This is a genomic window from Actinoplanes oblitus (genome assembly GCF_030252345.1).
In the GTDB taxonomy this organism is placed as follows: domain Bacteria; phylum Actinomycetota; class Actinomycetes; order Mycobacteriales; family Micromonosporaceae; genus Actinoplanes; species Actinoplanes oblitus.
On the sequence record NZ_CP126980.1, the window covers coordinates 343,389 to 399,986 of the forward strand.

Here is a 56,598-nt window from a genome sequence, read left to right on the forward strand (position 1 = left end):
GCGCTCGCGGTGATCTGCGGCCTGCTGCTGATCAACGCACTCTCCGCCGAGCCGCATCTGTGGGTGCTCTACGTCTGCGCGTTCCTCACCGCCGCGGTGGCCGGTCTGCAACAACCGGCAATGGGCGCGATGCTGCCCCGGCTGGTGCGATCCGAGGAACTGCCGGCCGCGATGGCCCTGCAGTCGCTCAGCCGGCAGTTCTCCCAGCTGATCGGCCCCTCGCTGGCCGGCATCCTGATCGCCACCCTGGACCTGGCCTGGGTCTACACCTTCGACCTGCTCACCTTCGCGGTCTCGCTGGTCTGCCTGACCCTGGTCAAGGCGGTGCCGCCGCCCCCGGCCGCCGACCGGCCGTCGCTGCGCAGCGTGGTCACCGGCCTGAAGTACGCCAAGTCCCGCCCCGAGCTGCTCGGCACCTATCTGGTCGACATCAACGCGATGTTCTTCGGCATGCCGTCCGCGCTCTACCCGTTCCTGGCCGACCGGCTCGGCGGCCCGCAGGTGCTCGGCCTGCTCTACGCCGCTCCGGCGGTCGGCTCGCTGGTCGCCACTGTCGGCTCCGGCTGGACCCAGCGGGTGCACCGGCACGGCCTCATGGTGATCATCGCGGCCGCGCTCTGGGGGGTGGGGATCGTCGGGGTCGGGCTCTCCGACATGCTCTGGCTGACGCTGTTCTCCCTGGCCTTCGCCGGTGCCGCGGACATGGTCTCCGGGCTGTTCCGCATGATCATTTGGAACCAGACGATCCCCGATCATCTGCGCGGGCGGCTGGCCGGGATCGAGATGCTGTCGTACACCACCGGGCCGCTGCTCGGGCAGCTCCGGTCCGGGTTGATGGCCCGGACGACGCTCGGGGTCGGCGGGTCGATCTGGGTGGGCGGGGCGCTGTGCGTGGCGGGCAGCCTGGTGCTGGCGGCGGCGCTGCCGAAGTTCGTCGGGTACGACGGGGAGCATGGGGTCGCGCTGAAGGAGGCGGCCGACGCGGAGTGGGCGGCGTCGGCGGAGGCCCGCGCCGCGGCGGCGGGCTGAGCCTGCTGTTGCGGGGCGGCCCAGTCGGCTGGGCGTGTTGTTTCGGGGCAGCTCAGCCGGCTCGAAGCCGGCGACCCGGTGGGGCGTCACTTTCCGGTCCGGTCCGGAGTTCCGGCTGGGCGGATGATCATGGAAGGCGCTACCTTGCGCCGCAAGGTACTCTGTCGTGCATGGCAGAGGCATCACCGTTGGCCTCCGGTCTCCGTCGCGGGACATTGGAGTTCTGCGTGCTCGCGATGGTGGAGTTCGAGGACCGGTATGGGACCGAGATCGTGCGCCGGCTCGGCGAAGAGCGGACTCTCGCCGCGACCGAGGGCACGATCTATCCGCTGCTGTCCCGGCTGCGCCGGGGCGGCATGCTGGACAGCAAATGGGCCGAGTCACCCAGCGGCCCGCCCCGCCGCTACTACAGCCTCACCCCGACCGGGCGGGACGCGTTGTCGGCGTTCCGCACCGAGTGGGTGTCGTTCCGTCAGACCGTCGACCGTCTCGTGGGAACCGGTGAGATCGCATGAACCCCAACCAGACCGACGTGGTCGGTGAATATCTGCACGAGGTGGACCTGCGCCTGAGCGGCCTGCCGCTGCTGCAGCGCCGGGAGCTGCTGGCCGACCTCGCCGCGCACATCGAGACCGAGCGGACCGACCGCAACGTGCGCAGCGAGAGCGAGCTGATCGAGATCCTGGAGCGGCTGGGCAGCCCGGAGGTGGTCGCCGCCGCGGCCTACGAGGAGGCCGGCACCGCCCGCGAGGGTGCCGCCGGCCCGGCTCCGTTCGCCGCGCCGGCACCGCCCCCGTTCACCGCGCCGGCACCGCCGTCCAGCGGGCAGACGCCGCCCCTGCAGCCGTCGCCGCTCGCCCGGGCCGGGCAGTCCGGCAAGTGGATCTTCGCGATCCTGGCGGTGGTGGGCGTGGTGATCGTGCTCTGCCTCGGCTCCGTTCTGGTGATGTCCCGGAGCGCCGGCGACGGGCCGCCCGAGCCCGCGGTGACGGCGCCCCCGGCCCCGATCGCGCCGACGGCAAGCTTCTAGTCGACCTGCGGCAACGGCGGGCCGAGCACGTCGTCCGCGTCCACGATGGTGTACGCGTACCCCTGCTCGGCCAGGAAGCGCTGCCGGTGCGCGGCGTACTCGGTGTCGATGGTGTCCCGGGAGACGACGGTGTAGAAGTGCGCCTGCCGCCCGTCGCCCTTGGGCCGCAGCACCCGCCCGAGCCGCTGCGCCTCCTCCTGCCGGGAGCCGAACGTGCCGGAGACCTGGATCGCCACCGCCGCCTCGGGCAGGTCGATGGAGAAGTTGCCGACCTTGGAGAGCACCAGGGTGCGCAGCTCGCCGGAGCGGAACGCGTCGAACAGCCGCTCCCGCTCCTTGTTCGTGGTCGAGCCCTCGACGATCGGGGCGTCCAGGTACTCGCCGAGCGTGTGCAACTGGTCCAGGAAACCGCCGATCACCAGCACCTGCTCGTCCGGGTGCCGGTCGATCAGCGCCTTGACCACCGGCAGTTTGGTACGCGCGGTGGCGGCCACCTTGTAGCGCTCCTCGGAGTCGGTCACCGCGTACGTCATCCGCTCCGCCTCGGTCAGCGTCACCCGCACCTCGACGCACTCCGCGGGGGCGATCCAGCCCTGTGCCTCGATGTCCTTCCACGGCGCGTCGTAGCGTTTCGGGCCGATCAGCGAGAACACGTCGCCCTCCCGGCCGTCCTCCCGGACCAGCGTCGCGGTCAGCCCGAGCCGGCGGCGGGCCTGCAGGTCGGCGGTGAACCGGAAGATCGGCGCGGGCAGCAGGTGCACCTCGTCGTAGATGACCAGCCCCCAGTCCCGCGCGCCGAACAGGTCCAGGTGGGTGAAGGTGCCGCCGCGCCGCGACGTGAGCACCTGGTACGTCGCGATGGTGACCGGCCGGATCTCCTTGCGCTCGCCGCTGTACTCGCCGATCTCCTCCTCGGTCAGCGAGGTACGCGCGATCAGCTCCCGTTTCCACTGCCGGCCGGCGACCGTGTTGGTCACCAGGATCAGGGTGGTCGCCTTGGCCGTCGCCATCGCTGCCGCACCGACCAGCGTCTTGCCGGCGCCGCACGGCAGCACCACCACGCCGGAGCCGCCGGCCCAGAAGCCGTCCACCGCCTCCTGCTGGTAGGACCGCAGCGTCCAGCCGTCCTCGGCGAGATCGATGGAGTGCGCCTCGCCGTCCACGTAACCGGCCAGGTCCTCGGCCGGCCAGCCCAGCTTGAGCAGCGCCTGCTTGAGCCGGCCGCGCTCGGAGCCGTGCACCGCGATGGTCTCGTCGTCGAGCCGGGCGCCGAGCATCCCGGCCAGCTTCTTCGATTTCGACACCTCGAGCAGCACGATCTTGTCGAGGCCGCGCAGGACCAGGCCGTGCACCGGGTCGTTGAGCAGCTGCAGGCGGCCGTAGCGGTCCATCGTCTCGGCGACGTCGACCAGCAGCGCGTGCGGCACCGGGTACCGCGAGAACTTGATCAGCGCGTCGACGACGCTCTCCGCGTCGTGCCCGGCGGCCCGCGAGTTCCACAGGCCGAGCGGGGTCAGCCGGTAGGTGTGCACGTGCTCGGGCGAGCGCTCCAGCTCGGCGAACGGGGCGATGGCCATCCGGCAGGCCTGGGCATCCGGATGATCCACTTCGAGGAGCAGGGTCTTGTCGGACTGAACGATCAGTGGTCCGCCGTTCACGCACAACCTCCGGTCAAAAGGCGACCCTCCAGTCTGCCACGGAAATCGTGTGCAACGTTCCGGCGGCCTCGCGCGTGTGTACCTGTGCCGGGTCGTGCCGCAACGGGGGCGTGCACGACCCGGCAGAACATTCACTCCTCGGTGACCGCCGCGGTGATCCGGTGCAGGGCGAACGTGTGCAGGCTCTCCCCGCGCTCATCCTCGGCACGCAGGTAGCCGGCGCTCAGCGAGACCGGCCGGACCAGCCGCGACAGCGTGGCGCCATGCGAGTCGACGTAACCGACCCAGACCTTGGCCCGGTCCCGGACCGCCTGCTGCAGCACCGCCATCGCCTGGGTGTGCTGCTGCACCGCGGTCAGACCGGGCACCGCCTGCCCCTGCGCCGCGCGCACGGTGACCGGTGCCCGCCGGGCCGCCCGGGTCGCGATGTCGCCGCGCCGCAGCTGCTCCACCACCCCGGCCAGCCGTGGCCCGGCCAGCGACGGCGGGCCGGCCGGTTCCATGACCCGCGGGGTGCGGCTCGGCGCGCGCCGGGCTTTCGGCCTGGTCAGCACGGTCGCGCCACCGGAGTCCTCGGCGACCGGGGCATACCCGGCCTCGCGCAGCGCGCCCAGCAGCCGGGCCACCGGGCGCGGGCTGACCAGCACTGTCGGCGCGATCCGGCGCAGATCGAGACCGGTCACCCGCTTGTCGGCGAGCACCTCGACGATCAGCGCCTCGTCGTCGCTGCGCAGGTAGGAGCCGGCCGAACCGCTGCGCAGCCCGCCATGCTTGCGGGCCGCGTCGTCGATCAGGTAGGTGAGCGTCTGCGGCACCGGCGTCCGGGACCGCCGGCGGAACAGGGTGTGCAGGTCGGCCGCGGTGTACCCGACGTCGAGGGCACGCCGCACGCTGGCCGGGGTGACCCGGAAGACGCTGGCCCCGCCGGCCGACTCCGGCTCGGCGACCACGTCCAGCTCGCCGGCCAGCTCCGGCTCCGGCGGTCCCGGCACCACCACGGTCAGGTCCGCCTGGACCAGGACGTGGTCGACCGGTGCGGGCAGCAGGTGGTCCAGGGCGCGGACCGCGTCCGCGGGAGCCTCCTCCGGGTGCAGGCCGAGCGGATCGCTGTCGGTCGCCTCGGCGTCGGTGAGCAGAAGCCTCGCGTACGACGTGAGCGCCCCGAGCCCGGTGATCCCGAGCAACGCGGCCCCGGAGTACCCGTCCCGGTGCCCGAGCTCGCGCCCGCGTGCCCGGCGGGGCGCCTGCCAGGCCAGCAGCGCCAGCAGATCGTCGACAGCGGGGGCCGATCCCGGCTCCAGCTCGGCGAGGGCGTCCAGCGCCTCTCGCCGGGCCTGCGGCGCACCGGCCCGCTCCGCGTCCGGGGCCAGCGCGTTGATCGGCCGGTCCCGCTCGTCGCGCCGGCCGACCAGGCCGGGCTGGCGGGTCATGCTCAGCCAGGCGTGGGCCAGGGTGATCCAGCGGTGCGCCATCCCGGCCGCCCGCCACAGGTCGTACGTCCCGGTGGGCAGGAAGATGTCCTGGACCGCGCCGGGCGCCCGGTGCACCGGGGTCTCCGTCTCGCCGAGCAGGCCGGCCGCGTGCGCCACCTCGATCAGCAGGGCCGCGCCCGCCTCGTCCACGCCGGCCGCCCGGGCCAGCCGTTTCAGGTCGCGTACGCCCAGCCCGCCGGTCTTGAGCACCGGGGCCGGCTCGGCCGCGAGCGCCTCCAGCACCGCCTCGGTGGCGCGCACCGCCTCCATGGTCTGCCCGGCGCCGGCCGAGTCCACGGCTTTCGGGTCGCGCGCGGGCGCCTCGGGCAGCGGCGGGAACGGGCGCAGCGCGCCCAGCGGTCCGGTGTCCCGGCGCAGCAGCAGGCCCACCTCGCGGGGCAGCTCGACCAGGTCGCCGTCGGCGCGCGGGGCGCGGCCGGCCTCCGAGATCGGTACCAGGATGTGCTGGTCGACCAGCCAGCGGATCGACTCGGCGACCTCGCTGCCGCGCCCGGCGTCACCGCCGCGGGTGTCGCCGTTGCGCAGCTCGCCTCCACGGCTGAGCGTGCCGACCGGCGGGCCGGCGGCGAGCCGGTCCAGCACCGCGCGGGCGCCCGGCGGCGCGGCCAGCACGGTGCGGCGCAGCTTGGCCCGGTCGGCGACCAGCGCCGCCGCGTGCGGGTCCAGGTAATCCGCCGGGCGACCCAGCCCGGCCGGGTACGGCGAGGTCACCTCGTCCACCGCGGCGACCACCTGGAGCGCCTCCAGCGGGCCGTGCAGCAGGAACCGGACCCGGAGACGGTCGACAGCCACCCGGACGTCGTCCTCGGCCACCCCGGTGGCCAGGTCGAGGATGGCCGGCACCGAGGTGAGGGCGGTGTCAGCCGCCCGGGTGACCCGGGCGGCGTCGAGAATCGTCAGGGTGAACTCGTCCAGCCCGTCCAGGCAGCGGGCGACCGAGCCGCGCGACTGCGCGCGCACGGCCAGCGCCGAGATGTCGGCGGGCACCGGAACGACCAGGTCGGGGCGCAGCTGGAGGAGCGCGCCCAGCGCCTCGTCGGGCAGCGACCGGAGTTGATCCGCAAATGTGGTGGCCATCGTCTTCAACGCTAACGTTCATGGGACGATGGTGACGGGTCCGGGCGTGGCCGGACCTCGATCAGAGGAGGACCGAACGTGGCGTCAAAGGCCAAGAAGCAGGAGAGCCCGGCTCTGAAGGGCCACCTCCAGGTTTCCGAGCTGGTCTCTGACCGGGCCGCCGCCCCGTCGCCGTTCGGCGACGACCAGACCTTCCCGCTGCCGCTGGACAAGCTCCGCAGCCTGCCGGAGTCGATGACCCACTGAGGGTCTCGTCCGCGACCAGCCGTGCGTGGCGGCACCGTTTCCGGGGGGAAGTTTGATCTCGACCGTCGCGAACCACCCTTCATGATCCCGGCGGTCGGTTTCGACCTGGACATGACCTTGATCGACTCCCGGCCGGGTATCCGGGAGGCGTACCGGGCGCTCACCGCCAGGACCGGCGTCTTCGTCGACGCCGACCTGGCGGTCTCCCGGCTCGGCCCGCCGTTGCGGGACGAGTTGCGCCACTGGTTCCCGGCGGAGGACGTCGAGGAGATGGTGACCACCTACCGGGCGCTCTACCCGGACTACGCGATCGCCCCGTCGGTGCCGACCGCCGGGGCCGTCGAGGCGCTCGCCGCGGTCCGCGCGGCCGGGCTCCGGGTCGTCGTGGTCACCTCGAAACTGGGCCGGCTGGCGCGCCTGCACCTGGACCACCTGGGGATGCGGGCCGACGAGCTGGCCGGTGACCTGTTCGCCGAGGGCAAGGCGTCCGCGCTGGTGGAGCACGGCGTGCGGTGGTACGTGGGCGACCACCGGGCGGACATGGTGGCCGCCCGGACGGCCGGGGTGCCGGGGATCGGCGTGGTCACCGGGCCCTGCTCCGCCGACGAGCTGTGGGACGCCGGAGCTTCGTACGTGTTGTCCGATCTGACCGGCTTTCCGGCTCTGCTGAGTGAGATTGCAGTTGGGTCCGGGCCGTCGGCTGGATAGGCTCCCCGTGAGCAGTTGTGTCCATTGAGTGAAGTTGAGGTCAGCGGTGCCCACGGGTCGAGTGAAGTGGTACGACGCGACGAAGGGATTCGGATTCGTCACCAGTGATGAGGGCGGCGACGTGTTCCTGCCCAAGGGTGCGCTGCCGGCGGGGGTCACCGACCTGAAAACGGGACAGCGGATCGAGTTCGGCGTGGTGGACAGCCGCAAGGGCGCCCAGGCGCTCGGTGTGAAGCTGCTGGACGCTCCGCCGTCGCTGGCGCTCCGCGACGCCGAGGCGCGCCGCCGCCCGGCCGAGGAGACGGCCAGCATGATCGAGGACATGATCAAGGTCCTGGAGAACACCGTGCAGCCGACGTTGCAGCGTGGCCGTTACCCGGACAAGAAGAGTTCGCAGAAGATCGCGCAGCTGCTGCACGCGATCGCCGGCGAGTTCGAGCTGTGAGCCGGTCGGCCGTCAGCTTCTCGCCGCGCTGAAAGCCGGCACAGCAGGTGTCAGGCCCGCCGCCGCCGCACGCCCGAGCAGGGCGTCGGCGGCGGCGAGTCCGTCTTCGCCCAGGTCCAGGGTGAACTCGTTGACGTAGAGCTCGATGTGCTGGCGCACCACCGCCGGCTCCATCTCCTGCGCGTTGGCCAGGATGAACTCCTGGCTGGCGGCCGGGTCGAGCCAGCCCTTGCGCAGCGACTCGCGGATCCAACCGGTGGCCTCGGCCGGGTCGACGGTGCCCTTGCGCGCCAGGATCGCGCCGAGCGGGATCGGCAGGCCGGTGTCGGCCTCCCACCACTCGCCCAGGTCGGCCAGGGCGGTCAGGCCGTACCGCTGGTAGGTGAAGCGGGCCTCGTGGATGACCAGGCCGGCGTCGAACGTCCCGGCCGCCACCCCGGGCATGATCTGGTGGAACGGCACCACCTCGATTTTCGCCGGCGGGTGCTCGGCCGACCAGAGGCGCATCAACAGGTACGCGGTGGTGCGGTCACCGGGCACCGCCACTGTCGCGCCGGTCAGGTCGGTGCGCTGGTCCCGGGTCAGCACCAGCGGCCCGCAGCCCCGGCCCAGGGCGCCCCCGCAGGGCAGCAGCTCATAGCTGTCGAGCAGCCAGGGCAGCGCCGCGTAACTCACCTTGACCAGGTCGAAGTCGCCCCGCTCGGCGGCCGTGTTGGTCACGTCGACGTCCGCGAAGGTCAGGTCGACGGCGGGCGCGCCGGGGACCTGCCCGTGGATCAGGGCGTGGAAGACGAACGTGTCGTTGGGGCATGGGGAGACCGCGAGGGAGAGCGCCACGGGATCCACGCTAGCGCTGGTCAGGACGACGTGAGTGACGGGTGCCCGGTCAGGTGCGCCACAGTGCTCGATGCCGTACCGAAAATGTCTGCCGGGCCTCTGGTCCGGCGGGCCTGGCCTTCCTAGACTTCCGCCTTGTCGGATCATTTGATCCACCAAGGGAGGCCGGTATGACGGTGACCACCGCACCGGTCCGTCGCACCTGGATGGTCGCCTACGCGCTGGCCATGATCGGGGTGGCGGCCGGCTGGTTCGGGCCGATCCAGATCCTGCTTCCGGAACAGGCCGCCCGGCTGGCCGGCGAGGGTGGCAAGGAGTCGCTGCTGGCGCTGGTGACAGCTGTCGGCGCGGCCGCCTCCCTGGTGGCGAACCCGCTCTGGGGCGCGCTCTCCGACCGGATGCGGTCCCGGCGGCCGATCTTCCTGATCGGCACCGGGCTCGGCGTCGCCGGGCTGCTGGTGCTGGCCCTCGCCGACGCCCGCGGTCCGATGATCGCCGGGTGGGTGCTGGTCCAGGTCGGGTTGAACGGGCCGCTCGCCGCGCTGGCCGCGATGATCGGCGACCGGGTGCCGGAACGGCAGCGGGGGACGGTGGGCGCGCTGTTCGGCGTCGCACAGATCATCGGCGTGGTGCTCGGGACCGCGCTCGCCGTCGCGGCCGGGCAGGGCGCGCCGGGCTACCTCGCGGTGGCCGTGGCGGTGCCCGCCCTCGCGGCGGCCCTGCTGCTGATCAGCCGGGAACCCGTGCGGCTGCCCGAGCGGGACCGGATCAGGTGGGCCGTGGTCCTGCGGCCGGGCGGCCAGTTCGCCTGGGCCTGGCTGATCCGCTTCCTGCTCAACCTGGTCAACGCGCTGGTCCTGGTCTACCTCTTCTACTACCTGTCGGACCGGGTCGGCGTCACCGGCGCGGCGACCTGGGTGCTGGTGCTCACCGTGGTGAACGTGCTGTTCGCGGGCATCGCCGGGTTCGCCGGCGGGGTGCTGTCCGACCGCTGGGAGCGCCGCAAGATCTTCGTCGGGGTGGCCGCGGTGATCCTCGCCGCGGGTACCGCACTGCTCGCCCTGTTCCCCGTGGTGGCCGTGGCGATCGTGGCGTCGGTGCTGGTCGGAGTCGGCTGGGGAGCGTATGTCGCTGTCGACATGGCGGTGATCACGCACGTGCTGCCGGACGCCGAGACCCGGGCGACGATGCTCGGCGTCGCCAACATCGCCGGGACCCTGCCGCAGCTGCTCGCCCCGGTGATCGCCGCCCCGATCGTCACCCGGCTCGGCGGCTATCCCGTCCTCTACCTGGTCGCCGCCGCCATCGCGCTGCTCGCCCTCGCCTGCCTGCCCCGGCTCAAGGCGCTGTCCTGAAAGGAACTCCCATGCGATTCCCACCCGGCTTCCGGTTCGGCATGGCGACGTCGGCCTACCAGATCGAGGGCGCCTGGGACGCCGGCGGCAAGGGCCCGAGCATCTGGGACTCCTTCACGGCGCGGCCCGGGACGGTCCGGCACGGCGAGCACGGCCAGGTCGCCATCGATCACTACCACCGGTACGCCGAGGACGTCGGGCACATCGCGGCCGCCGGCGTCTCCGACTACCGGTTCTCCATCTCCTGGCCGCGGGCGCTGGCCGGCCTGGACTTCTACGACCGGCTGGTGGACGAGCTGCTTGCCGCCGGCGTCCGGCCGGTGCCCACGCTCTACCACTGGGACCTCCCGCAGGAGCTGGAGGAGCGCGGCGGCTGGCTGGACCGGGACACCGCGTACCGGCTGGCCGACTACGCCGGCGCGGTGGCGCTGCGGCTCGGCGACCGGGTCCGGGACTGGATCACCATGAACGAGATGAACGTGCAGACCCTGTACGGGTACGCGCTCACCGATCACGCGCCGGGCCGCGGACTCGGACTGGAGGCGCTGCCGGTGGCCCACCACCAGCTGCTCGCGCACGGGTTGGCGGTGCAGGCGCTGCGTGCCCACGGAGCCGCCGCTGTCGGCATCGCCAACCAGCACTTCCCGGTCTACCCGGCCGGCGACGACCCGGCCGACGGGTTCGCCGCCGAGATGTTCCGCACCCTGACCAACTGGACGTTCTCCGACCCGATCCTGCTCGGCGACTACCCGGACGAGATGATCCGGGCCGGCGTGGGCACGGCGGGCGCGCAGCTGGATCGGGACCTCGCGCTGATCGCGGCGCCGCTCGACTTCTACGGGGTCAACTTCTACGAGCCGACGGCGATCGAGGCGCCCCGGGCCGGGAAGGACTACTCCGGGGTGCTGGAGGTCGACATCCCCGACGGGATGCCGTTCTCGCCGGTGCCGGTGAAGAGCGAGGAACGGACCGACTTCGGGTGGGCGATCGTGCCCGGGGCGCTCACCGAGATCCTGGTGGCACTGCGGGACCGGTATCCGGCGTTGCCCCCGATCATCGTCACCGAGAACGGCGCCTCGTTCCACGACGCGCCACCCGGCCCGGACGGCCGGGTGCACGACCCGCGGCGGATCGCCTACCTGGACGCGCACCTGCGGGCGGTCACGGCGGCGATCGAGGCGGGTGTACGGGTGGAGGGGTACTACGTCTGGTCGGCGTTCGACAACTTCGAGTGGGCGGCCGGGTATGACGAGCGGTTCGGGCTGGTCTACGTGGATCGGGAGACGTTGGCGCGTACCCGCAAGGACTCGTGGTACTGGTACCGCGACCTGATCGCCTCGTCCCGGTAGCTGTTCCTGTTCCTGTTCGCTATTCGCGCAGCTGGGCGACTCGCTATTCGCGGAGCTGGGCGACGAAGTTGTCGGCGAGGCGGGTCAGGCGCTCCGCCCGGCCCTCCTCCGCCCAGCCGTCCACCAGGCTCAGCAGGCTGCTGCCCTCGACCAGGATGATGAAGTCGTCGATCACCGCCTCGTCGGCCACCCCGGCGCGGAGCTCGTCCCGCTCCCGCGCCTCGCGCAGGCAGGTGCGCAGATGCTCGCGGATCAGCCGGTGCGACTCGCGGCGCGACTCGGCCAGCAGCGGATGCGACAGCGCCGCCCCGGCGAACGCCACGTTCACATGCGCGTCCGCCGCCCGCTCCGCGTCGATCGGCAGCACCGCGTCCAGCGCCGCCCGCAGCGCTGCCAGCCCGAACAGCTCCCCGCCGATCCGGAACGCCCGATCCACGATCCGCTCGTAGACCGCAGCCTGCGCGGCGACCAGGATGTCGTCCTTACCCCCGAGAAAATGCGCCAGCACGCTGAGCGAACAACCCGCCTCATCGGCGATCGCCCGGGTGGTGGTGCCCTCGACACCGCGCGCCCGGACCACCCGCCAGGTGGCCGCGAGAAGCTCCGCCCTGCGCACCTCGTGGTCGACCAGCCTCGGCACACATCCACCCTATGCCGCGCCGCATTCCCCGGCGTTCGGCCCCGCCGCGTCCCCCAACACCCTCCTCGCTGCCGCGATGCCGCTCGTATGGTCCGGCTCCTTTTCCGGTACGACTTGTGGCCGGCGTGGCAGTCGGCTCGCGAGGTCCGCCGCTGGTCCGGACCGCAGTGCGTGTCGTGCGGGTCCGCCCGCGAAGCTCCGGCCCACTCACGACCGCCGCGCGCCCCACGGCCCGGCTGGTCCTCACGGTGGTGTCCGGGCCGTTTTGACCACCGTGGTTGCCAGCCGCTCGGCGTGCCGCGAGGCTGCGGCCGGCTCAGGACCGCAGCGCGCCCCGCGGTCCGGCTGGTCCTCAGGGTGGTGTCCGGGCGGTTTTGACCACCGTGGTTGCCAGCCGCTCGGCGTGCCGCGAGGCTGCGGCCGGCTCGCGGCGCGGTGTGGCTGGTCCTCAGGGTGGTGTCGGGGCGGTTTTTACCACCGTGGGTGCCAGCCGGTGTGGACGTGCTGTCAGGCGGTGGGGCGGGGGGCCGGTTGGGCGGTGGTGAGGTGGCTCAGGCGGCGGGCGATGGGCAGGGTGAGGATGACGCCGGCCACCGGGATGAGGAAGGCGATCCGCAAGCCGATCGGCTCGGACAGCGCGCCGAGCAGCACCGCGCCGAGCAGGGCGCCGCCGTAGTTGAACAGGTTGACCCGGGCGATCACCTCGTCGCTGCTCTCGGCGGCGGCCTCACCGGCGGCCGAGAAGGCCAGCGGGACCAGGATGCCGACGCCGATGCCGGCGACCGCGAAGCCGGCGATCACGGCGCCCACCGAGGGGAGCAGCACCACCAGGGCGCAGCCGATGCCGGACACCGCCAGGGAGCCGAGCGCCATCGGCACCCGGCCGGCGCGCGGCACCACGTGGTCCGCAACCAGGCGGCTGACCAGCACCGTCGCCTGATAGGCGGCGTAGCCGAGCGGCACGATCTCCAGGTGGCCGAACAGCAGACTGGCCTGGCCGGTGGCCGCCTCCGCGGCGTCCAGCAGCTCCTTCAGGTAGACCGAACTCCACGTGCTCACGGCCGAGTCCACCAGGAACGCCGTGAAGATCAGCATGCCGCACACCCAGATCACTCGCCGGACAGCGCGGCCACCGGTCTCGTGCACCACGTGCGAGCGTTCGGTGCGGCCCGGTTCGAACGCGCGCCAGCCGACCGCACCGACGAGCACGGCGAACGCGGCTGCCGTCCCGACCGCGACCGCGGCCCCACCGCCGTTCCCGAGGGAGCCCGACATGAGCAGCGCGGCGGTGATCGCGGCAGCGGTGTAGGCGGCGAACAGGCGGCTCATCACACTGCGCCCGAGTCGGGCCTGGATCAGGACGCCCTGCATGCTGAGGGAGGCGTCGACGGTGCCGAGGCCGATACCGTAGAGCAGCAGGATGGTCACGAAGATCGCGTTCGGGGTGCCGAACGTGGTCCCGGCCAGGCCGGCACCGACCAGGAACAGGCCGCCGGCCAGGGCGTAGCGGCTGCCCCACCGGTTGGCGACCTGGTCGGCGAGCACCGAGCCGCCGGCCGCTGCCACGCAGACCAGCAGCAGGATCGCGGAGACGAAGGCGTCGCTCAGGTCCTGGCGTTCCTTGAACGCGGGCAGGGCGGTGACGACCGCGGCGTACCCGAGGCCCTGAGCGGCATAGCCGGCGCCGATCAGGCGGGCGCGGGCCGCGGCGCTCATGTCGTTCATCGTGCCTCGCTCAGCTTCCGGCGGATCGGTGGCTTCTGGGTGCGGGGTTCGCGGCGCCCTTCAGCGACGAAAGTCACATGCTCGTTCAGCGCAGCATGCCGGGCGCGATCATCAACGGCAACAGATTCCTGTAAAAGAATTCACCTTCTGGTGCTGCGGTCGCGCGGGGAAATCCGTGGTCCAGGGACGCAGCCGGCGAGTCTGGCCAGGCCCGGCATGGTTCTGGCGCCGCGGAGGTGCGGGCGACGAGAGTCGGGTCGGGCACAGTCGGGTTCAGGCTCGGGTGCACAGCTGGCTTAGGCGGCGAGCGTCTGGCTCGGGCACAGCTAGCCCAGAGGGCCAGGGGCGGAGGTGGCGACCGTCTGGCTCGGGTCAGCCCAGGGGCGGAGGTGGCGAGCGGTCAGCCCAGGGGCTCAGGGACGCAAGTGGCGGGAGACCGGCTGGAGCGGATGCGACGGCTCTGGGCTCAGGGGAGGGCGCAGAGGGCGGGCGCGGCAGCTCGGAGGGCGGCGAAGGCGTCGGCCAGGCGCCAGGCGTCGCGATCTCGGGGGCCGATCGGGTTCGAGATGGTGCGGAGTTCGGCGAAGGGCAGGCCGGCGTTGGCGGCGGCGATCGCTACGCCGTAGCCCTCCATGGCCTCGGCTACGGCCTCGGGGAAACGGGCGGCCAGCCGGGCGGTCGTCTCGGCGGTTCCGGTGACCGTGCTCAGCGTGAGGATGTCGCCGACGACGGCGTGAGGTAGGGCCGCACCGAGCGCCTTGAGCAGGGTGGAGTCGGTCGCGAGGACGCTGCTGCCGAAGCCGAGCTCGTCGACCGGGAGGAAGCCGTCCGGGGACTCGGCGCCCAGGTCGGCGGCGATCGTGCGGGTGCCCAGGACGGTCCCACCCACGTCCGCCCGGCCGGGGAAACCGCCCGCGATGCCGACGCTGATCACCGCCCGGTAGTCGCGCTGGGCGAGGAGCCGCGCGGTGCCCGCGGCGGCTGCGGCCGGGCCCACGCCGACAGGCTCGACGAGGAGAGTGGGTTCGAACCCGGCCGACAGGGCGGCGCGCGGGCCGCCGGCCTCAGGGGGCAGGGCGGCGCGCAGGGCGTCGGCTTCGGCGGTCACGGCGGTGACCACCAGGATCGGGTGCTGGGTCACTTGCCCTCGCCGGGGTTGGCCTCGGCCGGGTCGGCGGAGGACGGGCGGTAGACGTGGTAGCCGGGTGGCGCCACGGGGCGGTCGGTGCGTGGGGCCGGGGGATCGGAGCGGACGGTGTCGGGGTGGTCGTCCCGGTCACTGCCGGCTGTCCCGGCGCCGGAAAGCGTGGGCCGGTCCTCGGCGGGGAAGCGCCGGTCCTCGGCCGGGAAGCGCCGGGTGTCGTCCGGGGCCGGATCCTTCGCGGCGGGCTTCTTCTTGCGGCGGCCGGGCCACCAGCCGCGGCCGCGGCGATCGTCGATCAGGGTCGGATCGAGCCCCCGGCCGCCACGGGTGGCGGGGCCATCGGTGCCCTGGGCGTCGCCCGCGGCGGTCCGCCGGGTGTCCGGAGTGCCGGTCCGCCGGGTGGCCGGGCTGGTGGCAGCGGCACTGCCGGAGCCGGTCGCAGCCGAACTGGCGGGGCCGGTGGCTGGTGGAGTGGCGGGGCCGGCCGCAGCCGCGCGTCCGGAGCCGGCGGCGGGGCCCCGGGTGCCGGTGTGTGGCGGGACGCCGGAGTCGCGGGTGCCGGGGTGTGGCGGGACGTCGAAGTCGCGGGTGCCAGGGTGTGGCGGGACGTCGAAGTCGCGGGTGCCGGGGCGCGGGGCGTCCGCCGGGCGGCGTGGTGGCGGCGGATGGTGGCCGGTGCGCTCGGGGACCGTGGGAGCGTCCGGCCACGGGTCGGCGGCCTCGTAGAAGAGGGCGTCGTCGTTGTCGCCGGGGCCTGAGGGCGTACCGGAATCGGGGTCTCCGGCGGAGCCGGCGGGGTTTTCCGGGCGGCCGGAAAGGCGCTCGGTGCGCAGGCGGGCGGCGGACCAAGCGGCGCGGGCGGCGGCCAGGATCGACAGCACGGCGGCCAGCGCGATGCCGAGACGGCCGGTGAGCGGGATCAGGCCGAGGCCGCCACCGGTGACCCAGGCGAGCATCAGCACGGTCTCGGAGTGGGCGAACGCGGTGGCGCGCAGGCGCTCCGGGACCCGCTCCTGGATGCTGGCGTCGACGGCCAGCTTGGCGATCCCGCTGAAGATGGCGGTGAGCAGCGCCAGCAGGGTGATCGTGAGCAGGTTGTAGAAGACGGTGGCGAGGATCGCCACGCCGGCGGTGACCACCAGGCCACTGGACTGCAACGCGAGCGGGCGGCGGATGCGCAGGCCGGTGCCGGCCGCGGTGGACAGGAACGTGCCGAGCGCCAGCGCGCCACCGACCAGGCCGACCGCCGAGCCCTTGCTCAGCGTGAAGCCGAGGACCGAGGTGTCCAGGTCACCGGCCATGATGGCGAAGGTCAGGTAGAGCAGCAGAAAACCGTAGAGCAGGCGCAGGCCGGAGCTGCCGATCAGGGTGGCCAGCACCAGGCGGCCGGAGAGCGGGCGGTCGGAGCCGCGGGTGAGGCCGAGGACGGTGCGCCAGGCGCGCGGCATCGCCTCGGGCGGGTCGGAGTCGGCGCGTGGCGGCAGGCGCAGCGCCACCACCATGCCGATCACGAAGATGACGGTGGCCACCCGCAGCGGCCACTGTGGGCCGAATCTGAAGGCGAGCAGGCCGATCGGGGCGACCACCGCGCCGGCGAACGTGCCGTAGACACTGGCCCGGGCGCCCACCTGGGACAGTCCGACCCCGGCGGGCAGCAGGCGGGGCACCGCGGCCGAGCGGGCCACGCCATAGGCCCGGGACAGCGCCAGCACGCCGAAGGCCGCCGGATAGAGGGCCCAGCCGACCAGGTGGTCGGACATCACGAAGGCCAGGAACGCCCGGCCCAGCATGGTCACCGCCAGCGCCCAGCGCCGGCCGTGCCGGAAGTGGTCGAGCAGCGGGCCGACCACCGGCGCCAGCAGGGCGAACGGCACCATCGTGATCAGCAGGTAGAGCGCCACCTTGCTGCGGGCCTCGCCGAGCGGCACGCTGAAGATGGTCCCGGCCAGGCCGATCGCGATGAGCGCGTCGCCGGCGCAGGAGACCGCGTGCAGGTCGAAGAGCCGGATCATGCCGATCTCGTTGGCCGCGCCGCGGGCCCGCGCGGAGCCGACCCGCCGGGTCGCCCAGGCGCCGGCACCCAGCGAGCCACGCACCACCAGGCGCACGGCTTTGATGCCGGTCCCGACGGTGCGTCCGAGAGTGGGAAGCAGCGCCATGGGAACCATCCTGACCTATCCGGGCGACCAACGGCTCGCCTTGTCCACAGGTATCTGGGGAGTCGTTGCGGCGCGTGGGGTCACGTAGGCAACAATGGGCGGGTGACCTCCAGGACCACCACTCGCGCCGCCCGACTCGACCAGGTCTGTGCCGATGCCGTCGGGGTGGCCCGTGGCGCGATCACCGATGTGGACCCCGCAGACGTCGGCGATCACCTCGAGGTGATCGCCGAGGGCGACCGGGTGGTGACGCATTTCTTCGAGTCGCACCTTGACGGTTACCGGGGCTGGCGCTGGGCCGTCACGGTGACCCGGGTGCCACGCAGCCGGCACGTCACGATCTGCGAGACCGTGCTGCTACCCGGGCCGGATGCGCTGCTCGCCCCCGGCTGGGTGCCGTGGAACGAGCGGGTGCAGCCCGGTGACCTGGGCGTCGGCGACCTGATGCCGACCGCGCCGGACGACGACCGGCTGACCCCGGGTTACGTGCTGAGCGACGACGCCGCTGTCGAGGAGGTCTCCTGGGAGCTCGGCCTGGGCCGGTCCCGGGTGATGTCCCAGGACGGCCGGATGGAGACCGCCCAGCGGTGGTATGACAGCGACGCCGGCCCGGAGGCCCCGATCTCCGCCGCCGCCCCGCGCAACGCCCGCTGCGGCACCTGCGGGTTCTACCTGCCGCTGGCCGGGTCACTGCGGCAGATGTTCGGCGTCTGCGGCAACCTCTACGCGCCCGACGACGGCCGCGCGGTGAGCGCCGACCACGGCTGCGGTGCCCACTCGGAGGCGTTGCTGGCCGGCGCCGAGCAGCCGGTCGACGAGCTGCCCACGGTGTATGACGACAGCGAGGTCGAGACCATGGCGGTCAGCCGTGGCCACGGCTCGGTGGAGTCAGGCGAGCCGGGCGAGGATTACGGCCACAGCTAGGAGGCCTCCTCCACGCGGAACTCCGGGTGCGTCAGCGCCCGGCGGCGTTTCCTGTTCCGATCGTGGACGATCATCGTGATCAGGCCGGGGATGCCGACCAGGAAGCCCCCCACGGCGATGTCGAACCACTCGTCCGGGGCATCGGCGAGGCGGAAGACGATCGCGGCGATCACGAACGCGGCGAGCCCGGCGAGCGCGAACGGCACCATCGGCGGGTCCAGCGGCTCCGGGCGTGGCTTGGTGCCGGTCACCACGCTGAGACCGGTCGGCGATGCGTCAGCCCGGGTTGCGGGAGACAGGTCACTCACTCCGCCAGGGTAAGGCCATTACGGAACGTCTCGGCGCAGGACGTGAGAGTTGTAACATCACTCCGCTTTTGCCGAGGTCAACGCGTCTGGCACCATGCGCGAATCGTCAATGTGCCAACCCGTTCACTGTGCCACCCGGAAGGGCCAGCATGTCTGCACCTGCGGAGACTGTTGCGACGCGCAACGCTTTCGACCGTTTCTTCCAGATATCTGCTCGTGGTTCAACGCTGAGCCGTGAGATCCGTGGCGGTTTCGTCACCTTCTTCACGATGGCCTACATCGTCGTCCTCAACCCCCTGATCCTGGCCGGTGGCGCCGACCAGAAGGGGGCGCACCTCCCGCTGGCCGCGCTCGCGGCGGGCACCGCGCTGGTCGCCGGCGTGATGACCATCCTGATGGGCGTGGTGGCCCGGTTCCCGCTGGCGCTGGCCGCCGGGCTCGGCGTGAACGCGCTGGTGGCGTACGAAATCGCGCCGCAGATGACCTGGGCCGATGCGATGGGCCTGGTGGTGATCGAGGGTCTGCTGATCGGTGTCCTGGTGCTCACCGGCCTGCGGACCGCGGTGTTCCGGGCGGTTCCGACCCAGCTCAAGACCGCTATCGGGGTCGGCATCGGCCTGTTCCTGATGATCATCGGGCTGGTCGACTCGGGCTTCGTGCACCGCGTGCCGGACGCCTCCAACACCACCGTCCCGGTCGAGCTCGGCCTGGGCGGCAAGCTGCTCACCTGGCCCACCCTGGTCTTCGCGATCGGTCTGCTGTTCACCCTGGTGCTCTTCGTGCGCAAGGTGAAGGGCGCGATCCTGATCGGCATCCTGGGTACCACGGTGCTGGCCATCGTGGTCGAGGCGATCGCCGGGGTCGGCTCGGTGGTGCAGAACCCGCACGGCTGGTCGCTGAACGTGCCGAAGATGCCGGAGAAGGTCGTCGGCACCCCGGACCTGTCGCTGCTCGGGCACTTCAACGTGCTCGGCTCGTGGCAGCACGCCGGCTGGCTGGTCGCGCTGATGTTCGTCTTCACGCTGCTGGTGGCGGACTTCTTCGACACCATGGGCACGATGGTCGCGGTCGGCCAGGAGGGCGAGATGCTCGACGCCGAGGGCATGCCGCCGAAGACCAAGGAGATCCTGCTGGTCGACTCGCTCGCGGCGGCGGCCGGTGGCGCGGCGAGCGTCTCCTCCAACACCTCGTTCGTGGAAAGTGCCTCCGGGGTCGGCGAGGGTGCGCGTACCGGGGTGGCGAACCTGGTCACCGGCGGCCTGTTCCTGGTGGCGATGTTCTTCTCGCCGCTGGTGCAGGTGGTGCCGTTCGAGGCGGCGTCGACCGCGCTGGTGGTGGTCGGCTTCCTGATGATGACCGCGGTGCGGCAGATCGACTGGACCGACTGGTCGATAGCGGTACCGGCGTTCCTGACCATCACGATCATGCCGTTCACGTACTCGATCTCGAACGGGATCGGGGCCGGGATCGTCTCCTACGTCGTCCTGAAGGCGACCACCGGCAGGGCCCGGGACATCCACCCCATCCTGTACGGGGTGGCAGCGCTCTTCGTCCTGTACTTCTGCCGGGGCCCGCTGGAGTCCTGGGTCCTCTGAGTCGCGTGACCACGTCACCGGGTGCGTTAGCGTGCCCGGTGACGGCTGTCATACGGTCGATGACATGTCGTTAGCCATGCTCATTAGCTAGGCTAAGTATCGTGACGGAGCGGGTGATGACAACGGAGCGCACAGCGGAGTCGCTGGCCAAGACGCTGCGAGAAGCGATCATCCGATTCAGCCGGCGGGTCCGGCAGGCCCGGCCGGTCGGTGACCTGACGTTCAGTCAGCTCTCCGCGCTGACCAGCCTGCAACTGGCCGGCGCGCTGACGCCGCGTGAGCTCGCCGACGTGGAGCGGGTACAGCCCCCGACGATGACCAAGATCATCGGGAAGCTGGAGGATCGCGGACTGGTGGCACGGACACCGCACCCGACCGACGGGCGCCAGGTGATCCTGGCCGCCACCGACGAGGGCCGGGCGGTCTACGCGCTGCACGAGCGGACTCGCAACGAGTGGCTGGCCGTGGAGTTGGCACGGCTCAGCCCGGAGGAACGGGAAACCCTGGCACGCGCCGCGGAGATCATGCAGCGCGTCGCCCGCGGCTGAGGCCGGCCCACCCAGCGGGGAAGCCGGGTCGTTCCGCTTCGTCACGTGACGATGACGCGTACGACCAGCGAGGGGGCACGACCGGATGCGGGCAGTGCTGAACACGACCTTCCGATCCCTGCGAGTCCGGAACTATCGCCTCTTCGCCGGTGGCCAGCTGATCAAGCTGATCGGCGTCTGGATGATGTTCACCGCCCAGGACTGGCTGGTCCTGGAGCTCTCCGACAACTCGCCAGGTGCGCTCGGCGTGGTCACCGCGCTGCAGTTCGTCCCGGTGATGCTGCTGACCCTGTACAGCGGGCGGCTCGCCGACCGGTACGACAAGCGAAAACTCCTGATCGTGGCGAACACCGTGTTCGCCGTCACCGCTGTCACCTTCGCGATCATCGTGGCCTCCGGCATCGTCCAGCTCTGGCACGTCTTCCTGTTCGCGCTGTTGTTCGGCATCGCCAACTCGGTGGAGACCCCGGTCCGGCAGGCCTTCGTCTCCGAACTGGTCGAGCTGCCGCTGCTGCCGAACGCCCTCGCCCTCTCCGCGGCCACCTTCAACTCCGCCCGGATCGGCGGCCCGGCGCTGGCCGGCGTGCTGCTCTCGCTGGTGTCCACCCGCGGGGTGTTCCTGATCGCCACCGCGCTGGCGATCGCCCCGGTCTTCACCTACCTGCGGATGGACACCACCGAGCTGCACGGGATCGAGCGCGCGGCGCGCGGCGGCGCCCGGGTGCTGGACGGCCTCAAGTACGTCGGCAAGCGCTCCGACCTGCTGCTGCCGATCTGCCTGATGGCGGTGATCGGCATGATCGGCTTCAACTTCCCGGTCACCCTGGCCGCCCTCGCGAAAATCAACTTCCACGCCGGCGCCTCCTCGTTCGGCCTGCTCACCACGGCGCTGGCGGTGGGCGCGCTCGGTGGCGCACTGGCCGGCAGCGGGCGGCGATCCCGGCCGGGGGCGTACCGGGTGATCGGCGCCGCGCTGGCCTTCGGCGTGCTGGAGTTCGCTGTCGGCTTCGCGCCCGGCTTCGTGAGCGCCATGCTGCTGCTGGTGCCGACCGGGTTCTTCTCCATCTATCTGGCCCAGGCCGCCAACCACCGGGTGCAGATGGGGGTGGACGCCGCGTACCGGGGGCGGGTGATGGCGCTCTACGTGCTGGTCTTCCTCGGGACCACGCCGATCGGGGCGTCGCTGGCGGGCTGGTGGGGCGAGCGGTTCGGGGTGCCGTCGAGCATCTGGATGGGCGGGCTGGTGTCGTTCCTCGCCTCGGTGGTGGCACTGGCCTGGCAGTTGCGCAGCAGCGGCGACCGGCTGAGCGTGCGGCTCCGGCCACGTGCCGGGGTTCGGCTGATCGCGGCGGCCGAGGCGGGACAGGGTGAGCGGACGTCCGAAGAGGATCCCCTTGCCCCACCCCGAGGGCGTGCTCGGGAGGCGGCCGGCGGCGACCGGGTGGCGCACGTCTGACGGACCGGGTGTCCGTTGACCGGGACGGAAACGGTGCCCGATGTCGGTAAGGAACCTGGCATTTAGGTAGTTGGCAGAATAGGTCCGCCGAACGGGTGTTCCGGACCGGTGTTTCGGAGGCTTAACTTCGAAGCGTGGCTATGGTGCAACTGGTCGTGATCTCAGCGGCGTGGATGACGCTGCTGGTCCTGTCCTGTGCCCGAGTCATCCTTCGGCGGCCCGCCCCGCGGCGGCCCGCCGACTCGGGTCACCTGCCCCGGCGGCGTTCCGCGCCTCGCCGGGTGCCCGCCCCGGGCCGTCTGCCGCGCAAGGGTTCTGCGCAAGCGTCCTGGGCCCGTCGCCCCGGCGCGCAGAACAGGGAGCTGCGCCGGCTGGACCGGGACATGCAGACCGTCGACGTGGCCGCCCGGATGGCGGCGCTGCCCGCTGTCCCGATCGAGCAGCTCGCCTTCGACCTGCGCCGGCTCGCCCGGCAGCGGCGCACCAGTCCGCTGCGCTGGTCCGAAGTGGGCATGGCGGCGCTGCTGCAGGCCTACGACGCGCGGCTCCAGCTGGCCTGCGCCTGCCTCGGCGTGCCGGAGCAGCTCCAGCCGCTGAAGGGTGTGGACCGGGAGGCCGAGCGCGTGCGGGTCGAGGGCCGGCTGGAGGCGGCGGGTCTGGCCCTGCGCGGCTGACCGACGCCGCGCGGCGGCCGGTTCGTGCCGCGCTGCGGGTTACTGTCCGCGCACACCGCGCGGTCGGCTGTGGCCTGCGCATACGCGGCTTACTCCACCTGCGGCCGGCTCATGCTCAGCCCTGCGCGTACCGAGCGGCCCGGGCTCCGGGCCGCTCAGGCTGCGCGGTCGGCTTCAGGGAGGTCTCAGGTGTGGTGCTGGTCAGGGCTGGGGTTCGGCGGGAGGGCCCACTCCTGGCGGACGTGATAGTTGCCGAGTGCGCTCTCTACCAGGGCGAAATCGGTCACTGGCCAGGTCGGACCGGCGTACCCGGCAAGCGCCGTGAGCAGGCCGCGGTCCTGGTGGTAGGAGACGGTCAGATGCGGCCGGAACGGCCGTGGGTCGATGGTGAACCCGGCGTCGTCCAGCGCGACCCGGACCGACTCGCGCAGCGCGCCCAGCTTCCGCAGGTCACCGGCGAGCCCCGCCCAGGCCACCGGGCCGAAGCGGCCGCCGCCGGTCAGGCGCAGCGAGAAGGCGGCCGGCGCCGGCACCGTGGCCAGGGCATCGGTCACCGAGGGCAGGCGGGCATCGTCGACCTCGCCCAGGAAGGCCAGGGTCACGTGCCACTTCGACGGCCGGGTGAATCGGCCGTCGGCCGGCAATACACGGCGCAGGTCCTCGCGGACCGCGGGCGGCGGAAAGACAGCCACGAAAAGCTTGCTCACCAGGACTCCGGAGCGGTCGCCAGCGGGAAGCCGGCCAGGCAGGACTCGCTCACCAGGACGCCGGAGCGGCCCTCAGCGGGACGGCAGGCCGTGAAGAGATCGCTCACGAGAGGTCCGGGTGGCCGCCGGTCTGGCGGCGGCCACGACGGCTCAGGAGGACTCGCGGGCGGCCGGGCCGCCGCCGAACAGCACGTCATCCCAGCTCGGCAGGCGCTTGCGAGGCTTGCTCTCCTCGCCCTCCGTGCTGGCCTGCGCGGTCTGGCCGACCGTGCGGCGCGGGCGCAGGACCGCCAGCGACGGCACCGCCGGGACCTCTTTGGGCAGGTCGGAGTCGTCGTCGAAGGCGGAGCCGGAACCGCCGCCGAGCAGCGCCGCGGCGCCACCGGCGACCGGGCGGCGAGCGGCCGGGGAAACCGGCTCCAGACCGCGACCGGAGGAACCCTCCAGCGGCCGGTCCAGTGAGGCCAGCAACGCGTCGCGGCCGGCCCGGATCGGGTCGCGGGTCGGGCGGGCCGGTGCGTCGGCAGCGGGCAGGCCGTGCCCGCCGCGGGTCGGCTCGCTGCTGCGGGCCGGGCCGGGCAGACCATGGCCGCCGCGCTCGGGGGCCGGCTCCTGGCCGAGGATCTGGGTGGGCCGCTCGGCGCACAGGTACTGCGCCATGTCGTCGTGCGGGGAGACCACCTGACGACCTTTGTCCAGGTCCCAGATGGCCTGGGCCGTCGCTTTGCCGGACGGCCAGGTGGCGACGATCCGCCAGGTGCCGTCGTCCTTGCGGAACGCGTCCCAGGAGATCTTCTCGGTGTCGATGCCGTGCTGCGCCAGGCGACTGTCGACCACCTCGGCCAGCGGCTGACCGGAATCGGACGTCTTCAGCCTGGTACGGCGCGCGTGCTGGGCCAGCATGGCCCGCTCCTGCAGCACCGGACCGGCGTAGCGCAGCACCCGGTCGACCGGGACTCCGGCGATCCGGGCCACGTCCTCGGCGGACTCGCCGGAGCGGATCCGGGCCTGGATGTCGCGCGGGGAGAGCGACGGCTGACTGTCCGATGCGATCACCGCGACCGCCGTGCCCGGCACCGGGGGACCGTCCGTGATCACCCCGGTCACCCGGTCGTCGAGAGGGAGCGCCAGTAGGCGGCCCACCTCGTCGGCGAGCACGAGGGCCTGTCCGTCCTCGGAGAGGGCGACGAAGCGTACCGGCCGCATGCGTTGCCTCCGTCTCGTCGCGTTGGCCTGTGCTCCCGAGAGTCAGTCACCCGGGCGCGTTTCGGAACACGGTACGCGCCTTGGTCACCCGATGGGGGTAAGCCACGCCGTCAAAGTAGCTGACCAGCGTAGATGATCTTCGTCGTCGGTGGGCAAATCCAGACCATTCAAACCCGGCTTTTGTACGACCTACAACTCCCCAGGCGCATGAGTCAGGTCACCGGGCGACCCCGCGACGGATTCCCGACACCGGGCCGCCTCGGCGACTCACGGGTGTGGCGGGTGGTCACGGCGTACCGGAGAACAAGCGCGACACGGGCGCGGTGCCCGCGCCGCGCGTGGTTTCCGGTCGGTACCTCAGAGCCGCTCGACGACGTAGTCGATGCAGCTGGTCAGGGCGATGACGTCACTGGGGTCGACGGTCGGGTAGAGCGCGATCCGCAGCTGGTTGCGCCCCAGCTTGCGGTACGGCTCGGTGTCCACGATGTCGTTGGCCCGCAGCACCTTGGCGATCGTCGCGGCGTCGACGCCCTCGGCGAAGTCGATGGTCGCGACCGCCGCCGAGCGCAGCGCCGGGTCGGCGATGAACGGCTCGGCGAACGACGAGCGGTCGGCCCAGCCGTAGAGCGCCGCGGCGCTCTCCGCACTGCGCTTGACCGCCCAGGACAGGCCGCCCTGCGCGTTCATCCAGTCCAGCTGCTCGGCCGCCAGGAAGACGGTGGCCAGCGCCGGCGTGTTGTAGGTCTGCTCCAGCCGGGACTGCTCGATCGCCGTCACCAGGTCGAGGAACTGCGGGATGTACCGTTTCGTCGCCTTGATCTCGAACGCCCGCTCGATCGCGGCCGGGGACATCAGGGCCAGCCAGATCCCGCCGTCCGAGCCGAGCGCCTTCTGCGGGGCCAGGTAGTAGACGTCGGTCTCGCGCAGGTCCACGTCGAGGCTGCCACCGCCCGAGGTGGCGTCGGTGAGCAGCAGGGCGCCCGGGTCGGCGCCCTCGACCCGGCGGACCGGCACCGCGACACCGGTCGAGGTCTCGTTGTGCACGCTGGCGTAGACGTCCACGCCGGCCTCGGCGGTGAGATAGGCCGCCTGGCCGCCGGGAGCCCGGTGCACTGTCGGCTCGGCCAGGAACGGCGCGTCCGTGACCGCCTTGACGAACTTGGCACCGAACTCGCCGAACTCGGCGAACTGCGCCTTCTCGCGGACCAGGCCGAACGTGGCGGTCTCCCAGAACGCGCTGGTCCCGCCGTTGGAGAGGACCACCTCGTAGCCGTCCGGCATCGAGAAGAACTCGGCGAGGCCGCGGCGCAGCCGGGCGACCTGGTCCTTCACCGTTTTCTGCCGGTGGGAGGTGCCCATGAGGGTGCGGGACACCGCGGAGAGCGCCTCGACACCCTCCGGCCGGACCTTGCTCGGCCCGGAGCCGAACCGCCCGTCGACGGGCTTGATCGCGTCGGGGATCTGGATGTCAGCCACTGTTTGCCTCGGTTCTCCGCTGCGGGTCGGCTCAGCCACGGTCACACATTATGGGTCAGCTGGGACCAGCCCTCGACCTCGGAGGGTTTACGGGGCTCCGGGCCGATGTAGCGCAGGGCCGGGCGCAGGATCCGGCCGAGCTTCTTCTGCTCCAGGATGTGCGCGCTCCACCCGGCCACCCGGGCACAGGTGAACATCGAGGTGAACATGTGCACCGGCACCTCGGCGAAGTCGAGCACCACGGCGGACCAGAAGTCCACGTTCGTCCACAGGTCGTGGCCGGGCTTGCGCTCCCGCAGCTCGGCCAGCGCCGCGGTCTCCAGGGCCACGGCGACCTCGTAGCGCGGGGCGCCGAGATCCTTGGCGATGCGGCGCAGCACGCGGGCCCGCGGATCCTCGGCGCGGTACACCCGGTGACCGAAACCCATCAGCCGCTCGCCACGGTCGAGCACGTCTTTCACATAGCCCTCGGCGTCGCCGCTGCGCTCCACCGCCTCCAGCATGTGCAGCACCCGGGTGGGCGCGCCGCCGTGCAGCGGGCCGGAGAGCGCGCCGATCCCCGAGGAGATGCAGGCGGCCACGTCGGCGCCGGTGGAGGCGACGATCCGGGTGGTGAAGGTGGAGGCGTTCAGCCCGTGCTCGGCGGCGGAGATGAAGTACGCGTCCACGGCCTTGACGTGCCGCGGGTCCGGATCACCGCGCCAGCGACGCATGAACCGCTCCACGATGGTCTCCGCCTTGTCGATGTCCTTCTGCGGGACGGCCGGCAGGCCGAGACCGCGAGCCGCCTGGGCGACGAAGGAGAGCGCCGTCACCGAGACCCGGGCGAGATCCTTGCGGGCCTGCTCGTCGCTGATGTCGAGGAGCTGGTCGAGACCCCAGTAGGGCGCCAGCATGGCGACCGCGGACTGCACGTCGACCCGGATGTCCCCGGAGTGCACCGGCACCGGGAACGGCTCGGCCGGTGGCAGCCCCGGCCCGAACCGGCCGTCCACCAGCAGCCCCCAGACGTTGCCGAAGGAGACCTGGCCGATCAGATCCTCGATGTCGACGCCGCGGTACCGCAGCGCGCCACCGTCCCGGTCGGGCTCGGCGATCTCGGTCTCGAACGCGATGACGCCCTCGAGCCCCGGCTTGAAGTCGGACACGGCACTCCCTGGGAGACGTGAGCTGCGGTGAGTGATTCATCTTGCCCGCCGGGTAACCGCACGGTCGACCCGTGAGGATTGTGCTCTCGATGACACCCATCCTGGTTCAACTGACACCCGGCGGGCGGGGACTTAGGTTCGTTCCGTCAAAGGGGTGGCTTCGGTTTTCCGCCGCGGGTCAGCCCTGTCGAAAGGAAGTACCCCGGATGCCAACCGCTCAGCCGTCCCCCGCCGGGATGCGCCGTGACTACACCGAGCACGGACCTTTGCTGGAGAGCTCGCTGGCCGGTGACTGGGCCACCCAGTTCGCCGCCTGGTTCGCCGAGGCGACAGCGTTCGGGCTGCCGGAGCCGAACGCCATGATCGTCGCGACGGCGGGTCCGGACGGCCGCCCGTCGGCTCGTACCGTACTGCTCAAGGGGTACGACTCGACCGGTTTCGTATTTTTCACCAACTATGAGTCGCGGAAGGGGACCGAGGCGGCGCTCAACCCGTACGCGAGCCTGGTCTTTCCGTGGTTCTCGATGCAGCGGCAGGTGATCGTGGCGGGCCCGGTCGAGCGGGTGTCCCGGGCCGAGACCGAGGAGTATTTCGCCTCCCGGCCGCGCGGCTCGCAGCTCGGCGCCTGGGCGAGCCCGCAGTCGACGGTGGTGAGCGGGCGGGACGCGGTGGACGCCGGGCTGGCCGCGGCGATCGAGCGGTTCGGTGACGGGCCGGTGCCGGCGCCGCCGCACTGGGGCGGGCTGCGGGTGCGGCCCGAGACCGTGGAGTTCTGGCAGGGCCGGAGCAACCGGCTGCACGACCGGCTGCGGTACCGCGCCGACGGTTCCTCCTGGATCGTGGAGAGGCTCGCCCCGTGAGCGTGGTGGCGAGACCGCGCCGTTCCTGGATGATCGACACCAGCCCGCTACGGGTGACGACGTTCCGCCGGATGTGGATCGGCAACGGGGCGTCGTTCTTCGGCTTCCAGTTCACCGCGGTGGCCGTACCGGTGCAGATGTTCGCGATCACGCACTCGCCGTTCTGGGTCGGCCTGCTCGGCGTGGCCGGGCTGATCCCGCTGCTGATCTTCGGGCTCTGGGGCGGCGCGGTGGCCGACGTGGTCGACCGGCGGCGGCTGCTGCTGGCCAGCTCGGCGCTGACCTGGGTGGTCACGCTGGGCCTGCTGGCACAGGCGGCGGTCGGGGCACGCAGCCCCTATCTGCTGCTCGCGCTGACCGCGGTCCAGTCGATCGGCTTCGCGATCAGCTCGCCGGCCCGGCAGTCGATCATCCCGCGAATCGTGCCGACAGCGATGGTCCCGGCGGCGAACACACTGAACTACACGACCACCACGGCCGGCGGCGTGCTCGGCCCACTGGCGGCCGGCGTGATCATGGGGGTCTGGTCGACGGGTACCGGCGTCGAGGTGGCCTACGCGGTCGACGCCCTGCTGTTCACCGTGACGTTCTGGGCCACCTGGCGGCTGCCGCCGATCCCGCCGATCGAGCACGACGACTCCGGTGAGAAGCCGACGGCCGGCCTGCGCGGCATCGTGACCGGCCTGAAGTTCCTGGTCACCCAGCCGGTACTACTGCTCTCCTTCGGCATCGACCTGATCGCCATGGTGTTCGCCATGCCGCGGGCGCTGTTCCCGGCGGTGGCCGAGGAGCGGTTCGGCGGCGGCTCCGCGGTCGGCTGGCTGTTCAGCGCGATCGCCATCGGCTCGGTGCTGGGCGGCCTCACCTCCGGCTGGATCAGCCGGATCCGCCGGCAGGGCATCGCGCTGGTGGTCGCGGTGGTCGGCTGGGGTGTCGCGATCGCCCTCTCCGGCCTGGCCGACCAGCTCTGGCTGATGATCGTGCTGCTCGCCGTGGCCGGCGCGGCCGACCTGGTCAGCGCGGTCTACCGGCAGACGATCATGCAGACGTTCGCGCCGGACCGGCTGCGCGGCCGGCTGCAGGGCGTGTTCACCGTGGTGGTGGCCGGCGGTCCCCGGCTGGGTGACCTGCGGGCCGGTGCCACCGCCGATCTGACCAGCGTGGGCGCCTCCTGGGTGGGTGGCGGCTTCCTGGCCGCCGCGCTGGCCGTCGTCCTGGCGTTCGCCTTCCCGGCACTGATTCGTTACCGGCCCGTCCCGGAACCCGCCGACAATGCCGGACGATAGTGTCGCGGGTATGACAGAGACAGCCGCGAAATCCGGGGTCCAGTGGTCGATCGAGGCGGACGGTCGCCGCGCCGTTCTCGCCGAGGTCGGTGGCACGCTGCGTAGCTTCTCGTCCGGCGGGGTGGAGCTGCTCGACGGCTTCGGTCCGGACGAGATCTCCCCGGGTTCCGCCGGCCAGACTCTCGCGCCGTGGCCGAACCGGATCCGGGACGGGCAGTACACGTTCGAGGGGACGACGTACCAGCTGCCGCTCACCGAGCCGGCCCGGCACAACGCCATCCACGGCCTGGTGAACTGGTCCCGCTGGCGGGCCACCGAGCACACCGCCTCCGCTGTCACCCTGGAGTACGACCTGCCGCCCCAGGTCGGTTACCCGTGGGCGCTCACCCTGCGGACCCGCTGGTCGGTCTCCGCCGAGGGACTGCGCTGCGTGCAGGAGGTGGTGAACACCAGCGACGCGAACGCGCCGTGGGGGTACTCGGTGCACCCGTACCTGCGGCTGCCCGGCGTCACCGTGGACAACACCGTTCTTCAGGTGCCGGCGAAAACCCGGATCCTGGCCGACGCCCGGCTGCTCCCGATCGGCGCGGTGAAGGTGGCCGGCAGCGAGTTCGACTACGCCGAGCCCCGCCGGATCGGGACGGCGATCCTGGACACCACGTTCGGCGACATCGATTTCGGCGCCGACGGGCTCACCGAGGTGGTGCTCGCCGACGCGAACTCGGACGCGAAAATCGTCTTCTGGGCCGACGACAAGTTCAAGTACTGGCAGGTCTTCACCGGCGACACCCTGCACGGCGAGCGGCACCGCCGGTCGGTCGCGATCGAGCCGATGACCTGCCCGCCGGACGCGTTCCGCTCGGGCCGGGACCTGGTCACGCTGGCCCCGGGCGAGACCTGGACCACCGCGTGGGGGATCCGCGCCTGATGGAGTTCGACGAGGTGATCCGCCGGCGGCGGATGGTCCGCGGGTACGACCCCGCGCGGCCGGTGCCGCCGGAGCTGGTCGACAAGATTGTCCGGCATGGGCTACGGGCCCCGTCCGCCGGCTTTTCCCAGGGGTGGAGCTTCCTGGTCCTCACCGACCCCGACGACCGGAAGCTGTTCTGGTCGGTCACCTCCACCGGGTCGACTCCGGAGGCCGGCGCCTGGCTGGCGCGGATGAGCACCGCGCCGCTGGTCATCGTCGCCCTGTCCAACAAATCGGTTTATCTCGACCGGTACGCGGAATCAGACAAGGGCTGGGCGGACCGGGACGAGTCCCGCTGGCCGGTGCCGTACTGGGACGTGGACACCGGATTCGCCGCGCTGCTGATGCACCTGACCGCGGTGAACGAGGGGCTCGGCTCGTGCTTCATCGGGCTGCCCGCCGACCGGATCGACGCGTTCCGCTCGGCGTTCGGGGTGCCCGGCGAGTTCCACCCGGTCGGTGCGCTGACGGTCGGCTATCGGGGAACGGACAAGAGGTCACCGTCACTCAAGCGCGGTCACCGTCCGGTGGACGACGTGGTGCATCATGGCCGGTGGGCTTCGGCCGTGACGGTCCCTCAGGCGTCGGGTGGTGCCTGACCGGACCGCGGCTAGGCTGGCATACCGATGGACATCTCGCAGGGAGAGGGGCAGCCGCCGTGATCTTCAGAGCGGTCCGGGACGGAGCCCCGTACCCCGATCACCACACCACGCTGAAGGCGTGGGCGGAGATCCCGCCGCGGCCGATCCGGCTCGCCGACCTGATCACCACGAAACGGGAGCTGGCGCTGGACAAGCTGCTGGCCGAGGACTCGACGTTCTACGGGGACCTGTTCCCGCACGTGGTGGAGTACCAGGGCGCGCTGTACCTGGAGGATGGGCTGCACCGGGCGTTGCGGGCGGCGCTTCAGCAGCGGAACCAGATTCACGCGCGGGTTCTGGTCGTCGAGGGTTAGGCCTTTTGTCGGGTTTTCGCGCGGGATGCTGGCGTTCCGGCTCCTCCGGTCGCGAATTGTCGGACCCCCTCCGTACCGTTGGGGCATGGCCAACTCACCGGATGTCGAAGAGCCGACGACGGAGTATCCGGCCGTGCCCGATGGGGCCGAGCCGGTCGCCCCGGCCGTCCTCCCGGAGCACAGGCCGAGCTTCTTCGCCCGGCTGCTGATCTTCATCGGCGTCGTCTTCGCCCTGATCGTCGCGTCCTGCTTCGGGCTGCGCGCGATGCACGTGCTGCCCTCCTTCGACAACCCGTTCTCCGATCAGACCGTCGACCGCAGTCAGCCGGTGCTGCTGCAGTCCATGCGCGACCTGCATCGTTACGTGGCGGCCGACGGCACCTTCCAGGTGATCGTCGACCTCCAGCAGAACAAGGAGAACATTCCCGACTTCCTGGTCAACCGGCGGATCCTTTTCGTCGGCTCGGGCACTGTGGAGGCCTATGTCGACTTCAGCGCCCTCGCCGGGGACGCGCTCAAGGTCGACAACGAGAAGAAGACGATCGAGCTCACCCTTCCGCCGCCGCAGCAGTCGACGGCCGCCCTCGACATGGCGAAAAGCTACGTGGTCGAGGAGAACCGCGGCCTGCTGACCAGCATCGGTGACGCGTTCCACGCCGACACCGACAAGCAGCAGCGGGTCTACCAGATGGCCCAGGAGAAGATCACCGAGGCGGCCAGGTCGAGCGGGCTCGATCAGCGGGCGCAGCAGAACACCCAGCTGATGCTGGAGAGCCTGTTCGTCCGTCTGGGTTACACCTCGGTCAAGGTCAACTTCACCCATCCCTGACGGTGGAACCGGGTAAATGGGTGACGCCGCCGCCCCCGGGGGTGGTGGGGCGGCGGCGTCGGGAATCGCGGCCCGGTGGTTGGCGGGGCTGCGATCCGGCTTGCGGGCCGGCGGCATCGTTGCCGGTCGGCTGGTGGTCTGGCTTGCGGGTCGGGGGCATCGTTGTCGGTCGGCTGGTGGTTCGGCTTGCGGGTCGGCGACCGGCATTGTTGTTGGTCGGCTGGTGGTTCGGCGGTGCCGTCCGTTGGCGTTGCCCATTCGGTGCGACGGTTGGGGCGGCTCGGTGTTCACGGCGAGTCGCGAAAATCTGGCTCGATCACCGGCGCGAGCTGAACGTGACGGCGATGACCAGTTGGTTCGACCCCGCCTTGGACAAAGCGGGAGACGGCGGGTCAGCGTCGGTTCGCTTCGCGGCCGAGTCGGCGAGCACTCGTCTGCGAGTTGTGCGGGGTGGCGGTCGCCTGCCCGTGGGTTGCTGGGCGGGGCAGGCGGGGATGGGTCCCGGCCGGGTGTGCCAGCCCGGCTTCCGCCCGGCCGGGAGCCTTCATCGACCGGCGAGGTGGACGCCGGTCCGGTTCGCTTCTGGATATGTGCCCCGAAAGCCGGCGGGTTACTCGCCGGCCATCGGTGTCCTTGCGTCCGGTGATCGCTTGGTGGGGCGGCGGCTGCTCGGCGGTGATCCTTGCGGGGCGGCCGGCTGCTCGGCAGTGGTCGCTGAGTGGGATGGCCGGCTGCCTGCCGACGGTCGCTCGGTGGGGTGGCCGGCTGCCGGGCGGCGGTCGCCTGGTGGGGCTGGCTGTCAGGCAGGAGTCGCTTGGTGGGGTGGCCGGCTGCTGGGCGGTGGTCGCTTGGTGGGGCGGGCGGCCACCGGACGCTGGTTGCTCGACGAGGGTGGGCGCCGGCGGTGGTCAGGGGTTACTCGTTGGGCATCAGGACCCAGAGGATCAGGTAGGCGATGAACTGGGGGCCCGGGAGCAGGCAGGACAGGACGAACAGCAGCCGGACCGTTCCGGAGGACAGCCCGGTGCGGCGGGCCAGACCGGCGCAGACGCCGGCGATCCAGCGGTCGTGGCGGGGGCGGGTCAGGCTGCGCGACTTCAGAGGGCTGGTCACGATCATCCACTCCTTCAGTGGTGGCCGGGGCGCTGCGCCCCGGACCACTTCGACGTTAGGTACGGCGGGCCGGTCGTCCCTCATCCCGCAGGGGGAGAGTGGCCACCAAGCTCCCGTAAGGGGGACCCGTACCCGAATGCCTCTCGCTGTTAACCTTTAGCCTTCTTGCGAGGCCCCGAGCTGCGGGCTCTTGTTCATCTTGTGGAGGCAGACGGTGCCGCTGGCCCTCCTGTACCCGGGCCTCGGGGCCACCCCCACCGGCGACGAGCCGAGCGCCGGGCTGAGTGGTGAGCCGGGTGGCGAGCTGCGCCGGGATCTCATCGCCGCGCTGCGGACCGCCGGGGCGACCGAGATCGATCGGGTGGAGCCGGGCGATGATCTGCGCGGGCGGATCCGGGAGGCGGCCGGCCGGGCGCATGACGCGGGCGAGCCGCTGCTGATCTGCGCCGACAATCTCGTGACCCATCACAGCCTGTTGTGGATGCTGGCCACCGATCCGGCCGGGCGCAGCACCGTGCTGGTGGCTCCGGACCCGGCGGGCGAGCTGCGGGAGGATCGGGGACGGGCGGTTCCGGCCGGGTCGGGCGCGGGCACGGTGCGCTATCTGGGTGCGATGTGCCTGGCTCCGACGGACCTGATGCTCCTGGAGAAGGTCGTCGACCGGCTCCCGGCGTACCGGAAAGGGGTCCCGGCCGAAAGCGACAGCGACTCCGCAGCGGACCGCGTGGGTGCGACGGACCGTGACGGCGCGGTGGATCGTCACAGCGCGGCGGACCGCGACAGTGCGACGGACTGTGACGGTGCGACGGACTGTGACGGTGCGGCGGACCGTGACGGCCTGGCGGACCGCGAGGCTGCGGCGGGCCAGGACGGTGACGCTGCGGTCGGTGCCGGCGGGGCTGGGGATGATGGCGCTGGGCTGGTGACGGGGCTGCTCGAGGCGGGGCTCGTGCCGGTGGCCGTGCGGGTGCGTGAGCTGCACGCGGAGCAGGTGCGGAGCGACGGGGAGCTCGCCGCCGCCCGGGGACGGATCCGCGGGATCGACGAGGACCGTGCGCGGTTGCGGCTCGCGGTCAAGGAACAGGACGACTTCTTCACGACGTACGCGGTGAGCACCTGGTCTCCGCTCGTCACCCGTGCCGCCGCCCGCCTGCGCCTGAGCCCCACCGCGGTGACCGGGCTCTCCGTGCTCTTCGCGGGCGCCGCCGCGCTGGCCTTCTGGCAGGCCTCCAGGGCCGCCATGATCCTCGGCGGGGTGCTGCTCTACCTCGGCTTCGTGCTGGACTGTGTGGACGGGCAGCTGGCCCGGTACACCCGGCGGTTCGACGCGTTCGGCGGCTGGCTGGACACGATGGCGGACCGGGCCAAGGAGTACGCGGTCTACGCCGGGCTGGCGGCCGGCGCCGATCGCCTCGGACTGCCCTACGCGTGGCCGCTCGCGATCACCGCGATCGCGCTGCAGACCGTGCGGCACATGACCGACACCTGGTACGGCGCGTTGCACGACGAGGCGGCGGCCCGGCCCCGTCCGCAGACCGCCGGTGGCGTCGGCGCCCGGCTCTCGGCGGCTTCGCAGGCGGCGCAGAGCAGCCGCGGGTCGCTGATCTACTGGGCGAAGCGGATCGTGGTCTTCCCGATCGGCGAGCGCTGGGCGCTGATCGCGGTGGCCGCCGCGCTCACCGACGGGCGGGTGACGCTGACCGCGATCGTCGGGTTCGGGGTGCTGGCATTCCTTTACACGCTGTCGCTGCGGTCGCTGCGCGCGCTGTCGATGCGGGTGGCCGTGCTGAACACCGTCGACACCGGGCGGCACCGGGACGACGGCTGGCTGGCGCGGCGGGTGCTGGGCCGGGCCCGGATGGATTTCCCGCTGGTGGTGACGGCGGTGCTGGCGGCGTACGCGATGGCCGGCCTGGTCGCCGGCGAACCGCTGCGGACCGGACTCCTGGCGGGCGGGATCCCGGCGGCGCTGGCGGCCGGGATGACCGCCCGGGCTCGCCATGACCGGCCACTGGACTGGCTGGTGCCGGCCGCGCTGCGGGCCGCCGAGTACCTGCTCGTGGTGCTCGCCGGGGTGGTCGGCGGGGTGCCCTGGCCGGTGGTGTTCCTGCTGGTGTTCGTGCTGGCGCTGCGGCACTACGACCTGACCGCCCGGATGGAGAAGGGCGCGCCGGGGACCCGGGCCGGTGCGGCGGTGCTGGGCTGGGAGGGCCGGACGGTGCTGCTGGCCGGGGTGACGCTGGCGGGCTTCGCGACCGGCGGGTTCGCGGTGCTGGCGGTGCTGGTCGGGGGAGCGTTCGCGGTTACGGCGATCCGGGACTGGCGGGCTTCGCGCACTCGGTGAGCGGGCGGTGCCCCGCTGTCGCGGGGCGGCGGCGGTGGTGCGCGGTTCGAGGCGGCGGTGGTGGTGCGCTGTCGCGGGGCGGCGGCGGTGCGCGGTTGCGAGGTGCTCCGGGTCATCGCGAGGTGTGCCGCGACGGTGGGGAGTTGCGCCGGACGCCTGGCGACGGCGGGGGCGGGGCTCGGCTGCTTGCCTGAGGCGGGACCTCCGGGCGTACCGGAAAGCGGCGGATCCTGGGGCGCCGGAGCAGGGAGCGAACAGCGGACCGCGATTTGTCGGTTCTTGCTGGGAACGTGCACACAATGTCTCCCAGAGTTCGGATCTCCGTAATCGATTAATCACTATCCGCGAATGGCACGTTCGCCCGATGGCAAAGCATCGAAGGCACTCGCAAAGTCAGTACCCGATCGCCGACCGTCGTGGGATCGGGATCACAAAAACGATCGGGGAGGTTGGCGGTGTCCACCGTCGCGCTCAAGGACGTCACCAAGATTTGGCCAGATGGCACGGTTGCCGTGGATCGGGTGTCGCTCGACGTCCGGGACGGCGAGTTCATGGTTCTGCTCGGCCCCTCGGGTTGCGGGAAGTCGACGGTGCTCCGGATGATCGCCGGGCTGGAGGACCCCTCCGACGGGGAGATCCTGCTGAACGGTGAGCCGGTGCTCGACGTGCCGCCGCGCGACCGCAGCATCGCCATGGTGTTTCAGGACTTCGCGCTCTATCCGCACATGACGGTCGCCGACAACATCGGCTTCCCGCTCAAGCTCTCCGGTGTCGAGCCCGGCTCCCGGCAGGACCGGGTCGGCACGGTGGCCGGCGCGCTCGGCATCGGCGAGGTGCTCGGCCGCCGCCCCAGCCAGCTGTCCGGCGGGCAGCGGCAGCGGGTCGCGATGGGCCGGGCGATGGTCCGCCGCCCCGGCATCTTCCTGATGGACGAGCCGCTCTCCAACCTGGACAGCGGCCTGCGTGCCGAACTGCGCGCGGAGATCACCAGCATGACGCGGGAACTCGGCGTCACCACCATGTACGTGACGCACGACCAGGCCGAGGCGCTGACCATGGCGGACCGTGTGGCGATCATGCGGCGCGGCGTCCTCCAGGACCTGGGCACCCCCACCGAGGTCTACCGCCGCCCGGCCACCCTCTACGTCGCCGCCTTCCTCGGCTCGCCGCGGATGAACCTGCTGGAGGCGTCGGTCTACGTGCACCTGGACCGCTACGTCGCGCTGAACTTCGGTGAGCAGACGCTCTACCTGGCCTGGACCGACCCGCGCTCGCGGGCGGTGGCGCGGTACCACGGCGAGCGGATCGTGGTCGGGCTGCGGGCCGAGGCGCTCACCCCGGTCACCCCCGACACGCCCGGGACGGTCCTGCACGGCCGGATCCGCTACCTGGAGCACCACGGCCACGAGTCGCTGGCCTACCTGGACATCGGCGCCACCGCGATCGTCGTCGACGAGATCGGCGGCCCGGCCCGCGAGCAGCCCTCCGGCGGCACCCTGAAGCGGCTCGGCGGCGCGCTCCAGCGCCTCACCAAGTCGACCTCCGCCACCGCCCAGGAGGAGCAGCAGCGCGGTCCGATCAGCGTGCTCGACCCGGGACGGCACCACCGCAAGGCGGCCGAGCTGTCGGTGCGGCTGGCGCCCTACCCGGCGGTCACCCCCGGGCATCCGCTCACCGTGGCCGTACAGATGGACGCCGTGCACTTCTTCGACGAGCGGGGAGACCGGATCGACGTGGGGTGGCGCTGATGGGCCGGCGCGCGGTGTTGCGGTCGGGCGCCACGTCGGCCCGCCGTGGCGCCGGGCCGCGCCATGGTGCGGCGGCTTCGGGCGGCGTGGTGGCTCGGGGTGGCGCTGGGTCGCGCCATGGTGCGGCGGCTTCGGGCGGCGTGGTGGCTCGGGGTGGTGCTGGGTCGCGCCATGGTGCGGCGGCTTCGGGCGGCGTGGTGGCTGCCACTTCCGGGCGGGATCGCGGATGCCTGCTGCCACCGGATGGACACAGCGCGTAGGCTGCACGACGGTGGAGGACAGGATCGGCCAGAGCGTGCGCTCGGCTCCAGGCGGGGAGCCGAGGGGCGACGCCGTCCCTCCATCGGCCGGCTCGCCGGTGCTGCTGGACCGCACGTTCGGGCACGCCGACATCACCCTGCTGCGGCACGAGGTGTCCCGGCTGCTGCCCGCGGTCGGCGTGACCGGTGACCGCCTCTCGGGTTACGTGCTCGCCATCAACGAGGTGATCACGAACGTGGTGCTGCACGCCGGCGGCAGCGGCCGGATCGTGCTGCGGGTGGACGCCGGCTCGGTCTGGTGCGTGGTCACCGACTCCGGACCGGGCATCCCGGACGACTACTTGGACGGCGATCTCCTCCCCGGTACGGACGAGATCGGTGGCCGCGGGCTGTGGCTGGCGCACCAGCTGTGCGACGAGGTGACCACCGCGACCGGGCCGATAGGTACCTCGATCGGACTGCGTATGGATCTTGAACCGTTGAGCTGAAAGCTGAAACAGCAGCTTGAACGGCTTACGAAACACACAGGAAATGTGAAGGCGCCCTTCGCCTCTCGTGCCGCGGCGGGTGCGACTACATTGGGCGCGTGCTCGGACTTCCTTCCCAGGTAACCGCTTGTCTTTTCGATCTTGACGGGGTGCTCACGCAGACCGCCCTTGTGCACAGTGCCGCGTGGAAACAAACGTTCGACACGTTTCTGGAATCGTGGGCCCGGCATCATGATCAACAGTTTGTTCCGTTCGATTCCGGCGTCGACTATCACCGATATGTCGACGGCCGGCAGCGTGCCGACGGTGTGCGCACGTTCCTCGCCTCGCGGGGTGTCACCCTTCCCGAGGGCACGCCTGACGACGGGCCCGACGAGGAGACCGTCAACGGCGTCGGTAACCGCAAGAACCTGCTCGTGTTGCAGAAGATCAAGGAGGGTGCGGTCCAGGTCTACCCCGGCTCGGTGGAGTACCTGAAGGCCGCCAAGGCCGCCGGCCTGCGCCGCGCGGTGGTCTCGGCGAGCGCCAACTGCAAGGACGTGCTCGAGGCGGCCGGCATCGCCGACCTCCTGGAGGTCCGCGTGGACGGGGTCGTCGCCCGCGAGCTGAGCCTGCCCGGCAAGCCCGCGCCGGACACCTTCCGGTACGCCGCGAAACTGCTCGGTCTCTCCCCGGAGAGCTGCGCGGTCTTCGAGGACGCCCAGGCCGGAGTGGCCGCGGGCCGGGCCGGTGGATTCGGCCTGGTGATCGGCGTGGATCGGGTCGGCCAGGCCGACGCGCTCCGGGAGAACGGCGCCGATGTTGTGGTCACTGACCTTTCCGAACTGCTCAACCACTAAGAAGAGGCACGACCGTGATCCGTGAACGGGCCTACCCCGTCGACCCCTGGCACATCCGGGAGACCCGGCTGGACCTGGACCTGCTGGCCCAGTCAGAGTCGGTGTTCGCGCTCTCGAACGGCCACATCGGGATACGGGGCAACCTGGACGAGGGCGAGCCGCACGGCCTGCCCGGCACCTATCTGAACTCGTTCTACGAGCTGCGGCCGCTGCCGCACGCCGAGGGCGGATACGGCTTCCCGGAGTCCGGCCAGACCATGGTCAACGTCACCAACGCCAAGCTGATGCGGCTGCTGGTCGACGACGAGCCGTTCGATGTGCGATACGGCGAGCTGCGTTCCCACGAGCGCTGCCTGGACCTGCGCGCCGGGACCCTGGAGCGGGTGGTGGAGTGGGTCTCCCCGTCCGGCCAGGGCGTCCGGGTGCGCACCGTGCGCCTGGTCTCCTTCACTCAGCGGGCGGTCGTCGCCTTCCTCTACGAGGTGGAGCCGCTGGACGGCGCGGCCCGGCTGATCCTGCAGTCCGAGCTGGTGGCCAACGAGCAGCTCCCGCCGATGAGCAAGGACCCGCGGGTGGCGGCGGTGCTGGAGCACCCGCTGCAGGCCGAGGAGATGCTCGAGCAGCGGTCCGGCGGCCTGCTGGTGCACCGCACCAAGGTCAGTGACCTGCGGATGGCCGCGGCCATGGAGCACCTGGTGGAGACGCCGGGCCGGCACGCGATCACCACCGAGGGGCACGGCGACTGGCTGCGCACCACGGTGGCCTGCCGGCTGGAGCCGGGGCAGAAGCTGCGGGTGGTCAAGCTGGCGGCGTACGGCTGGTCCAGCGTGCGCTCGCTGCCCGCCCTGCGCGATCAGGTCGGCGCCGCGCTGGCCAGCGCCCGGCTGGACGGCTGGGAGGGCCTGGTCCAGCAGCAGCGGGAGTACCTCGACGCCTTCTGGGACCACTCCGACGTGCGCGTCGAGGGTGACCCGGAGGTGCAGCAGGCGGTCCGCTTCGGTCTCTTCCACACGCTGCAGGCCGGTGCCCGGGCGGAGAAACGCCCGATCGGGTCCAAGGGCCTCACCGGTCCCGGGTACGACGGCCACACGTTCTGGGACGCCGAGACGTTCGTGCTGCCCGCGCTCACCTACACCCAGCCCTCGGCGGCGGCGGACGTGCTGCGCTGGCGGCACTCGACGCTGGACCTGGCCCGGGAGCGGGCGCAGACGCTGGGCCTGCAGGGTGCCGCGTTCCCGTGGCGGACCATCCGCGGCCAGGAGTGCTCCGGGTACTGGCCGGCCGGCACCGCGGGCTTCCACATCGCCGCGGACATCGCCGACGCGGTCCGGCGCTACGTCCAGGCCACCGGCGACTACGACTTCGAGCGTGAGGTCGGCCTGGAGCTGCTGGTGGAGACCGCCCGGCTGTGGCGCTCGCTGGGCCACCACGACCGGCACGGGCGGTTCCACATCGACGGCGTCACCGGGCCCGACGAGTACACGGCCGTGGTGAACGACAACATCTACACCAACCTGATGGCGCAGCAGAACCTGATGACCGCGGTGGAGGCCTGCAAGCGGCATCCGGACCTGGCGCGGCGCTTCGGGGTCGACGACGAGGAGGCGGCCTCCTGGCGGGACGCGGCGGCGGCCGTGCACATCCCGTACGACAAGGAGCTCGGCGTCCACCAGCAGTGCGAGGGCTTCACCCGGTTGCAGGAGTGGGACTTCGAGAACACCCCGCCGGAGGGCTACCCGCTGCTGCTCAACTACCCGTACTTCGACCTGTACCGCAAGCAGGTGGTCAAGCAGGCCGACCTGGTGATGGCGATGTACATCCGGGGGGACGCGTTCACCCCGGAGGAGAAGACCCGGAACTTCGCGTACTACGACGCGCGGACGGTCCGGGACTCGTCGTTGTCCGCCTGCATCCAGGCGGTGATGGCGGCCGAGACCGGGCACCTCGAGCTGGCCCACGACTATCTGGGCGAGGCCGCCCTGATGGACCTGCACGACCTGCACCAGAACGCGCGGGACGGCGTGCACGTGGCGTCGCTGGCCGGCTCCTGGATCGCACTGGTGGCCGGCCTGGGCGGGATGCGTGACTTCAACGGCCAGTTGTCGTTCGCGCCGCGGCTGCCCAGCCGGATCAACAACCTGGACTTCTCGCTGCTCTGGCGGGGGCTGCGGCTGCGGGTCAACGTCACCGCCGAGGAGGTCACCTACTCGCTGCGCAACGGCGGCGGCTCGGCCCGGCTCACCCTGCTGCACCACGGCAAGGAGATCGAGGTCACCCAGGTCCGCCCGGTGACCATGGCGATCCCGTCGGCCGGGCCGGCCGGCCCGGCACCGGCGCAGCCGGCCGGGCGTGCCCCGGTGCGGCGCGCGACGCCGCACCACTGAGACACCACGAGAGAACGGCCCCCGCCCGGACGGGTGGGGGCCGTTCTCATCAGGACTGACGTGACTACAGCAGCGACACGTGCACGTGGTCGGTGTGATCACTCGGACCGTGGTAGGCGTGCCAGTTGTTGGTCGCCGGGAACCAGATCTGCTTGTACCAGATGACGTAGTAGATGCCGAGCCGATCGGCGTTGCGCACCAGGAACGCGGTGAGGTCGTTGCCGTACCGCATCATCTTGGCGTTGCCGGTCGCCGACGAGAAGCCACTCTTCTGCAACGACCAGTCGCAGGCGCGGCCCTTCGGGTGCTCGAACGGGCCACCGTCGCGGTGGCAGCCGACGAACATGTTGAAGCCGGCCTTCTTCACCTCCTTGTAGAGGTGCAGGGTGCGCTTGGTGATGCAGCCGTCGGTGGTCGGGTCGTCCTGGTTGCAGGACTCCGGCGAGAAACCGCCGTCGGAGTTGCGCGGTGCCGGGGCGGCGGTCGGCGACTTGGCGTCGACGAACCCGGCGGTGATGGTCTTGTTGATGCCGGTGCCACCGCCGAGCAGTTCGAGCTGGTCCTCGGCCGAGTCGTGCAGCTTCTTCTGCACCGAGAGCTGCTGCTCCTGGTTCTTGACCTCGGCGTCGAGCCGGGTCTTGTCCGCGGTGATGTCCTGCAGCAGGGTGTTCAGCTCGTGCAGTTTCTCGTCGTGCAGCTTGTTGATCTCCTCCAGGCTGACCGCCTTGTCCAGGAAGTCGGCGGAGTCGCTGGCCCGCAGCAGGAAGCTCAGCGAGCTCAGGTTGCCGACCTGGTACTGCTGCTTGGCGATCGCGTTGACCTCGGGGACCAACTGGTCGCGCCGAGCCTCGGCGGTCTTGATCTGGGCGGCCAGCTGGATCTGGGTCTTCTTCGATTTCGCGACCGCTGCCTTGGCGTTCACGAACCGGCGGTTCGTGGCCTCGATCTGGTCGGAGAGGTCGTCGCTCGCCTCCCCTTCCTCAGCGGTCGTGCCGCTGCCTCCAGGGGCAGCGTGTGCCGGGGTGATCGGGGCCACGAATATGGCGGCGGTCACCAGCGGCGCCAGGGCAAGCGTCAGCCACCGGCGGGGACGTGCGGTCATCAACAATCCTTCCTTGTCACCGCCGACCGGGTTAGCTGACGGGTTCGGGACGGAAGCTATCCCTACCGCATGACGCGGATTCACCCCACCTACCTGGTTCCCCGGCTCACCTTTCGGTGATTAGGCGGCGGCCTGCCGGCAACTCGGGGGCGGTGCCGTCCTGGCAGGACCGGCGGCAAGCTTACCTGAGATAGCACGGGACATCAGGGTCCGGAAAAGGGCCAAAATAGTTACCGCACAACGACTTTCCGTAAGCGCATCACGACTGGTGACTGCGCCGTCGCGATGGGTGTGAGAACTGTCGATTCGTCGATCCGCTGAGGTATGGTCGTCCCGGTTCCCAGCCGGGAACCGCCGCCTAATCGCATAACGAGCGAGCCGGGGATCCATTTTTCTTCCGGGGCGAATCCGCATCCCGCGGTAGGGACCTTTCCTTCATCCCGAGCCCGTCAGCTAACCCGGCCGGCGGCCGACGGGAGGAAACAGCCAGTGCAGCATGTGACTGCGCGGCGACGATGGGCTGCCTTTCTAGCGCTCGTGGTCGCCGCATGTGGGATCGCCGGGGTCGCCGGACCGGCAGCCGCGGCGCCCCGGCCCCTGGCCGCGCCGGGGGAGTCCGGTGACGACGGCGAGGGTGGCAAGAAGGCCATGCTCGACAAGCTCGAAGAGGCCTCCAAGGGCTACCTGGCGGCCAAGGCGAAGCTCGCGAAATCCAAGCAGCAGCAGACCCAGCTGGCCGCCGAGCTGAAGAAGCTGGACGCGGCCCTCGGCCCGCAGCAGGTGACGCTCAACAAGTACGCCGAGCAGGCGTACACGATGGGCCGGCTCGGCCCGATCAGCGCGCTGCTCGGCGCCGACTCGTCGGCCGGCTTCCTGGACCGGGCCCAGCTGCTGACCACCGTGGCGGCCCGGCAGAACCAGGCGATCGCCGACCTGAAGAACACCCGGACCGACCGGCAGACGGCCAAGACCGGGATCGACGCGGCCATCATCGACCAGCAGAAGCAGGTCAACGTGATGGCCAAGCGCAAGGCGCAGGCCGAGAAGGCGCTCAAGGACGCCGATCAGGGCGACGCCGCCGATGACGACTCCGGCGGGGGCAGCAGTGCGGACGCCGACAAGCCGAGCGGCAACCTGGACGGCAGCTGCGTGCCCGACCCGACGACGGACGGCTGCATCAGCCCGCGCCTGCTGTACGCGATGAAGCAGGCGCAGAAGGCCGGCTTCACCCGCTACGTCGCCTGCTACCGCCCGCAGAACAGCGGGGAGCACCCGAAGGGCCGGGCCTGCGACTTCGCCGCCGACAAGAACGGTTTCGGCGGGGTGGCGACCGGGGCCAGCAAGACGTACGGCACCAACCTGGCGAACTACTTCATCCACAACTCGGACACGCTCGGCGTGCTCTACGTGATCTGGTTCAAACGGATCTGGTTGCCGAGCAGCGGGTGGAAGTCGTACAGCGGGGCCGGTGGCACGCCGTCGACCGACCACACCAACCACGTGCACCTTTCGGTGACGTAAGTCTCAGATCGGGAGCAGGCGGTGTCCGGCCATCTCCAGTTCGCCCTCGTGCCGGACGTTGACCGGGGTGCTCAGGCCGGACGCCGCGTCGTGCAGGACGACCGAGGCGCCGTCGATGCGATAGGTGCCGATCGCCCGCTTCCGGCGGCCGGCCACCTCGCCCGCGTACGTCCCGTCGGTGCGCAGCCGCAGCTCGACCGTGCCGTCCGGGCTGCGCCAGGCGCCCACGACGGCCGCGCCGGTCACCACCGTGGGCCGCGCCGGAACCGGCCCGAGGCCGGTGTCCGGCGTGCGGGCCATGGCGATGGCGAGCATGGCGGCGGCGTCCAGGACGGTGGTGTCGACGCGGGGGGCGTGCGAGAAGTGCTGCATCGGGCCGGCTCCGAGGGGTGGGTGGCGGGAACGCCCTTTCCCTTCGGTCCGGCGCCGGGCCGGTGCAGCACTCCGCCGGTTGCGACCCGGTTATTTCCCGGCGCCGGCCTTCAGCGCGCCGAGCACCGAGGCGGCCAGCTTCTCCAGGTAGTCGTCGCTCATCGGTTGCCGGGAGACGGCCAGCCGCCAGTAGAGCGGGCCGAGGATGAGGTCGACCGCCACCTCCGGATCGGTGTCCTCGGGCAGCTCGCCGCGGGCGATGGCCTGGCCGACCAGTTTCTCGCCCACCGACTGCTGGTGGGTGCGCAGCACCCGTTGCAGGGTCTCGGCGATCTGCGGGTTCCGCGCCGCCTCGGCCATCAGGTCGGGAATGATCTGCGAGGCCACCCGGTGTTGCAGCGCCTTGCTGACGATCATCATGAGCAGGTCCAGGTCGCCGGCGAACGAGCCGGTGTCCGGAAGTGGCACCTTGCGACCGGCGACTTCCGTGATGATCTCCAGTACCATCTCCAGCTTGTTGCTCCAGCGCCGGTAGATGGCGGTCTTGCCGACGCCGGCACGCCGGGCCACGGCCTCGATCGACAGACGGCCGTAACCGACCTCTGCCAGCTCACTCATGACCGCGTTACGGATAGCCACGGTGATGTCGTTGCGGAGCACCGCCGCTCCGGCAGGTGCGCGTTTGACTGTCGCCACCCGGTAACTATAGCGCTACGACGTAACGGTTGCGTTCCGCCGTTTGGTCGGCTACCGTTCCTCCCACGTCGATACGAACCCGTTCCATCGGCGTCGGCGGACGCCTGTCATGCTGCTAGCTGTGTTCGAAGGCAAGTCACCCGAGTCCGCCGCCTACCATGGGCCGACGAGATCGGAGCACCACTCGATGCCAGAGACGGCGGTTGCCGATGCCGCTACCGGCGTTCCCCTCCGGGAGCTCGCCCGACGGCACGGCCTCACCTCTTCCGGGCGGCGGCTCGGCCTGCTGGAGTACTCCCGCAAGCTGTGGGCGTACCGGCACTTCATCGCCGCCCACGCCAAGGCGAAGACCTCGTCCACGCTGGGTAACACCAACCTCGGCGCGCTCTGGACGGTGCTGACGCCGGCGCTCAACGCCTTCGTCTACTACATCATCTTCGGTGTGGTGATCGGCACACGTGGCGGTGTAGCCAACTTCATCGCGTACCTGTGCATCGGCGTCTTCGTCTTCCAGTTCACCCAGTCGTCGGTGCAGAACGGCATCAACGCGATCACCGGCAACCTGGGCCTGATCCGGGCACTGCACTTCCCGCGGGCCAGCCTGCCGCTGTCGGTGGCCCTGGTGGAGATCCGCAACTTCCTCACCGCGATGGTCGTGCTGCTGGCGATCGTGATCGTCAAGGAGCCGGTCAACCTGGAGTGGCTGCTGATCATCCCGGCGATCATCCTGCAGTCGATCTTCAACATCGGCCTGGCGCTGGCCTGCGCCCGGCTCGGATCCAAGCTGCGTGACGTCAAGCAGCTCATCCCGTTCGTCATGCGGTTCTGGCTGTACGGCTCGGCGGTGCTCTACCCGGTCACCCGGTTCACCGAGCACCTGCACGGCTGGAAGCTGTTCGCCGTCGAGCTGAACCCGCTGCTGGTCTTCATCGAGCTCTACCGGCACTCGCTGATGGAGAACGTGACACTGGCCGGCAGCCCGACCCAGCTCTGGATCGAGGCGATCATCTGGTCGCTGGTCGTGGGCTTCGCCGGCTTCGTCTACTTCTGGCGCGGAGAGAAGGGTTACGGCCGTGGCTGACAACGAGCTGGGGCAGGGCGCGAACATGACGGCGGCCGACGAGCGGGTCCCCACCGTCATCGCCGACAACGCCCACGTGATCTACAAGATCCACGGCTCGGCCGGCGGGCAGCAGCAGAGCCCGCTCGTGAGCTTCAAGCGGATCGTCACGCGGACCAAGGCGGCGAACGTCCGCGAGGTGCACGCGGTCAAGGGCGTGAGCTTCGTGGCGTACAAGGGCGAGGCGATCGGCCTGATCGGCAGCAACGGCTCGGGCAAGTCGACCCTGCTGCGCGCGGTCGCCGGCCTGCTCCCGGTGGCCCGGGGCGCGATCTACGCGGCCGGCCAGCCGTCGCTGCTCGGGGTGAACGCGGCCCTGATGAACGACCTGCCCGGCGACCGCAACGTCGAGCTGGGCTGCCTGGCGATGGGGATGACGCCGGCCGAGGTCAAGGCGAAGAAGCAGAGCATCATCGACTTCTCCGGGATCAACGACCGGGGCGACTTCGCGTCGCTGCCGATGCGGACCTACTCCTCCGGCATGGGCGCCCGGCTGCGCTTCTCGATCGCCGCGGCGAAGCAGCACGACGTGCTGCTCATCGACGAGGCGCTGGCCACCGGTGACGCCAAGTTCCGCAAGCGCAGCGAGGCCCGGGTGCGCGAGCTGCGCGCCGAGGCCGGCACGGTGTTCCTGGTCAGCCACAGCGAGCAGTCGATCCGGGACACCTGTGAGCGGGTGATCTGGCTGGAGTCCGGGCTGATCCGGGCGGACGGCGCCACCGAGGACGTGCTCAAGGAGTACGAGTCGTTCGTCCGTAAGTAAGCGCTAAGCCCGCTGGTTCCCCTGCCGATCGGGTAGGTGGGATCCGAGCGGGAGGGGCCGGGATGCGGCGCGTCAGAACCGGGCTGGTGCTGGCGTTCGCCCTGGCCGTCGACGGGTGTGGCAGCGGCGGCGGCACCCCGGCCGGCACACCCGAGCCCAGCCCCGGCGGCACCTGGTCGGTGGTGGTCTCCGGCAGTGCCACGCCGAGCCCGACACCGTCGCGGGGCAGCGCTCGTCCGACCACCGGGGTCACCGCCTCGCTGCCGTCGGCGAATCCGAGCTGCACCAAGACCTGGCCGCCCACCGAGGCGGTGCTGATCCCGGTCGAGGTCACCCCGATCGCGGGCGGCTTCAAGGTCGAGTGGCCCCGGCAGTACGAGTCGAACTACCGGGTCGCCGCCGTACCGCAGAAACTGGTCTCCGGCGCCCAGCCGGAGCCGGCCTGGAAGGACGTCCCGGCCGGCACCGGCTGTTCGATCAGCACCACGATCACCGGGCTGGTGCCGGGCGCGGCCTACATCGTCTGGCTGGACGCGCCCAACACGGGCTACGAGGTCGACGGCACCCGGCACCTGTACAGCGGCCGCAGCGGGGTGGTGTACCCCAAGTGATCAGTGATCGGACTCCGGTTTGCCCTGGCGGGGCATCAGGAAGGTCAGCCCGAACGCGGACAGCAGCAGCAATACCGACACTCCCGAGGTCCGGACGGTGGTGTCCTCGAATCCGGCACGTACCTGCTCCCCGACGTACCCCGACAGGTCGGGACCGGAGGAGGACTGGGCACGGCAGGACGGCGGCGTCACATCCGGGTTCACCTCGGCGACCCGGTCGGTCAGGCAGGCCCGCAGTCCGCTGACGACCGCGGGCTGCGCCTCGGCCGGCACTCCGGCCGAGGTGAGCGTGGCCCGTAGCGCATCCGCCGAGGTGTCCACGTGGTGTCCGACCGCCCCGGGCAGCAGCGCGAAGAAGATCGTGCCGAGCACCGCGATGCCGAACGCCCCGCCGAGCTGTTGCACCGAGGTGATCGCCCCGGACGCCGAGCCGCTCTCCTCGTCGTCCACGCCGGCCAGCACGATGCCGAAGAACGGCGCCATCGCGAGGCCCATCCCGATGCCGAGCAGCAGCAGGGCCGGGATCAGGTGCCACGGGGTGATGCCGGCACCGGCCCAGTGCACGGTGGCGACGAAGACCACGGTGCCGAGGATCATCACGAGCGTGCCGAGCTGCAGCAGCTTGCGGCCCAGTTTCTCGGCCAGGCCGGCGCCGGCCACGATGAAGCCGGCCACCATGCCGAGCGCCTGCGGCAGCGTGGTGAGGCCGGCCTTGAGTGGCGTGTAACCCAGGCCGATCTGCAGGTAGAAGGTGAAGACCAGGCCGGTGCCGATCAGCGAGGCGAAGAACATCAGGCCCAGCGCCAGGCCGCCGGTGAACGCCCGCTTGCGGAACAGGCTGGGGGTGACCAGCGGGTCGAGCCCGCGCTTGTCCCGGCGCCCCTCGTAGATCGCGAACAGCCCGAACGCCAGCACGCCGAGCGCCAGCATCCCGAACGTCCACACCGGCCAGTCCAGCTCCCGGCCCTGCACCAGCGGGTAGAGCAGCAGGAACGCGCCGCCCGCGGCGAACAGCACGCCGAGCCCGTCGAGTTTCGGCGCGCGCTCCAGGCGGGACTCGGGCAGGAACCGGAGTGCGCCGATCACCGCGAAGACACCGAGCGGCAGGTTGATGAAGAAGATCATCCGCCAGCCGGAGCCGAAGTAGTCGGCGTCGACCAGCCAGCCGGCCAGGATCGGGCCGCCGACCGAGGCGAGGCCCATCACCGGGCCGAACGCGCCGAACGCCTTGGCCCGCTCGGCCGGGCCGAACATCTCCCGCAGCATGCCGAGGCCCTGCGGCAGCATCAGCGCGCCGAACAGGCCCTGCACCGCCCGGGCGCCGACCAGCGCGCCGGGCGACGGGGCCAGCGCGCAGGCCAGCGAGGCGAGGGTGAAGCCGGCCGCGCCGATCAGGAACATCCGGCGGCGGCCGTAGATGTCGCCGAGCCGGCCACCGGTCAGCAGGCCGATGGCCATGGCCAGGGTGTACGCCGCCCCGAGCCACTGGATCAGGCTGTACGACCCGCCCAGCTCGGTCCGGATCACCGGACCGGCGATCGTGGTGACCAGCGCGTCGAGCAGGTCCATCACCTCGACCGCGAGAATCACGAAGAGCGCGATCCACCGATAGCGGTATGCCTCGGGTGCGCTCGTCTCCGTTTGAACACTGTTCGTTGTCACGAACACCGTTCTAGTAGCGAACGGCGTTCGGTGTCAACTAAATTAGGCGGCGATGAAAAGCGCCCCCTGGAGTCCGCTCCCCGAGAAGCGCCCGGTCCGCGTGCAGCTCGACCGGGAACAGATCGTCGACGCCGCCCTGCGCCTCGTGGACGCCGAGGGCGTCGACGCGGTGAGCATGCGCCGGGTCGCCGGCGAGTTCGGCACCGGCCCGTCCAGCCTCTACGCCCACGTGGCGAACAAGGACGAGCTGCTGCGGCTGATGTTCGACCGGATCTGCGGCGAGATCGATCTGCCCGCGCACGAGCCGGACCGCTGGCGGGAGCAGATCAAGCAGCTGATGTACCAGGTCCACGGGGTCCTGCTGACGCACAACGACCTGGCCCGGGTCGCGCTGGCCACCATCCCCAACGGGCCCAACGCGTTGCGCGCCTCGGAGTGGATGATCGGGCTGCTGATCCAGGGCGGGGTGCCGCCCCGGATCGCCGCCTGGGCGCTCGACCGGGTCTTCCTCTACGTCACCACCGACGCCTACGAGAACTCCATCTGGCGGGCCCAGCTGCGTCACCTCGGCCTACCGGCGGCCGAGGTGGAGAGGCAGGTCAAGGACGAGATGGCGGCGCACTTCAGGGATCTCCCGGGTGACCGGTTCCCCTATCTGATCGAGCACGCCGCCGCGATGACCTCGGGGACCGCGCAAGAGCGCTTCTCGTTCGGCCTCGACCTGCTGATCGACGGCCTGGACCGGTATGTCAGAAAGCCCACCGCGTGAGACGTGCCCGGCTGCCTGGCTGGTCGTGGTGGTGGTGTGCGGGGCCGGGACGGGACCGTGAGTGCCAGCCAGAGATTCCCGGCTGGTCGTGATGGCCTTGTCCCGGGCCCGGACACCACCACCGCGACCAGCCCGGGTTCGCGCTGCGTGCCGGGTCCTCGGGACGGCTGGTGTGGCGATCAGGCGGTCGTGGTGGGCAGGCCGGCTTCCCGCCAGGCCCGGAAGCCGCCGGCCAGGTCGGTGGCGCGGTGCAGGCCCAGGTCCTGGAGCGAGGCGGCGGCCAGGCTGCTGGTGTAGCCCTCCTGGCAGGTGATGATCACCTGGAGGTCGTAGTCGTCGGCGAACGGCAGGCGGGCGTCGCTGCGTGGATCCAGGCGCCACTCCAGCACGTTGCGCTCGATGATCACCGCGCCGGGGATCTCGCCGTGCTCGGCGCGCTGGGCGGCCGGGCGGATGTCGATCAGGATCGCGCCGTCGCGGATCGCCGCGTCGGTCTCGGCGGGGCCGAGCCGGACCAGCCGGGCGCGGGCCTCTTCGAGGATCTCGGCGATGCTCTTCGAGCCGGTCGGTGCCATGGTCACCATTCTGCGCCGGCGCGCTCGACGGCGCGGATCTCCAGGCCGGCCGGGCTCAGCCGGTACTTGGTCATCCGGGTCAGCGCCGGGCCGTACACGTGGATGCTGATCGCCGGGTCGGCGCCGCGGTTGACGATCCGGTGCACGTGGTGGCTGCCGAACCGGCGACCGGCACCCTCGCCGAGGTCGCGGGTGACCACGCGGGGTGACTCGGCGGGACCGCCGACGGTGTCCTCGGTGAGGGTGCCGCTGAAGACGTGGAACGCCCCGGCCGAGCCGCCGTGGTCGTGCAGTTCGGTCTGCTGGCCGGGCAGCCAGGTGAGCAGCCACACCTCGTGGTTGTCGGCCGCGTGCAGCCGCGCGTACCACCGCTCGACCGGGTCGAACCGGGGCGGCACCACCCACCCCTGCGGCGCGTCGGCGAATTGCCGGGCGATGGCGAGGTGGTCGAGGCGGACGGCGGTGGCGGCGCTCATTCGGACTCCCTGGCTGGCATATATAACCTATCGGCAAGATAGGTTTTACCACAGAAGTACGGCGGGTGTGACGGTTTCCCGGATCCGGCGTGTCCCCCGAAAGAGGCTTAAGCGAGTTTGCCTCTTTCCTGACGTGGTGCGAAAAACTGCTATCCGCATGCGACCGCACACGCTGCGTCGAGCAAAGTGGCCGGACTGTCACCGGAATGGTCGATGGCTTCAGCCGTTACGGCAGAGTTCCTGGTCAGGACGTCCGTGTGCAATTGAGAAAGCTATATGGTGAGCCGGTTGCCGGCAGGCCCGCTCGCCGGACTCCCCGAAGCCCCCCGATGAACGAGGACGGACACGTGTTGAAGTCACGCCGCGGTCTGCTCGCCGCCGGCCTCACCGTTGCGGTGATCGGTGCGATCGGAGTCGCCTCCACCCTCAACGCGGGCGCCGAGCAGATCTCGGGCGAGGCCGCTCCGGCGGCCGCGGCGGCTCCCGCCGACGCCCTGACGCCGCCGAGCAGCCTCCCCTGGGGTGCGAAGCCGCAGCGGGTCAAGCGCGGCCGGGACGGCGCCACCAGCCGGTCGTTGAAGACCGCCGGGCTCAGCGTGGCCGCACCCGAGGCGGGCGCCGACACCCCCGAGCCGGAGTACGCGCCGAAGGGCCGGACCGCCAAAAGCACGTTCCTGAAGACGGCGAAGACCAACGTGGTCCCGCCGGAGCCGTCCGCCTCGGCCACCGCCCAGCCGGAGGCCTCGTCGGCCACCGCCGCGCCGACCGTCAACTTCCACTACAACGTCGGCTCGCAGGCCGCCGTCACGGACGGCGTCTACGCCAACCTGACGATCAACAAGCCGGTGCTGGCCAAGGACGACTACCACACGCTCGCCGAGATCGCCGTGCAGTCGGCGGACGGCAAGCAGATCGTCGAGGTCGGCTGGAACGTGGATCGGGTGGTGAACGGGGACGACGACCCGCACCTGTTCGTCTACCACTGGGTCAACCGGGAGACGTCCTGCTACAACGGCTGCGGCTTCCTGCAGTACAGCAAGACCGCCATCGCCGGGGACACGCTGCCGCTGGACACCTCGAAACGGTTCGGGATCCAGTACTTCAACAACGCCTGGTGGATCGCCTACGACACCGAGTGGGTCGGCTACTTCCCGGTCAAGCTCTGGGGTGACGTGGACTTCTCCAAGAGCGGACTGATCCAGGTGTTCGGCGAGGTGGCCGCCTCCTCCGACAAGCCCTGCACCCAGATGGGCAACGGCAAGTCCTCCACCGAGGGCACCGCCGCCCGGATCGGCAGCCTGGCGTACCTCAACGGGCCGCCGGTGGACATGTTCGTGCGCAGCACGAGCGACTACTACAACGTGACAGCACTCAGCAACCGGACCTTCCGATACGGCGGCCCGGGCGCCTGCTGATTGTTGATCTTCGCAGCTCAGCACCACCCGATGCCCGATCCCTCGTAAGGGATCGGGCATCGACGTTTTCCGGTTCCTCGGCCCTACGGTGAACCGATCCGCGTGCCACGATGTACATCCGGGTGGCCGGGCGGAACCCGAGGGGAGCTGGCGCCGATGAAGCGACGGGTGAGCCCCGACGAGCAACTGATGACCGCGCTCTACACGGAGCACTACTCCGTGCTGATCAATTTCGTCTCGCGATACGTCTCCGATCGGCACAAAGCCGAGGATCTGGTGCAGGAGACGCTGTTACGGGCCTGGAAGCACATCGACCACCTCGACCCGGAACCCGGGCGAACCAGGTCGTACCTGCTCACCATCGCTCGTAACGTGGTGACCAACGCCTGGCGGGCGGAACAGCGCCGGCCCAGGCTGGTCTCCGACGAGACGGCGGTCAACTCGGTGCCGTCGGCGGACAATGTGGATCAAATGGTGGAGGGCTGGCTGGTCGCTGAGGCGCTGGAGCGGCTCTCCCCGGAACACCGGGCGGTGATACAGGCCATGTACTACGAGGGCCAGAGCGTGGCCGACGCGGCCCGGCGACTCTCGGTACCGGAGGGCACGGTGAAATCACGTGCCTACTACGCGGTGCGTGCGCTCCGCGCCGTCTTCGAGGAGATGGGCATGCTCCGGAGCGGAGGTGCGGCATGAGCGATCTCGACGAGCACGGCGACCTCCATCGTCTGCTGGGCGGCTATCTGCTCGGTGGCCTGGACGAGACGGACACCGACCGGCTGGACGCGCACCTGCACGACTGCGCCGAGTGCCGGGCCGAGCTGGACCGGCTGGCGCCCGTACCGGAAATGCTTCAGCACCTGCCGGATTCCCGGCAGATGGGTGGTGATCTTCCGCCGCTGATGGTCGCCCCGACCGCGCGGCCGAGTCCGCAGAACATCGAGAACCTGCTCAGCCGGATGCGGGCGGAGAAAACCCGGGAGACCCGGGTCAGCCGGGTCCGGTGGCTGGTCGCCGCGTCGGTGGCGGTGATCGCGGCCGGCGCGATCGGGTACGGCGTACTGGTGAACAACGGCTCCCCGGGCGGCCAGCAACAGCCGCCACCGCCGGCCGCGATCAGCGCCAACTTCCTGCCCACCGCCGGCAGCGGGCTCGGCGGTCAGGCGACGCTCACCCCGAAGGCGTGGGGCGTGGAGATCGCCCTGAACATGAGCCGGATGGAGGGCAAGGCACCCTTCTTCTGCATGGTCAAACGGGCCGACGGCACGATGGAGCAGGCCGCCGCCTGGGGCGAGACGCCCGAGCACACGGCGAAGGTGAGCGGCGCCAGCTCGATCAAGGCGACCGACGTGACGGCCATCGTGATCACCGACAGCGGTGGAAAAGTGCTGGGCACCGCGAAGGTGGCCTGAGCGGAATCGGGGGCATGCCGATCGGTCTTCGGGTGCCCCCGAAGCTGCGTCCCGGCGACCGGGTGGCCGTGCTCTCCTGGGGATCCCGCACTGGAACCTGGCGGCGAACCGATGGCTCCGGCCGGTCGGCGACTACGCCGGTGGGGTGCCGCGAGTTCGGACACACCGACCCGCAGTGGGTGCTGCCGTAAGGCGGCCGGATCACCGTCGACGGGCCGGCGCGGTCGATCGTCGCCCACTTCTGACCGGCGGCCCGGCCGGGTCGCAGAAGCGGTGGTTCGGCGCCGGCTCGGCCGGGCGGCCGGGGATCGTCAGGTACGCGGCCAGCGCCCCGCCGATCAGCAGCCCGGCGCAGATCAGCATGGCGTTCCGATAGACCGGCTGGAGCTGGCCGGGATCGGTCAGTGACCCCGAGCCCAGTCCCGCCGCGAGCGGCAGCACCGCTACCGCGAGCAGGCCGGCCGCCCGGGCCACGGCGTTGTTCACGCCGGAGGCGATGCCGGCGTGCGCGTCGTCCAGGGCGCCCAGCGCGGTGGCGGTGAGCGGGGCGACCAGCAGCGTCAGTCCCGCACCGAAGAGCAGCACGCCGGGCAGCACCTCGGCCGGGTAGCCGGCGCCGGGGCCGACCCGCGACAGCAGCAGCAGGGCGGCGGCGCAGACCAGCGGGCCGGCGGTCATCGGGAGGCGCGGGCCGATCCGCTGGCCGAGCGCACCGCCCCGGGCGGAGAACAGCAGCATGATCACGGTGACCGGCAGCATGGCCAGGCCGGCGGCCAGCGCCGGGTAGCCGGCGACCACCTGGAGGTTGACCACGACCAGGAAGAACACACCGCCGTTGGCCGCGTACACCAGGAAGGTGACCAGGTTGGCGCCGGTGAAGGCCCGGTGCTGGAAGATCTCCGGCGGGACCATCGGATGGGCCGAGCGCAGCTCCGCCCGGACGAAGGCGGCCATCCCGAGCACCCCGGCGATCAGCGGGACCAGCACCGCCGGATGGCCCGCGCCGTGCGCCGGCCAGGCGGTGAAGCCGTAGGTCAGGCCGCCCAGCCCGAGGATGCCGGTGACCAGGCCGGCCACGTCGAACCGGCGGGCCGCCGACGGGTCCCGGGACTCCGGCACGTGCCGGGCGGCGACCCAGAGGACCAGCGCCGCCACCGGCACGTTGATCAGGAAGAGGTACCGCCAGCTGCCGATCTGGAGCAGCCAGCCACCGAGGAAGGGGCCGAGCGCGCCGCCGATGCCGCCGAGGCCGGACCAGGCGCCGATCGCCCGGGCCCGGTCACCGGACGCGAACGACGCCTCCAGGATGGCGAGCGCGCCGGGGGTGAGCAGGGCGCCGCCGACACCCTGCAGGATCCGGGCGGCGACCAGCAGTTCGATGGTCGGGGCCAGGCCGCAGAGCAGCGACGCCACCGCGAACCAGGAGATGCCCGCGAGGAACACCCGCTTGCGGCCCAGGCGGTCGCCGAGCGAGCCGCCGACCAGGATCAGCGAGGCGAGGGCGAGGCCGTAACCGTTGATCGTCCACTGCAGACCGGCGGCCGACGCGCCGAGGTCGCGGCCGAGCTCCGGCAGGGCCAGGTTGACCACCGTGGCGTCGATGAACGCCAGGCTGGAGCCGAGCACGGTGGCCAGCAGCACCCAGCGACCGGCGGCTGTGCCGTATCGGACCGGTTCCATGCGGCGACCCTACGCCGCTACCGGTGCGGGAAACGGGGTCAGGCGATCCGGCGTACGGCCACCTCGGCGTGCCGGACGGCCGGTGGCGGCACCGCGTGCCGGGCGGCGGCCAGCGCGACACGGGACGCGGTCGCCGAGCGGGCCGACCCGCAGCCCGGACGGCGGAGCAGGTCGCCGAGCCGGCCCACCAGCTCGGCCCGGGAGAACGGCTTGGCCAGGTAGTCGTCGGCGCCGGCGTGCAGGGCGGCGGTGATCTGGTTACGGTGCACGTCCGCGCTGACCATCATGATCGGCAGCGTCTCCAGGGCGGGGTCGCTGCGGATCCGGGCGCACAGCTCGATGCCGGACAGACCCGGCATCCGGACGTCGATCAGGGCGGCGTCGATGCCGCCGCTGGCGAGCGCGTCCAGGGCTCCGGGCGCGTCGCCGGCAGTCACCACCCGGTAGCCGGTCCGGCGCAGGGCGAGCGTGAGGAGGTCGCGATGGTCGGCCTCGTCATCGGCGATTAGAACGGTTAACACGCGGACCTCCTGAGCGGGCAACGACGTGCTATCTCCTCTTCGGCCCGGTGCTGGAACCACTGAGCCGTTGTGGGTTTGAACCGCGCGAGTTGTCAGAGTGGCGGGGGAGACGGGCCGGGCGCCCGGCGCCGCGTGCCGACATAGGGTGGGGTGATGCGTGCCGCCGTCTTCGCCCAGCCCGGTCCCGCCGCCACCGTCCTGGAGCTCGTCGAGCGCGCGTTGCCGCTGGCCGGCGCGGGCGAGGTGCGGGTCCGGATCGTGCTGTCGGCGGTGAACCCGACGGACACCGGCAGCCGGGCCGGACGCGGGGTGCCGGACGGGGTGGCCCCGCCGCGGGTGCCGCACCAGGACGGCGCCGGCGTGGTCGACGCGCTCGGCGAGGGGGTCACCGGCCTGGAGCCGGGCGACCGGGTCTGGGTCTGGGACGCCGGTCATGCCCGGGCGGGCGGCACCGCCCAGAAATACCTGGTGCTGCCCCGCCACCAGGTGGTCCGGATGAACGACGACGTCCCGTTCGAGGTGGGCGCGGCCCTGGGCATCCCGGCGCTGACCGCGCACCGCTGCCTCACCCTGGCCGCCGGTGGCCCGCAGCGGCTCGGGCCGGGCGCCCTGGCCGGGCGGACGGTGCTGGTCGCCGGTGGGGCCGGCGCGGTCGGCAACGCCGCGATCCAGCTCGCCAGGTGGGCCGGCGCGACGGTGCTGACCACGGAGAGCAGCAAGGAGAGAGCCGTGCTGGCGACCGCCGCCGGCGCCGACGCGGTGATCGACCATCGCGAGGCGGACGTGGCCGCCCGGGTCCGCGAGCTGAGCCCGGCCGGCCCGCACCTCATCGTGGAGGCCGACACCGGCAACCTCGACGCCGACCTGGACGTGATCGCCCCGGGCGGCCACAT

At 71.4% G+C, this 56,598-nt stretch carries 53 protein-coding genes, 1 pseudogene and 2 riboswitches (2 of these 56 running past the window's edge); of the genes and pseudogenes, 33 read left to right on the forward strand and 21 right to left on the reverse strand.

The features are described 5' to 3' along the window. The 3 genes from Actob_RS01575 to Actob_RS01585 form a co-directional block, all read left to right on the forward strand. Positions 1-1,029, forward strand: the 3' portion of a protein-coding gene (locus tag Actob_RS01575) for an MFS transporter (RefSeq protein WP_284918148.1). It extends 276 nt beyond the left edge of the window; the window shows 1,029 of its 1,305 coding nt (coding positions 277-1,305); its start codon lies off the left edge, out of view; it ends in the stop codon at positions 1,027-1,029. A gap of 170 nt (positions 1,030-1,199) precedes the next feature. Beyond that, positions 1,200-1,544 carry a PadR family transcriptional regulator gene (locus Actob_RS01580; RefSeq protein ID WP_284918149.1) on the forward strand — a complete coding sequence of 115 codons (345 nt, stop codon included), beginning with the start codon at positions 1,200-1,202 and terminating at the stop codon, positions 1,542-1,544. Then, entirely contained in the window at positions 1,541-2,059 is a 519-nt protein-coding gene (locus Actob_RS01585; protein WP_284918150.1) for an HAAS signaling domain-containing protein, read from the forward strand. Before Actob_RS01580 ends, Actob_RS01585 begins: the two co-directional genes overlap by 4 nt. Here Actob_RS01585 and Actob_RS01590 read toward each other — a convergent pair. Then, positions 2,056-3,717: a DNA repair helicase XPB gene (locus tag Actob_RS01590; RefSeq protein ID WP_284918152.1), complete on the reverse strand. Its 1,662-nt coding sequence runs from the start codon at positions 3,715-3,717 to the stop codon at positions 2,056-2,058. The two genes, Actob_RS01585 and Actob_RS01590, sit on opposite strands and share 4 nt — an antisense overlap. A gap of 131 nt (positions 3,718-3,848) precedes the next feature. Further along, positions 3,849-6,287 (reverse strand): helicase-associated domain-containing protein, encoded by a 2,439-nt coding sequence (locus Actob_RS01595; RefSeq protein ID WP_284918153.1) that lies wholly within the window; start codon positions 6,285-6,287, stop codon positions 3,849-3,851. Positions 6,288-6,365: 78 nt separating this feature from the next. On the opposite strand from Actob_RS01595, the gene Actob_RS01600 reads away from it, so the two are divergent. The 3 genes from Actob_RS01600 to Actob_RS01610 all read left to right on the forward strand — a co-directional run bounded on the left by Actob_RS01600 (position 6,366) and on the right by Actob_RS01610 (position 7,686). Next, positions 6,366-6,533, forward strand: coding sequence for a hypothetical protein (locus Actob_RS01600; protein ID WP_229830999.1), 168 nt, complete (start codon positions 6,366-6,368; stop codon positions 6,531-6,533). Between the two features lie 81 nt (positions 6,534-6,614). Then, a complete protein-coding gene (locus tag Actob_RS01605) occupies positions 6,615-7,241 on the forward strand; it encodes an HAD family hydrolase (protein WP_284918154.1) in 627 nt (208 codons plus the stop codon). Positions 7,242-7,287: 46 nt separating this feature from the next. Further along, positions 7,288-7,686: a cold-shock protein gene (locus Actob_RS01610; protein WP_284918155.1), complete on the forward strand. Its 399-nt coding sequence runs from the start codon at positions 7,288-7,290 to the stop codon at positions 7,684-7,686. Between the two features lie 12 nt (positions 7,687-7,698). Here the strand turns inward: Actob_RS01610 and Actob_RS01615 are convergent, their stop codons facing one another. Then, entirely contained in the window at positions 7,699-8,523 is an 825-nt protein-coding gene (locus Actob_RS01615; protein WP_284918156.1) for a 1,4-dihydroxy-6-naphthoate synthase, read from the reverse strand. Between the two features lie 170 nt (positions 8,524-8,693). Between Actob_RS01615 and Actob_RS01620 the strand changes: the two genes are divergently transcribed. Both Actob_RS01620 and Actob_RS01625 read left to right on the forward strand, forming a co-directional pair. Next, complete coding sequence (locus Actob_RS01620) at positions 8,694-9,878, forward strand: MFS transporter (protein ID WP_284918157.1); 1,185 nt, start codon at positions 8,694-8,696, stop codon at positions 9,876-9,878. Between the two features lie 11 nt (positions 9,879-9,889). Next, positions 9,890-11,227 carry a GH1 family beta-glucosidase gene (locus tag Actob_RS01625; protein WP_284918158.1) on the forward strand — a complete coding sequence of 446 codons (1,338 nt, stop codon included), beginning with the start codon at positions 9,890-9,892 and terminating at the stop codon, positions 11,225-11,227. Between the two features lie 43 nt (positions 11,228-11,270). On the opposite strand, the gene Actob_RS01630 is transcribed toward Actob_RS01625, so the two are convergent. From Actob_RS01630 to Actob_RS01645, 4 genes and pseudogenes are all read right to left on the reverse strand, one after another. Continuing rightward, positions 11,271-11,867, reverse strand: a complete 597-nt coding sequence (locus Actob_RS01630; RefSeq protein WP_284918159.1) for a TetR/AcrR family transcriptional regulator — start codon at positions 11,865-11,867, stop codon at positions 11,271-11,273. A gap of 507 nt (positions 11,868-12,374) precedes the next feature. Continuing rightward, entirely contained in the window at positions 12,375-13,583 is a 1,209-nt protein-coding gene (locus Actob_RS01635) for an MFS transporter (RefSeq protein WP_284918160.1), read from the reverse strand. Between the two features lie 475 nt (positions 13,584-14,058). Beyond that, a complete protein-coding gene (locus Actob_RS01640; protein WP_284918162.1) occupies positions 14,059-14,733 on the reverse strand; it encodes a futalosine hydrolase in 675 nt (224 codons plus the stop codon). A 656-nt stretch (positions 14,734-15,389) separates the two neighbouring features. Next, positions 15,390-16,904 (reverse strand): annotated as a pseudogene (locus Actob_RS01645) (MFS transporter); the annotation flags it as partial. Positions 16,905-16,997: 93 nt separating this feature from the next. On the opposite strand from Actob_RS01645, the gene Actob_RS01650 reads away from it, so the two are divergent. Then, the gene (locus Actob_RS01650) at positions 16,998-17,819 is read left to right on the forward strand and encodes a DUF3027 domain-containing protein (RefSeq protein ID WP_284918163.1); all 822 of its coding nucleotides are present in this window, start codon (positions 16,998-17,000) and stop codon (positions 17,817-17,819) included. Here Actob_RS01650 and Actob_RS01655 read toward each other — a convergent pair. After that, positions 17,816-18,127 (reverse strand): DUF2530 domain-containing protein, encoded by a 312-nt coding sequence (locus Actob_RS01655; RefSeq protein WP_407653538.1) that lies wholly within the window; start codon positions 18,125-18,127, stop codon positions 17,816-17,818. The two genes, Actob_RS01650 and Actob_RS01655, sit on opposite strands and share 4 nt — an antisense overlap. A 149-nt stretch (positions 18,128-18,276) precedes the next feature. On the opposite strand from Actob_RS01655, the gene Actob_RS01660 reads away from it, so the two are divergent. The 4 genes from Actob_RS01660 (at position 18,277) to Actob_RS01675 (ending at position 22,400) form a co-directional block, all read left to right on the forward strand. Next, a complete protein-coding gene (locus Actob_RS01660) occupies positions 18,277-19,722 on the forward strand; it encodes an NCS2 family permease (RefSeq protein WP_284918164.1) in 1,446 nt (481 codons plus the stop codon). Positions 19,723-19,823: 101 nt separating this feature from the next. Next, the gene (locus Actob_RS01665) at positions 19,824-20,270 is read left to right on the forward strand and encodes a MarR family winged helix-turn-helix transcriptional regulator (protein WP_407653539.1); all 447 of its coding nucleotides are present in this window, start codon (positions 19,824-19,826) and stop codon (positions 20,268-20,270) included. Positions 20,271-20,355: 85 nt separating this feature from the next. Further along, positions 20,356-21,726, forward strand: coding sequence for an MFS transporter (locus tag Actob_RS01670; RefSeq protein WP_284918167.1), 1,371 nt, complete (start codon positions 20,356-20,358; stop codon positions 21,724-21,726). Positions 21,727-21,866: 140 nt separating this feature from the next. Next, positions 21,867-22,400 carry a hypothetical protein gene (locus Actob_RS01675; RefSeq protein WP_284922207.1) on the forward strand — a complete coding sequence of 178 codons (534 nt, stop codon included), beginning with the start codon at positions 21,867-21,869 and terminating at the stop codon, positions 22,398-22,400. Between the two features lie 185 nt (positions 22,401-22,585). Here Actob_RS01675 and thpR read toward each other — a convergent pair whose 3' ends face one another. The 4 genes from thpR to Actob_RS01695 all read right to left on the reverse strand — a co-directional run bounded on the left by thpR (position 22,586) and on the right by Actob_RS01695 (position 26,937). Continuing rightward, the gene (thpR, locus tag Actob_RS01680; protein WP_284918168.1) at positions 22,586-23,107 is read right to left on the reverse strand and encodes an RNA 2',3'-cyclic phosphodiesterase; all 522 of its coding nucleotides are present in this window, start codon (positions 23,105-23,107) and stop codon (positions 22,586-22,588) included. Positions 23,108-23,257: 150 nt separating this feature from the next. Then, positions 23,258-24,313: a septation protein SepH gene (gene sepH, locus Actob_RS01685; protein ID WP_284918169.1), complete on the reverse strand. Its 1,056-nt coding sequence runs from the start codon at positions 24,311-24,313 to the stop codon at positions 23,258-23,260. Between the two features lie 357 nt (positions 24,314-24,670). After that, positions 24,671-25,789, reverse strand: coding sequence for a phosphoserine transaminase (serC, locus tag Actob_RS01690; RefSeq protein ID WP_284918171.1), 1,119 nt, complete (start codon positions 25,787-25,789; stop codon positions 24,671-24,673). Positions 25,790-25,830: 41 nt separating this feature from the next. Continuing rightward, positions 25,831-26,937, reverse strand: coding sequence for a citrate synthase 2 (locus Actob_RS01695; protein ID WP_284918172.1), 1,107 nt, complete (start codon positions 26,935-26,937; stop codon positions 25,831-25,833). Positions 26,938-27,143: 206 nt separating this feature from the next. On the opposite strand from Actob_RS01695, the gene pdxH reads away from it, so the two are divergent. The 6 genes from pdxH (at position 27,144) to Actob_RS01725 (ending at position 31,837) form a co-directional block, all read left to right on the forward strand. Beyond that, positions 27,144-27,797 (forward strand): pyridoxamine 5'-phosphate oxidase, encoded by a 654-nt coding sequence (pdxH, locus tag Actob_RS01700; RefSeq protein ID WP_284918174.1) that lies wholly within the window; start codon positions 27,144-27,146, stop codon positions 27,795-27,797. 29 nt (positions 27,798-27,826) lie between these two features. After that, positions 27,827-29,083 carry an MFS transporter gene (locus tag Actob_RS01705; RefSeq protein WP_284918176.1) on the forward strand — a complete coding sequence of 419 codons (1,257 nt, stop codon included), beginning with the start codon at positions 27,827-27,829 and terminating at the stop codon, positions 29,081-29,083. Between the two features lie 10 nt (positions 29,084-29,093). Further along, positions 29,094-30,011: an aldose 1-epimerase family protein gene (locus Actob_RS01710; protein WP_284918177.1), complete on the forward strand. Its 918-nt coding sequence runs from the start codon at positions 29,094-29,096 to the stop codon at positions 30,009-30,011. Beyond that, positions 30,011-30,652: a nitroreductase family protein gene (locus Actob_RS01715; protein WP_284918178.1), complete on the forward strand. Its 642-nt coding sequence runs from the start codon at positions 30,011-30,013 to the stop codon at positions 30,650-30,652. The genes Actob_RS01710 and Actob_RS01715 overlap by 1 nt, the downstream gene beginning before the upstream one ends. Positions 30,653-30,711: 59 nt before the next feature. Next, entirely contained in the window at positions 30,712-31,008 is a 297-nt protein-coding gene (locus Actob_RS01720; RefSeq protein ID WP_284918179.1) for a type II toxin-antitoxin system VapB family antitoxin, read from the forward strand. Between the two features lie 85 nt (positions 31,009-31,093). Beyond that, positions 31,094-31,837, forward strand: a complete 744-nt coding sequence (locus Actob_RS01725; protein WP_284918180.1) for a DUF4230 domain-containing protein — start codon at positions 31,094-31,096, stop codon at positions 31,835-31,837. Between the two features lie 915 nt (positions 31,838-32,752). On the opposite strand, the gene Actob_RS01730 is transcribed toward Actob_RS01725, so the two are convergent. Next, entirely contained in the window at positions 32,753-32,956 is a 204-nt protein-coding gene (locus tag Actob_RS01730) for a PspC domain-containing protein (protein ID WP_284918181.1), read from the reverse strand. Between the two features lie 208 nt (positions 32,957-33,164). On the opposite strand from Actob_RS01730, the gene Actob_RS01735 reads away from it, so the two are divergent. The 5 genes from Actob_RS01735 to Actob_RS01755 all read left to right on the forward strand — a co-directional run bounded on the left by Actob_RS01735 (position 33,165) and on the right by Actob_RS01755 (position 41,013). Next, entirely contained in the window at positions 33,165-35,294 is a 2,130-nt protein-coding gene (locus Actob_RS01735) for a DUF5941 domain-containing protein (protein WP_284918182.1), read from the forward strand. Positions 35,295-35,749: 455 nt separating this feature from the next. Beyond that, positions 35,750-37,042, forward strand: a complete 1,293-nt coding sequence (locus Actob_RS01740) for an ABC transporter ATP-binding protein (RefSeq protein ID WP_284918183.1) — start codon at positions 35,750-35,752, stop codon at positions 37,040-37,042. Positions 37,043-37,313: 271 nt separating this feature from the next. Then, positions 37,314-37,790, forward strand: a complete 477-nt coding sequence (locus tag Actob_RS01745; protein ID WP_284918184.1) for an ATP-binding protein — start codon at positions 37,314-37,316, stop codon at positions 37,788-37,790. Positions 37,791-37,888: 98 nt separating this feature from the next. After that, on the forward strand, positions 37,889-38,629 hold the full coding sequence (locus Actob_RS01750) for a beta-phosphoglucomutase family hydrolase (RefSeq protein ID WP_284918185.1): 741 nt from the start codon (positions 37,889-37,891) through the stop codon (positions 38,627-38,629). Positions 38,630-38,643: 14 nt separating this feature from the next. After that, positions 38,644-41,013: a glycoside hydrolase family 65 protein gene (locus Actob_RS01755; RefSeq protein ID WP_284918186.1), complete on the forward strand. Its 2,370-nt coding sequence runs from the start codon at positions 38,644-38,646 to the stop codon at positions 41,011-41,013. Between the two features lie 64 nt (positions 41,014-41,077). Here Actob_RS01755 and Actob_RS01760 read toward each other — a convergent pair whose 3' ends face one another. Next, positions 41,078-42,115, reverse strand: coding sequence for a coiled-coil domain-containing protein (locus Actob_RS01760; RefSeq protein ID WP_284918187.1), 1,038 nt, complete (start codon positions 42,113-42,115; stop codon positions 41,078-41,080). 5 nt (positions 42,116-42,120) lie between these two features. Continuing rightward, positions 42,121-42,252, reverse strand: a riboswitch (cyclic di-AMP (ydaO/yuaA leader). A 208-nt stretch (positions 42,253-42,460) separates the two neighbouring features. After that, positions 42,461-42,599: riboswitch (cyclic di-AMP (ydaO/yuaA leader) on the forward strand. Positions 42,600-42,652: 53 nt separating this feature from the next. Here Actob_RS01760 and Actob_RS01765 point away from each other — a divergent pair. Then, positions 42,653-43,636 carry a coiled-coil domain-containing protein gene (locus Actob_RS01765; protein ID WP_284918188.1) on the forward strand — a complete coding sequence of 328 codons (984 nt, stop codon included), beginning with the start codon at positions 42,653-42,655 and terminating at the stop codon, positions 43,634-43,636. Positions 43,637-43,639: 3 nt separating this feature from the next. Here the strand turns inward: Actob_RS01765 and Actob_RS01770 are convergent, their stop codons facing one another. Together Actob_RS01770 and Actob_RS01775 are read right to left on the reverse strand one after the other, a co-directional pair. After that, positions 43,640-44,008: a hypothetical protein gene (locus tag Actob_RS01770; protein WP_284918189.1), complete on the reverse strand. Its 369-nt coding sequence runs from the start codon at positions 44,006-44,008 to the stop codon at positions 43,640-43,642. Between the two features lie 90 nt (positions 44,009-44,098). Continuing rightward, entirely contained in the window at positions 44,099-44,704 is a 606-nt protein-coding gene (locus tag Actob_RS01775; RefSeq protein WP_284918190.1) for a TetR/AcrR family transcriptional regulator, read from the reverse strand. A 187-nt stretch (positions 44,705-44,891) separates the two neighbouring features. Here Actob_RS01775 and Actob_RS01780 point away from each other — a divergent pair, with 187 nt between their 5' ends. From Actob_RS01780 to Actob_RS01790, 3 genes are all read left to right on the forward strand, one after another. Continuing rightward, on the forward strand, positions 44,892-45,785 hold the full coding sequence (locus tag Actob_RS01780) for an ABC transporter permease (protein ID WP_284918191.1): 894 nt from the start codon (positions 44,892-44,894) through the stop codon (positions 45,783-45,785). Positions 45,786-45,810: 25 nt separating this feature from the next. After that, positions 45,811-46,587 carry an ABC transporter ATP-binding protein gene (locus tag Actob_RS01785; RefSeq protein ID WP_284922208.1) on the forward strand — a complete coding sequence of 259 codons (777 nt, stop codon included), beginning with the start codon at positions 45,811-45,813 and terminating at the stop codon, positions 46,585-46,587. Positions 46,588-46,649: 62 nt separating this feature from the next. Next, positions 46,650-47,198: a hypothetical protein gene (locus tag Actob_RS01790; RefSeq protein ID WP_284918192.1), complete on the forward strand. Its 549-nt coding sequence runs from the start codon at positions 46,650-46,652 to the stop codon at positions 47,196-47,198. On the opposite strand, the gene Actob_RS01795 is transcribed toward Actob_RS01790, so the two are convergent. Further along, positions 47,199-48,860: a DHA2 family efflux MFS transporter permease subunit gene (locus Actob_RS01795; RefSeq protein WP_284918193.1), complete on the reverse strand. Its 1,662-nt coding sequence runs from the start codon at positions 48,858-48,860 to the stop codon at positions 47,199-47,201. A 52-nt stretch (positions 48,861-48,912) separates the two neighbouring features. Here Actob_RS01795 and Actob_RS01800 point away from each other — a divergent pair, with 52 nt between their 5' ends. Then, the gene (locus Actob_RS01800) at positions 48,913-49,629 is read left to right on the forward strand and encodes a TetR/AcrR family transcriptional regulator (RefSeq protein ID WP_284918194.1); all 717 of its coding nucleotides are present in this window, start codon (positions 48,913-48,915) and stop codon (positions 49,627-49,629) included. A 179-nt stretch (positions 49,630-49,808) separates the two neighbouring features. Here Actob_RS01800 and Actob_RS01805 read toward each other — a convergent pair whose 3' ends face one another. Both Actob_RS01805 and Actob_RS01810 read right to left on the reverse strand, forming a co-directional pair. Beyond that, positions 49,809-50,204 (reverse strand): rhodanese-like domain-containing protein, encoded by a 396-nt coding sequence (locus Actob_RS01805; RefSeq protein WP_407653540.1) that lies wholly within the window; start codon positions 50,202-50,204, stop codon positions 49,809-49,811. Positions 50,205-50,206: 2 nt separating this feature from the next. After that, positions 50,207-50,680, reverse strand: coding sequence for a cysteine dioxygenase (locus Actob_RS01810; RefSeq protein WP_284918197.1), 474 nt, complete (start codon positions 50,678-50,680; stop codon positions 50,207-50,209). 347 nt (positions 50,681-51,027) lie between these two features. Here Actob_RS01810 and Actob_RS01815 point away from each other — a divergent pair, with 347 nt between their 5' ends. The 3 genes from Actob_RS01815 to Actob_RS01825 all read left to right on the forward strand — a co-directional run bounded on the left by Actob_RS01815 (position 51,028) and on the right by Actob_RS01825 (position 53,504). After that, the gene (locus Actob_RS01815) at positions 51,028-52,095 is read left to right on the forward strand and encodes a neprosin family prolyl endopeptidase (protein ID WP_284918198.1); all 1,068 of its coding nucleotides are present in this window, start codon (positions 51,028-51,030) and stop codon (positions 52,093-52,095) included. Positions 52,096-52,251: 156 nt separating this feature from the next. After that, on the forward strand, positions 52,252-52,788 hold the full coding sequence (locus tag Actob_RS01820; RefSeq protein WP_189334609.1) for a sigma-70 family RNA polymerase sigma factor: 537 nt from the start codon (positions 52,252-52,254) through the stop codon (positions 52,786-52,788). Next, positions 52,785-53,504, forward strand: a complete 720-nt coding sequence (locus Actob_RS01825; RefSeq protein ID WP_284918199.1) for a zf-HC2 domain-containing protein — start codon at positions 52,785-52,787, stop codon at positions 53,502-53,504. Before Actob_RS01820 ends, Actob_RS01825 begins: the two co-directional genes overlap by 4 nt. Before the next feature lie 201 nt (positions 53,505-53,705). On the opposite strand, the gene Actob_RS01830 is transcribed toward Actob_RS01825, so the two are convergent. Both Actob_RS01830 and Actob_RS01835 read right to left on the reverse strand, forming a co-directional pair. Continuing rightward, complete coding sequence (locus Actob_RS01830) at positions 53,706-55,184, reverse strand: DHA2 family efflux MFS transporter permease subunit (protein ID WP_284918201.1); 1,479 nt, start codon at positions 55,182-55,184, stop codon at positions 53,706-53,708. A gap of 38 nt (positions 55,185-55,222) precedes the next feature. After that, positions 55,223-55,705: a response regulator transcription factor gene (locus Actob_RS01835; protein WP_284918202.1), complete on the reverse strand. Its 483-nt coding sequence runs from the start codon at positions 55,703-55,705 to the stop codon at positions 55,223-55,225. Positions 55,706-55,858: 153 nt separating this feature from the next. Here Actob_RS01835 and Actob_RS01840 point away from each other — a divergent pair, with 153 nt between their 5' ends. Then, positions 55,859-56,598, forward strand: the 5' portion of a protein-coding gene (locus tag Actob_RS01840) for an NADPH:quinone reductase (protein WP_284918203.1). The gene runs 280 nt beyond the window's last position; 740 of the gene's 1,020 nt are visible here — the first part of the coding sequence; it begins with the start codon at positions 55,859-55,861; its stop codon lies beyond the right edge, outside the window.

What these genes read in the sequence shown, in the direction of transcription:
- Actob_RS01580 (WP_284918149.1), top strand. Translation starts at nt 1,200, where the DNA reads ATGGCAGAGGCATCACCGTTGGCCTCCGGTCTCCGTCGCGGGACATTG.
- Actob_RS01585 (WP_284918150.1), top strand. Translation starts at nt 1,541, where the DNA reads ATGAACCCCAACCAGACCGACGTGGTCGGTGAATATCTGCACGAGGTG.
- Actob_RS01595 (WP_284918153.1), bottom strand. Translation starts at nt 6,287, where the DNA reads ATGGCCACCACATTTGCGGATCAACTCCGGTCGCTGCCCGACGAGGCG.
- Actob_RS01605 (WP_284918154.1), top strand. Translation starts at nt 6,615, where the DNA reads ATGATCCCGGCGGTCGGTTTCGACCTGGACATGACCTTGATCGACTCC.
- Actob_RS01620 (WP_284918157.1), top strand. Translation starts at nt 8,694, where the DNA reads ATGACGGTGACCACCGCACCGGTCCGTCGCACCTGGATGGTCGCCTAC.
- Actob_RS01625 (WP_284918158.1), top strand. Translation starts at nt 9,890, where the DNA reads ATGCGATTCCCACCCGGCTTCCGGTTCGGCATGGCGACGTCGGCCTAC.
- Actob_RS01635 (WP_284918160.1), bottom strand. Translation starts at nt 13,583, where the DNA reads ATGAGCGCCGCGGCCCGCGCCCGCCTGATCGGCGCCGGCTATGCCGCT.
- Actob_RS01660 (WP_284918164.1), top strand. Translation starts at nt 18,277, where the DNA reads ATGTCTGCACCTGCGGAGACTGTTGCGACGCGCAACGCTTTCGACCGT.
- Actob_RS01670 (WP_284918167.1), top strand. Translation starts at nt 20,356, where the DNA reads ATGCGGGCAGTGCTGAACACGACCTTCCGATCCCTGCGAGTCCGGAAC.
- Actob_RS01675 (WP_284922207.1), top strand. Translation starts at nt 21,867, where the DNA reads ATGGTGCAACTGGTCGTGATCTCAGCGGCGTGGATGACGCTGCTGGTC.
- sepH (WP_284918169.1), bottom strand. Translation starts at nt 24,313, where the DNA reads ATGCGGCCGGTACGCTTCGTCGCCCTCTCCGAGGACGGACAGGCCCTC.
- pdxH (WP_284918174.1), top strand. Translation starts at nt 27,144, where the DNA reads ATGCCAACCGCTCAGCCGTCCCCCGCCGGGATGCGCCGTGACTACACC.
- Actob_RS01705 (WP_284918176.1), top strand. Translation starts at nt 27,827, where the DNA reads ATGATCGACACCAGCCCGCTACGGGTGACGACGTTCCGCCGGATGTGG.
- Actob_RS01710 (WP_284918177.1), top strand. Translation starts at nt 29,094, where the DNA reads ATGACAGAGACAGCCGCGAAATCCGGGGTCCAGTGGTCGATCGAGGCG.
- Actob_RS01715 (WP_284918178.1), top strand. Translation starts at nt 30,011, where the DNA reads ATGGAGTTCGACGAGGTGATCCGCCGGCGGCGGATGGTCCGCGGGTAC.
- Actob_RS01725 (WP_284918180.1), top strand. Translation starts at nt 31,094, where the DNA reads ATGGCCAACTCACCGGATGTCGAAGAGCCGACGACGGAGTATCCGGCC.
- Actob_RS01730 (WP_284918181.1), bottom strand. Translation starts at nt 32,956, where the DNA reads ATGATCGTGACCAGCCCTCTGAAGTCGCGCAGCCTGACCCGCCCCCGC.
- Actob_RS01760 (WP_284918187.1), bottom strand. Translation starts at nt 42,115, where the DNA reads ATGACCGCACGTCCCCGCCGGTGGCTGACGCTTGCCCTGGCGCCGCTG.
- Actob_RS01770 (WP_284918189.1), bottom strand. Translation starts at nt 44,008, where the DNA reads ATGCAGCACTTCTCGCACGCCCCCCGCGTCGACACCACCGTCCTGGAC.
- Actob_RS01780 (WP_284918191.1), top strand. Translation starts at nt 44,892, where the DNA reads ATGCCAGAGACGGCGGTTGCCGATGCCGCTACCGGCGTTCCCCTCCGG.
- Actob_RS01785 (WP_284922208.1), top strand. Translation starts at nt 45,811, where the DNA reads ATGACGGCGGCCGACGAGCGGGTCCCCACCGTCATCGCCGACAACGCC.
- Actob_RS01790 (WP_284918192.1), top strand. Translation starts at nt 46,650, where the DNA reads ATGCGGCGCGTCAGAACCGGGCTGGTGCTGGCGTTCGCCCTGGCCGTC.
- Actob_RS01800 (WP_284918194.1), top strand. Translation starts at nt 48,913, where the DNA reads ATGAAAAGCGCCCCCTGGAGTCCGCTCCCCGAGAAGCGCCCGGTCCGC.
- Actob_RS01805 (WP_407653540.1), bottom strand. Translation starts at nt 50,204, where the DNA reads ATGGCACCGACCGGCTCGAAGAGCATCGCCGAGATCCTCGAAGAGGCC.
- Actob_RS01810 (WP_284918197.1), bottom strand. Translation starts at nt 50,680, where the DNA reads ATGAGCGCCGCCACCGCCGTCCGCCTCGACCACCTCGCCATCGCCCGG.
- Actob_RS01820 (WP_189334609.1), top strand. Translation starts at nt 52,252, where the DNA reads ATGAAGCGACGGGTGAGCCCCGACGAGCAACTGATGACCGCGCTCTAC.
- Actob_RS01825 (WP_284918199.1), top strand. Translation starts at nt 52,785, where the DNA reads ATGAGCGATCTCGACGAGCACGGCGACCTCCATCGTCTGCTGGGCGGC.
- Actob_RS01830 (WP_284918201.1), bottom strand. Translation starts at nt 55,184, where the DNA reads ATGGAACCGGTCCGATACGGCACAGCCGCCGGTCGCTGGGTGCTGCTG.